The sequence below is a fragment of the Methyloprofundus sedimenti genome, from assembly GCF_002072955.1.
Classification (GTDB): domain Bacteria; phylum Pseudomonadota; class Gammaproteobacteria; order Methylococcales; family Methylomonadaceae; genus Methyloprofundus; species Methyloprofundus sedimenti.
Genome location: NZ_LPUF01000001.1, coordinates 1,190,759 through 1,248,429 on the forward strand (window position 1 = coordinate 1,190,759; position 57,671 = coordinate 1,248,429).

A 57,671-nucleotide genomic window follows, 5' to 3' on the forward strand; every position below is an offset into this window, starting at 1 on the left:
CCTCTGCAGCCCATTATCTGGGGCAGGTTAGCCTGGAAAAACAGCAACAGCATAAAAATCCAGCAGGACAAAGCGCTTTTGATTCTTCTGCCAGCTTTATTCTGGCTGGACAGATTGGTGAAGATGATCATGGTGCCTATATGATCTATGCTGAAGGAAATAGCATTACCACTTCTACTCATACGCCTTTTTTGCAGATAGGTGAGACCAAATACGGCAAGCCCATTCTGGATAGATTCTTAACTCCGCATACATCCTTAGATGAAGCGGCAATGTGCTGTCTGGTTTCTATGGATTCGACCATTCGCAGTAATGCAGGTGTTGGTGCGCCTATAGAGCTGTTGATTTACCGAAAAGACAGTTTCAGTCTAGGAGAGTATTATTGTTTTCAGGATGATGATCCGTACATGCTTGATTTACGACATAGCTGGGAAGAGCAGTTAAAAGAAGCATTCTCATGCTTGCCTGCGCTAGATAAAAGCGATGCACACCCATTGAAGGCTAAATTGTAAGTTTTCGTTCAGGGTTATATTAACAAAATCAACATATAAATTCTAAAATAACCACAGAGGACAACCGGCGTTTCTTTATCGTGTAACTTTGGTGCTCTTAGTGTCCGCTGTGGTAAAAATGTGAAATTCTGAAGCTCGCTTGCTTAGTCTGTGTTGATGCAAGATAAGTTAGCGCATCACTTTTATTCCTTGTTAAATTGTGCTATTTCGAACTCCAACGCGATCTATAACTACGCATATTACTGTTAACCTGCTTCTGCCGTTTGTGATTGTGTCTGTTCCTGTACTAAAAACCAGTTTTCAGTAATATCATTATGTAAATCACCCAGGCGACTTTGTAAATCATCAAGAATTTTACGTAACTGAAACTGTGTAGCTTTATCGGTATCTATCGTTTGAACATATGTTTGCAATTCGATGACTTTTTTTGGCAGTATGTCGTTATTGGGTAGTAGGTTGATGGCGGTTGCGATATCACTGATACAGCAGGCTATGGAGCGCGGTAATGCGGTATCACGTAGTAGATAATTTAATACGTCATCTCCTTTGACGCGACTCCTGACGTGCTGGCGATACATCAGTAAGGCATTCAGTGTCTGTAAAATATTGCGCCATAAAATACTTTCATAGTGGCGCATTTCATTACTGCGGGATTCTGAAAGCAGTAAGCAAGCCAGTTCCAGAATACGGCTGGTCATGTCTGCACGCTCGATATTACGTCCCAGGCGGATAAAACGGTATGGAGCATTGTGGCTCATATAGCCTGATAATAGACCTGTAAAACGCTGACATCCTTGCATTATTTCATCCAGAAATACGATGCGTCCGCGACGGTTATTAACTGAGTCCAGATGGTTTTTGACGTACAAGTACATTTCATTGACTTGTTCCCAGGATTCGTCTGGTAATAATTCTCGTGTGGTACGCATATTTTCCCGTGCATACACAAGTGACGAATACAGGGAAATGGGATTGCGTTCATCAACCAGCAAAAAATTAGTCACATTGCGTTCATTGGCAACTTTATAATGCTCAAAAAACAATTTTTCACAGCTATTAATACGAATGAGATGTGGCCAACCCATTTCTACACCTTTAGGTAGATCCATTAATAGATTCATATGTACGCTAATCAGGCGCGCAGTGTTTTCGGTGCGTTCCAGATAACGTGCCAGCCAGTAAATACGTTCTGCTGATCGAGATAACATTATTGCGTCTCCTTTACTTCTTCCATATCAATAATCCATGTATCTTTACTGCCACCGCCTTGCGAAGAGTTTACTATTAGTGAGCCTTTCACCATAGCTACTCGAGTTAAGCCGCCAGCCGTTACAAAAGTTTCCTCACCTTGAAGGATAAAAGGACGTAGATCAACATGCCGTGGCTCAAGTACGTCTTTGCATAAGGTTGGAGAGGTGGAAATGCTTAGCGTAGGCTGAGCTATATAATTACGTGGATCTTTCTGGATTAAAACTTTAAATTCTTTAATTTCCTTGGCTGTTGCATGAGGGCCAATGATCATCCCATAACCACCTGATTCATTCGCAGGTTTTACCACCAGTTCTTCGAGATGCTCCAATACATATTCCAGTTGTTCTGGCTCGGAACATAAATAAGTCGGTACATTGGGTAAAATAGGTTCTTCATTCAGATAAAAACGGATCATTTCTGGCACATAGGCATAGACGACTTTGTCATCAGCTACGCCCGCTCCAGGGGCATTAGACAATGCCACATTACCTGCTTTCCAGGCTCGCATTAAGCCTGATACTCCAAGTGTTGATTTTTTATTGAATACTTCCGGGTCAAGAAATTCATCATCAATACGACGGTAGATGACATCCACTTTTTTTAAGCCGTCAATGGTGCGCATATAAACATATTCATCTTCTTCTACGACCAGGTCAGAACCTTCTACCAGTTCTGCGCCCATTTGTTTGGCAAGATAGGCGTGTTCAAAATAAGCAGAATTATAGATGCCAGGTGTTAGCACCACAATCTGCGGAGATGTGCACTGTTCTGGTGCAATAGAGGATAGCATTTCATGCAATTGGGCCGGGTAATCATCAATCGGTAGAATACTGATATTTTCCAATAATTCAGGGAATATACGCTTGGTAATAACACGGTTTTCCAGCATATAGGACACACCGGAAGGGACGCGCAAATTATCTTCTAGCACAAACATGGTGCCGTGTTCATCACGCACCAGGTCACTGCCACAGATGTTGGCCCAAGCATTGTGACGCGGCTTAATGCCAACACATTGGGGACGAAAGTTTTTTGAACTGTTAATGATATCACCTGGAATTTTACCTTCCTTGATAAATAATTGTTGATCATAAACATCAGCGATAAAACAATTAAGCGCTTTTAATCGTTGTTTGAGTCCTTTTTCAATATGATGCCATTCCTTTGCTTCAATAATACGTGGAATAATATCGAATGGCCATGCTCGATCAATATTACCCTCATCACTGTAAACAGTGAAGCTGATGCCCATTTCCAGAATCGCCAGTTCAGCGGCAACTTTGCGTTTTTCTATGCTTTCCTGAGTTAATGAATTCAAGTACTGGCATAGAATATAGCTGCTAGGCCGTGGTTGAAAACCTGAAAGCATTAATTCATCGTAAGTGATATCGGTTTGGTAATTTTCCCAGATTTTTGACATCTTGCTATTATCCTAGGGGTGAGTTCAATATTTTATAATATATAGTAAAAGCATTAAATATGCCAAGCATTTACATTGCTTGAAGGCATTGATTTTCCTAATGCATCTGGAGTCAAAAAGAGCACTGTCGCACCAAAAAGGAGCGTGACAATATATTAAGGAGTGTCTACATATATTAATCATGATATTTCTACGCGAGAACTAGTAGATTGAACAGTTACAACATAATTATAGATGTATAAATTGAATTATGTTGAGAGAGTTTCGTTATATTGCTAAATGAATATTTCACTCTAAAATATAAGCTGAGTGGTAAGTGAGTTAAAGGTTGTTATGGCGCAGAGTTGCTTTCAGTGACTCGATGTCATAGTAGGTCGGTTCGTGGAGTGATGTTGGCGGTGACGATTACAATTTATAATCCGCTCTCGGGGCAGATGCAAAAAATACGTGCTTTATGATCTGGGAAGCAAATCTTTAACCTGCAAATTACGACAGTGGACTAAAAATTCACTTCCCATTGTATTGTATCGATGTTATTTGATGTGCATTTCAAACTCAGGTAGATAGGTAAGCCAGTGATCTGTTAATTGAACAAACTTGTTGCATAAAATTTATAACCTGGATAACAGTTCTGCTTTTTTCGCGCTGTATTCATTATCCGTTAATACTCCTTTTTGTTTCAGATTGGCCAGTTTTTCAAGTGCAGCAAAAATATCCGCTTCCTGGTTTATGTTCTGTGTATTTACTGGATTAGGTTGCACTAAATCTGGCTCGGGTTGCGTGGTAGTATGCTTTTGCACAGGCTCATTATCAATAGAAATAACAGGTAAGGTACTGACATCGACCAAGCCATATTGACTGGTGAAAGTAATAGATCCTCCTACTGACTGTTGCTGAGAAAAGCCTCCAATTTGATGGTCTAAGGTATCATAAAGTGTGACATGCCCATTCGCTTCGATAGCAAGGCGATGTATGGTTGCAAAGTAAGCATAGCGTACGTTATTTTGCGCTCCGGTACTGTTAGGGAATTGCAAGCCTGCAGGCCACCAGTTACCAGAGCTACCTGCTGGCGGGGGGACAAATAAACTGACCGCTCCAACTGGGCCAGAACCATTTTGTTGCTGCTGATTACCGTCATTGTTGTTATTTTGTTGTTGATTGCCCTGGCTTTGTGACTGAAAACTGCCGGTTTGAATAAGGCCGGGCTGATTGGCAATAAGATCAGCCAGTTCCTGACACAGTCCGCCTACACTGTTTTTTAAAGAGTTGTTGAACATGTCTCCGAGCATAATCATCCCGCCGCGCATCCATTGCCCGGAGCCGCCGAATTCTGGATGGTTAAACTGAGCCATAGAGCCGTTGCCGTTGATGACAGATTGCAACATGCTGAATACGGCATCAGGGCTAAAATTATAGCGTTGAGCGATACCGTTAATGATTTGTTGACCTTCAGGAGTAAGCTGATTCATAAGAAAAGTCCGTTAAATTATACATGGTTGAAAGGTAAAGAAAAGATCAGGAGATGTTGGCGCAGCAGCTTCTCGCGTAATAGGGATTTATATTCAGACTCCCAGATACTGCATAGCACTGTTGCCTTTTTTTCAGTGATTTACCCTTGTCAGGCAATCGAATGAAGGGGGAAGCCCCGTGATTCACTAAGCAATCGATACAGTCTCTAATATTGCAGAGTCTAACACGCAAATTATAACAATACACTAGGCTATTTTCGATTTTATTCAAATTGCAGTATTTTATATGCTGAGGGCTAAAAAAAAGTGTCCCGGATTAATAATATTAAGTCGAGGAGTTGCCTTTTGAGCTACAAGGTACTCTTTTAATTAGGCTATGTCACCGTTAAGTATTGAAAATCACCCAGAGCAGAATGTAACAATTGCTCAGGGGTTAGATTGTGGTTCCGATCCATAATTCTGCACCAAGCCAAATAATTAGGTAAATACTTGGTGGCTACACCATGAAAGCGGTCTAGCCATGATTTAAAACGGTGGTGGTATGCATTGACATTTTGTATATGATAGGCCCCTTTAGTCACCCGCTGCCCTTGACTCATGTTAACGATTTCATGAGATACTTTTTCAGCTTTACAAAATGCACCATAAGTTGGATTGCCATCACTCACAAGGAGGGCATCCTGGTCTAGTATTGGCTTTAAATGCGTATCAAGAACAATTTTGCTTATTGGGCCATTACCTGTCACAAAATCTACGGTTTGTTTTGAGCGATCACGAGCAATTAAAATGCAAATTTGCTCATCAGAAATCCCTCGCTTAGTCGCACAGCCCCCTCGTTTCCTTGGTTGACGATTGAGATGGCGTTCTCCTTTATGTGACTCAAGTAAGTAGGTTTCATCAGCTTCTGTAATGCCATGAAGAGCACTGGGACGATCCTGCTGAATCCAGCTTAAAAAACGGTGCCGCCATCGAAAGGTTGTATTTCGATGCACATTAATTTCTTTAGCTGCCTGCCGGACAGTCAATGATTCTGCGATAGCTCCTAAGTAATCAAGCCACTTTGACTTGAGGCGTAGATGAGCAAGAGGCGTTCCTGTCAAAGCATTAAATGTCTTTTTGCAGGCTTTACAGCGGTAGCGCTGAAGGCCATCTTTTATTCCATGCCTGTGGCTTTCGGTATGGGAGCAATGAGGGCATTTACCTTTGCTATCAAATATTGTTTCAATTAAATCAAAAACCTTAGGTTCGTCCTCTAGTTGATCCAGTGCTTTCGTTAGAACAGTGCGTTGATGGTGGTCAAGTTGATTTATTTCGGAAATGAACTCTAAAAACTCTGGGGCTTTCATAACTATCTCCTTAATTTACATGGGCTTTATTTACTTATACGCTCTTGTTATATGAAATTCCATACTTTACGGTGACATAGCCTTTAATTATGATATTTTTCCGCCATAAATGAGAGGTCTCGTAACGCAAGAGAATGATATACTATGCATTTTTTTAATAAGGAAACCGCTTTGTGACTCAACATATTTACCATGCAATTGACAGAGATCAGTTTGCACAAGACATGGATAATATCCGCAAGGAAGTATTAAGTGATCTGAATATGGATGATTTTCGGCATTTAAAAAAGATTGAACGCTGGGGGCGCATTTGTTCAGTTATAGGTTATGGGACTGCCTGGATTATCCCAAATCCAGTTTCTGCTTTTTTTATTAGTCAGGGCAATGTCACCCGCTGGACGACAATTGCGCACCATATTACCCATCGTGCCTATGACAAAATAGAGGGTATCCCAAAGCGTTATACGAGTAAAGGCTTTGCTAAAGGAAATCGGCGATTTATTGACTGGTTAGAATGGATGATACCTGAAGCCTGGGATAAAGAACATAATGATTTGCATCATTATAATCTGGGTGAGAAAGCTGACCCCGATCAGGTAGAGTTCAATACTGAAACCTTTAGAAATATCAATATGCCGCAGTGGGCCAGGTATATTTTTCTAGGTGTGATGGCGAGTACCTGGAAGTTTGTTTACTATGCGCCATCTACCTTGGTTGAATTGCAGCGTTCAGAAGACAAAAAGGCCGGCTTAGCCCCCGTTACCTATTCACGAGCTGATACCTGGAATCCTCTGAAACCGGTTGGCCGTAAATTATGGACGCATTGCCTGGTACCTTATATATCAATTAGATTTGCGCTGATTCCATTGTTGTTTATTCCTGTGGGCATTTTAACCATGTTGGGGGGAATGGTTGCTGCAACGAATGTATTAATTAATTCTTTGCTAGCTGAAGTGATGACAAATTTGCATACTTTTTTGGTGATTGGCACCAATCATGTGGGCGATGATCTTTATGTGTTTGAGGAAAAGGCGACCAATAAAGGAGAGTTTTACCTTAGGCAGATATTTGGTTCGACTAATTTTCAGACAGGTGCTGATTTAGTTGATTTCCTTCACGGTTGGCTGAACTATCAAATTGAGCATCATATATGGCCAGATATGCCCTTAAGTCGATATCATATTGCGCAGCCTAAAGTAAAAGCGTTATGTGAAAAGTATGGGGTTCCTTATACGCAGGAATCAGTTTTCAAACGCTTAAGGAAAACGATGGATGTGATGACCGGGAAAACGAGTATGATGAGACCCTTACCAGCTGTTTAAGTGCTATCTTTTTGCATAACTGAATGTTTGAGGAGTAGGCTATAAAGCCTACTTCGTTTATTGTTTAAGTGTAATAAATAGTTTGTAGCGCTATTTACTTTAGCTGCTTATTGCAAATTATCCGTTACATGCGGATTAATCAGCTGATACATCAATTGATGCATTTTTGGGTTACCAGCAATAATATTTCCTGATTCCAGATATTGGTCGTTAAAAGAGAGGTCGGTGACTACTCCGCCAGCTTCTTGTACAATAATAATTCCCGCAGCAATATCCCAGGACTTTAAATCCACTTCCCAAAAGCCGTCTAAACGCCCCATGGCTAAAAAAGCCAGATCGATTGCGGCTGAGCCCGTGCGACGTATTCCAGAAGTATTCACGCAAACTGCTTTAAACATATTCAGATAAGCATCCAGATATTGTTGCTGTTGTGCCTTAAAAGGAAATCCGGTACCGATTAATGCACCAGCCAGACTGGCTTGTTTAGTTACGCGAATACGTCGATTATTTAGCATAGCGCCTTCGCCTCGCGCAGCGGTGAATAGTTCATTAGTTAACGGCAAGTAAATAACCCCTACTTCAAGCCGGTTTTTGTGTTTTAGCGCGATAGAAACAGCATAATGGGGGAAGCCGTGTAAAAAATTAGTCGTGCCATCCAGCGGGTCAATAATCCAGGTATATTCATTGCCTTCATGTCGCCCGCTTTCCTCAGCAAGAATAGCGTGATCGGGGAAGGCTGTCCTGATGTTTTTAATAATTTCATGTTCTGCCTGACGATCAATTTCAGTCACGAAATCATGTTGCTCTTTATTATCAATTTGAATGTGGCTGACATGTTCTGAAGCACGAAGAATGATGTCGCCCGCGTTTCTCGCAGCGCGGATAGCGATAGTGAGCATTGGATGCATAGCTTAAGTTTTAATGAGCGGTTATAAATTATCATAGAATAGCAAAAATTTTGCTATAGTGGAGGTTTTTATTGATAAGGTCGAACATTGCTTTCAAATATCAGGATTGTATTGGTTGAAACAAGCCACCCGGGGAATATCGGGGCAGTTGCCAGAGCCATGAAAAATATGTGCATGAGTGAGTTATATCTGGTTGCACCCAAAATATTTCCCAGTGCTGACGCGACATCCAGAGCATCGGGTGCAGATGATATTTTGGCTTCTGCAGTACGCTGTGATTCTTTACAAGAAGCAATTGCTGATTGTCAGCTTGTAATAGGTGCAAGTGCCAGGTCGCGAACTATTGCAGTTCCTGAAGAGTCGCCTAGAGCCTGCGCGGAAAGATTAGCCATCGAAGCACAGAATAAGAAAGTTGCAATTCTGTTTGGGCGTGAGAATTCTGGCTTGAAAAATCATGAGCTGGACTTGTGCCAGACCTTATTGACCATACCCAGTAATGCGGACTATAGCTCGCTAAATATAGCAGCTGCAGTGCAAGTGGTTTGTTATGAATTGTTAGTTGCTTCAAGTCAGGCGGCTGTTGAACCAGAGCTCAGAGACGTATCATTAGCAAGTTCAGCGCAAATGGAATCATTCTATGAGCATTTGTATCAGGCCTTGAATGAAATTGGTTTTATAAATCCCGACAAATCCACTTCAATTATGCGTCGTTTGCGACGCGTGTATCATCGGGCTGCTTTAGATACTAAGGAGCTGGATATTTTGCGTGGCATTCTAAAAAAGTCAACGGCAATATTGCATAAAAAATATGATTAATTTAATAAAAGAAGATATTGCCTGTGTGTTTGAGCGAGATCCTGCTGCACAAACAATATGGGAAGTAATTTTTGTCTATCCGGGTTTTCATGCCGTATTGATGCACCGTGTCTGTCACCGATTGTGGATCAGTGATTTTAAGTTTACTGCTAATTTTATTGCGCATATCAGTCGCTGGTTAACGGGTATAGAAATTCATCCGGGAGCGGTGGTTGGGCGGCGGTTTTTTATCGATCATGGCATGGGGGTCGTAATAGGTGAGACAACTATTATTGGTGATGATTGCACCTTATATCATGGTGTTACTCTGGGTGGAACCAGCTGGGATAAAGGTAAAAGACACCCGACTTTAAAAAATGGCGTGGTTGTTGGTGCAGGTGCGAAAATATTAGGACCCATTGAAATTGGTGAGAATGCACGAGTAGGTTCGAATTCGGTTGTCATAAAATCTGTTCCTGATGGGGCGACAGTAGTAGGTATTCCGGGTCGAATTGTTGGCGCACAAGACGCGCAAAATGCTGAACGTAAAAAAATTGCCAATAAGATGGGGTTTGATGCCTATGGAACGACAGCAGATTCTCCCGATCCGGTGGCGTATGCGATTAATCATATGTTGGATCATATACAGCTTATGGATAAGCAGATGCAAGAAATGCAGCAGGCAATGAATGCCGCAGGAATCAAGTGTAAGCATAAAGAAATTCCTGATTTGCAAGATTGCGAGCTGGATAAGTAGCTGCGGAGAGCATAAGTTTCCTGTTCTTTGGGTAAGGTCAAGTTCCACCTGGTACTCTAGAAATACCAGGTACGATGATTTCAGGAGTAAGAATTAAGTTAAATTGACAGCTATCCTGTTTGATTATAATAGTTGACTATTTTACTGGGTTTATATTATTATAATAATTAACTTAACTTTTTATAGGAAATACTGTGCGATTAACTACTAAAGGAAGGTATGCAGTAACTGCAATGTTGGACTTGGCATTTCATAGTCGAGTAAAGCCGGTTACATTAACCGAAATTGCAACTCGCCAAACTATTTCACTCTCTTATCTTGAACAACTATTTTCACGTTTGCGTCGTGCAGATATGGTTGTTGGCGTAAGAGGCCCGGGGGCGGATATAGATTGAGTCGCGGCCCTGAAGAAATCAGTATTACCGAGATTATTCTGGCAGTAGATGAGCAGGTCGATTTGACTAATTGCGAAAGTAAGGCAAACTGTCAGAATGACCAGCCCTGTTTAACTCATGATTTATGGATGGGACTTAGCCATACTGTGCGTAGCTATTTGGATGCTATCACTGTGGCGCAATTATTAGATCAGGCTGATGTTCAGGCTATTGCTCAGCGCCAAGATACAGATGTTCAGCAAATTATAAAGTTCAGAGATGCTGAGACTATCGGTATGGCGCTTAAATAAACGCGGTTTAGTGCTAACATTATGATCTTTTTTGATCATAATGCCACAACACCAGTAGACGAAAGAGTGTTGGAAGTAATGCTGCCTTTTTTTAGCCGTTTTTATGCTAACCCCTCCAGTTTATATAAATTAGCCCGTCTTTCTCGTAGCGCAATTGATACAGCACGCGAGCAAGTGGCTCAATTGGTGAATGCACGACCTGAGCAAGTCATTTTTACCAGTGGCGGCACTGAAGCAAATAATTTAGCGTTAAAAGGTTGTCTGTCAAATGCTAAAATAATTACCTCGGCATTCGAACATCCCTCTATTCTGCAATCAGGCATTGCTGAGCTAGTTGGTGTAACCGAGCAAGGGTATATTGATCAGCACTCGCTTGCTCAATTTAATCAGCAGTTCGATCTGGCTTCATTTATGTTAGTTAATAATGAAACAGGTGTTATTCAAGATATCGCTAGTATCAGCAATATAATGAAGCAGCGAGGAGTCTTAATGCATACCGATGCAGTACAGGCAGCAGGAAAAATACCTGTCGATTTTCAAGCATTGGGTGTAGACCTAATGTCGCTTTCCAGTCACAAGATCTATGGCCCTAAAGGATGCGGCGCTTTAATTACGTCAACTGGGCAATTAAAAAAACCTCTTTTAACAGGAGGAGGGCAAGAAGCAGGTTTGCGCGCTGGAACGGAAAATGTACCGGCAATTGTAGGCTTTGGTAAAGCAGCAGAGTTAGCATGTGTTGAATTAGAGGCACGCCGTCAGCATTGCTTTCAACTCAAAACACACTTAGAACAACAATTGCTCGATTTTCCAGAAATAAGGGTGTTTGCTAAAGAGAGTAATCGTGTCGCCAATACAGTGCAGTTTGGAGTACAAAACTGCGTGGGTGAAATGTTGTTAATGTTGCTGGATCGACAAAATATTGCAGTATCAAGCGGTTCGGCTTGTGCGAGTAATGAACAGTCCGCTAGCCATGTATTATTGGCTATGGAAGTTGAAGAAAACCTTGCAAAGTCAGCGATTCGAGTTAGTTTAGGGAAGGATAATACCCTAGATGAAGTAGATTATTTTGTGCAAAAATTGAGACAAATTTTGACTGGCTTAAGTTGTTAGCTAATTCTAATATGGTTGGCACAAAATGTAGTAATTATCATAGTAGTTTCAAGTTCGACTTGTCCGGGCAATGAAAAGTTAAACTGGTAATTCAGCATCAAGCTAAAGTCGGTTTTCAAGCAGCATTACAGCATGCTATAAACAAACATAGCCCCGATCCGCAGCAACTGATGTTTCACTCTGATTAAGAGGTACAATATTCGGCAAACAAGTTTGTGAGTTATCTTAATGACCTAAACATTAATCAGAGTATGAGTCGACGAGGTAATTGTTGGGATAACGCCGTAATGGAACGTTTCTTTAGAAGCTTAAAAAGACGTCTTCATTACCAAGCTTTATTAATCATCAATCTGTTATCAGCACAGTAGAGAGCTATATTAGATTTTATAACTATAAAAGACTACATTCTGCAATTGATTACAATACTCCAAACCAAAGCGCAAATGAAATAAAAAAGCGGCTTAAAATCCTTCTAAAAAAATTGACTATTACAGTGTTAACAGAAACGAATACTGTGCAGGGAGGTAATTTGAATGCTGAACGATTGTTTGATTTAAAAACGAAACTACATAGTTTAAGTCCGTGCGTTAATTATCGATTTGTGGGAAATATGCGCTTACAGCTAAGTTATCGATACGGGTTTTATATTTCGGAAATTATGCTCTGGATAATATTTCCCCTGATAGTATTGATGAAGTACATAGCTTAGGTAATAGCAGCCTGGATTATAACGCCCATGTTATAGGATTGAGTGCTATTTATCAGTTTTAATCCGTGAACCGTGATATTCTCTTTATGTTATGTAACAATACCAGATAAGGGAAATAGGCTAATGCCTATTCTCAAAATTCAAGTATCTTAAAAAGTTTATAAATAAGTAGGTAAAAAGATGGCCATTGTATTAACTGAAAGTGCTGCAAAGCAGATTCAAAAACAAATAGATAAACGTGGGCAGGGTATAGGTTTAAAGTTAGGTGTTAAGCCTTCAGGTTGTTCCGGCTTTGCTTATACAATCGATTATGCGGATGAACTAAAAGAGGGTGAATCTGTATTTGAAACATTTGGTGTGAAGGTTGTTGTTGCAGATGAGAATATCGCAACACTCGCTGGTTTAGAACTTGATTATGCCAAAGAAGGGATTAATGAAGCGTTTAAGTTCAATAATCCTAATGTAAAAGGAACTTGTGGCTGCGGAGAAAGCTTCTCGGTGTAGCCTTTTTCAAGAATATTTGTTTCTCATTAAGCCATAGAAAGCGGAAAACCGATAACGGCTTTCCGCTTTCTATATAGAGGACTAACGTAAAGAAATAGTCTCATTGCGTCCTTTAGTTTCAAAATCCAACTTCCCTTCACAAGCTAACCAGCCAATTGCGCGTTGAACTTCGCTTTTGGTTAACTTTGTAACTGTGGTTATTTTTGTCGAACTTGCCGGACCATTTTCATCTAAAAAACTCCAGATTAGACCTGCTGCCTTACCGATTGATTCACTCATAGTTTTGCCTCTATTAAATAAAAAATAAAAAATTATGTTTGTGGTTGTTCAGGAAGAATAATATTCAGTTCCAGGGTTTCCTGGTTGTCATCGCTCTCAAAATTAACCGAAATATCCTCCTGGTTAATTTGGATGTATTTACGGATAACTTTTAATAGTTCTTGCTGTAGTTCGGGTAGGTAAGAGGGTTGATTGCGCACGTTTCTTTCGTGTGCGACAAGAATTTGTAAACGCTCTTTTGCTAATTTCGCCGAATTGGGTTTAGTTGTTTTAAAGTAATCTAGTAAACTCATAACTAGCTCCTAAAAATGCGGCCAAACAGGCCTTTCTTTTCTTCATCGATAAATCTATGTGGTATATCTTCTCCCAGGTAACGAGCAACTATATCTTTATAAGCCTGGCCTGCGCTGCTTTCTTCGTCAAGTATAACCGGTGTCCCCGAGTTTGATGCATTGAGTACGGATGTTGATTCTGGAATAACCCCAAGCAGGTGAAGAGATAAAATGTCCTGCACGTCTTCTACACTTAGCATTTCGCCTAATTTAACCCGTTTAGGGTCATAGCGGGAGAGAATCAGGTATTCTTTTATTGGTTCATCGCCATTTTCAGCTCGCCTTGATTTACTTGCTAAAATACCTAGCATTCGATCAGAGTCTCGTACTGAAGAGACTTCAGGGTTAGTGATTACAAAGGCATCATCAGCAAAATACATTGCTAAATTAGCGCCGCGCTCAATACCCGCCGGAGAGTCGCAGACAATATACTTAAATGTTTTTGCCAGTTCATCAAGTACCTTACCTACACCTTCTTGGGTTAAAGCATCTTTGTCACGCGTTTGAGAGGCAGGGAGGATAAATAAGTTTTTACAGCGTTTATCTTTTATCAGTGCCTGATTTAATGTCGCCTCATCGTTAATAACATTAACAAAATCGTAAACTACCCGGCGCTCACACCCTAGGATAAGGTCCAGATTACGCAAGCCTACATCAAAATCAATAACAACAGTTTTATGTCCTTTTTTTGCAAACCCCATAGCTATTGCGGCGCTAGTTGTGGTTTTTCCTACCCCGCCTTTTCCAGAAGTTACTACGATAATTCTAGCCAATGGTGTGTCTCCTAAATATTTTGGATAATAATTGCTTGCTTGCTTAAATAAATTTGTACGGGTGTATTGCGCTCAGATTCAATGATATCTTCACTAACTCGATAGTTTCCCGCAATCGAGACTAATTCTGACTGTAAGTCTGAGCAAAAAATACGTGCATTACCATTATCTGGTATGCCTGCTAAAGCACGACCTCGGAGCGTACCATAAACGTGTATATTACCTTCAGCCATAATTTCTGCGCCGGCACTGACCTGAGCAATAATGACTAAGTCACCTTTAGCATAGATACGTTGGCCCGAGCGGATAGGCTGGGTAATAACTATTGTTTCAATATTAGTCGTTGCGGTTATCTCGGCATCTTCCGCTACAGGAGCCAGTTTACTTACTTGCTTTTCTGTCATGGGTGGCTTATGCGTGTTGCCACTGTGAGCTGAAAATCCGGGAAGCATTAAAGCGTTTGCTGCTTGTTGCTGTTGTTTTGTGCCACCACGAATACCGATAGGAAACATGCCTGCATTACGAATGGCATCCACTAATAGAGCTATGTTGAGCTCCTGCTCTGGTAACGCTTGCAGGTCTATCAATAATGATGAATTAGTAAAGAATTCAGGAGCCTGTTTAATTTTTTCATTTAATTGATGGGTAATGGCGTTAATGTTGGTGCTAAATAAATTTAGCACAGGAGTATTGACAATGCCGCTTTTGAACTCAAAAGCGGCAGAATTAAGTGGTATAGGTTGTGAGTCGCTGGGCATCAGATCATTGAATTTTACTAGCTAATGGGTTAATTCTATCATTGCTAATTTAAAAAAAATACTTTGCTAAAAAAATATTTATTTTAGCACGCGAAAATGATTTATTTCTTAAGTCTCTCTTATCGCTAGGAAAAATATTTACTCACTAAAATTATGGATAAAGTTGTGTGTTAAGCGAGGAACAGTACTTTCAAAGCTTAATGTTAATGTGTGATGGTTAGATTGTATAAAAACACGAAAATAAATTTATATACTTTTTAAATCATATACTTATATTTATTAATACTTTGTATGTAAGGCAATCATTAGTTGTAAATGCGTTAAAACATAATGTGTATATGTCTAAGGTTTAATAAATTTAAGCGTCATTCGATCGCTTTCCCCGATATTTTCAAAGTATGCTTTGTTTTCCTCTCCACCTTTTAATGAGGGAGGTAATGACCAAACACCTGAGGGATGTTTATGCATGTCTTTGGGGTTGGCATTAATTTCAGATTTAGCCAATAGTTTGAAGCCGATCTGTTCAGCTAACTCGATAACATGGGCCTCCGTCACATAACCTGAAAGCGCTTTTGGGTCTTGTTCTGTCTGTGCAGTATTACGATGTTCTACAATACCCAGGATGCCGCCAGATTTTAGAGCTAAATACATGGCTTCAAATACCTGTAGAGCCTGATCTGACTTCATCCAGTTGTGTACATTACGGAATGTCAAAACACGGTCTGCAGAGCCTGGCGGTGCAATTTCTAGCTGATTAGGGGGTTGCAGGGTAGTAATGATGACTCTGCCATAAATATCCGGGTTTGCTACTAATTTTTGCTTAAATTTCACAAAACTCTTACTAAAATATTCAATTGAAGAATTCTCATCAAATTGAGCCACATATAAAAGACCTTGATCTTTTAAGTAAGGCGCAAGAATTTCTGTATACCATGCTTTTCCGCCTGGCCAGATTTCAACCACTGTCATATCCGGTTCAACATTAAAAAATTCCAGTGTAGTCAGAGGGTGTCTATAGATATCCCGGTTTTTATGTTGAGTGGAACGGTGTTCGCCGTTAATGGCTTTTTGCAGTGAATCTGAGTCGGCAACACACTTGAAACTAGATAATAGCATAGATAATAAAAAGATTTTTAAGTACATATTATTGAACCTTATTGATAAGTTGATAAAGGCTTAAAGTTGCCAGACCTAGAAAGGCGATAAATGTCCAGCCTGGAATGCTGAGTCCAAATAGTGTCCATAAAACATCGGCGCATTCGCCTGTGCCGCTGAGCATTAATTTTAAAGTTTCGTTTAAAGGAAAGTTTTCAAAAATATAACTAAGGCCAGGGCTGCATTCAGGCACTTCTTCAGGTGGCAAATTCTGCAACCAGATATGACGAGCAGAAATAGCGGAGCCGGCTATGGCAAATATAGCCCCAAGAATGGCATAACGCTGTATGCCTTTTTGTGCTGGATTATGCAGGGCGGCCATAAGAAAGGTGATCCCTGTTAATAAAATGGCAATACGTTGCGATATGCAAAGTGGGCAAGGTTCCAACTGCTCAACAAATTGAAAATATGCGCCTACGGCTAACATTGTAAAACAGCTTAGAAAGCCGAGAAAGAACCAGGTTCTGGCTTTAAATTGAATCATTGAATAACTCCTATTTCTTGTTTAAATTTTCGAATATCCCGATTAGCACCTAATACCACTAAAATATCACCAGCGTCGAGTTTATGATCTTGCTCCCCCAGAGAAAAGTATAAATTGTCTCCTAGCTCCTTATCGACAACACCAATTAAAAATAAGTTATATTTTTCATTTAAATATAATTCGCTAGCACAGGATTGATCTAATAATGAATTTTGAGGGATGACAATCTCAGCCATATGTAAATCAGCACGACCGAAAACAACTTCGTCTAAAATCCAGGTAATACTAGGTTTGGTAAGTAATTGATAAGCTTTATTACTACAGATTTCAAAAGGGTCAATAATTTTAGTAGCACCAGCAGCAAGCAGTTTTTCAGCGGATTCAGGTTGATTGACAACGGAGATTATTTTTAGATTTTTATCTAGTGCCCTAGCTGAAAGTGTCAGAAATACATTTTCTGAATCTTTTTCTAAAAAACAAAAAAGTGTTTCTACTTGAGTGCCTATGCCTAATGCAATCAGGTCCTCATCCTGACGGTAATCCATAAGTTGCGCGGGCAATTTTTTTTGTAATGCCTGGTCAATTTTTGCGGGATCTGCATCCAGAATTATCATAGTACGTTGATTTTCATTAAGTTGAGTAATTAATTCCAGTGACATAGTGTTATAGCCAAAAATAGCAATTAGTTTATCACTCATGATAATTTATCTAGATTCTTATGTAAGCAACTTGTTGCAATTAAGTCATGCAGATATTCAATGCTCAGGTGACGACCGATTAAGACTACAATATCACCCTCACAAAGCGTGAATCCAGGGTCTGGATTAAAGTAAAAGTGCCTGTTACGTAGTTTGTATCGGTTTCTGCGCTTAGCATGAGCCATATTATCACTGACCACACCGATCAGGCGCGCTTTGTATTGCCCGAAGTTAACTTGTTCTATAGACATGCCTTCCAAAAAACAGCCGGGTTGTATATTCAGCACTTCCATTTGTATGTCATGCTGGCCATGAAGAATGCCGTTTATAGCTTCAAACGCTACAGGGTGACCAATATATTCTGCGGCTAAAAGCCCGGCAATAGTGTAAGACTGAACAATATAATTTGCTCCAGCCTGATACATTTTTTTTACATTGTCTTCGTGGTTGGCCCGGGCAATAATTGTAATTTCGGGGTTTAAATAGCGGCTGGTCAGGGCGATATAAACATTGGCGACATCATCTCCAGTGGCACATAAAATGGCTTTGGCGCCCTGATTGATACCCGCTTGTTCCATTGTGGAGTTTTTACTGGCATCGTCAAATAATACAATATAACCATTGCGTTTGGCCAGGGCGACATGTTGCTCGTTATTATCTACGATGACAAAACTTTGTTTATCCTCGTGTAATTGGCGGGCGATATCTTGCCCTACACGGCCAAAGCCACAAACAATGGTTGTGTTAGTTAATTTTTCAATCCTGCCTTTGACTCGGTTTTCCTGAAATTCATACATTTTTTCACTAAATGCAGCCACTATGATCGATGTGAAAAAGGCCAGTAAACCTAACCCAGAAATAATAAGTGCAGTTGTGACAAGGCGACCTCCGGGAGTTACCGGTGTCAAATCACCATAGCCTACAGTGGAGACTGTAACTACAGCCCAATAAAAAGCATCATAGAGATTGCTGATTTGGCCGCCCATTTTTTCATTTTCAAACATGTAAATGGCTGTACTTGCTATAAAAATTAAAAAGCCCATAAAAATCGCCAGCATTGTCAGTTCAAAGCGTTTGTTTTTTAATACGCCGGTAAACATTTGTATGCTTTGTGAATAGCGAAATAGTTTAAATAATCGAAAAATCAGGAAAATACGTAAAATACGTAAAGGTCTGTAGCTAGGTAGGATGGCAAGCAGGTCTATAATAGCGCTGGGAGAAAAGATGTAAGCAAACTTTTCAGCAATAATTTGCCAGAGGACTGTATGTAAATGAAAGGGAGTACCCAGATATTCTGTATTCTCATATTGTTTGATAATTGAGCCATGAATATCAGAGTAAATCCAGCCACGTAATAAGTATTCACAGATAAAAACAGTGACTACAAAATTTTCAAATATCACTGCCCACTTTGATGTTTGATGTTCTACTTCATAAAGCAGTAGCGATACACTGCTAATGACTAAGATAATCATGAAAACATCAAAATAAGATTTACGCCGACTGTGGGGATTTTCTAATAAATCATAGAAAAAAGCTTTACTGCGTTGATAGCGTCTTGATGCTTTAAGGCTATAAGCGATATAGAGTATTAAACGAATATGCATAGTCGTATGTGAGAGCTACCGCATCAATTTATGAATATATTCTGAGTCAGAATATTCGCCACTATTATTCATAACAAGCTGGCTAAGTGGCGTAATGCCTGACCACGATGACTTAACTGATTTTTTCGTTGCGCAGATAATTCCGCTGAACTACAGTTTTCTGATGCGAGCCAGAAAACGGGATCATAGCCAAAGCCATTAGCGCCTTGCGCTTGCATCAAGATTGTACCTTCCCAGATACCCTGACTAATCAGTGGGAAAGGGTCGTTTGCATGGCGCATCAGCACAATAACACATATAAAACGCGCACTACGTAGTTCCATAGGAATGTCCTGCATTTCATCAAGTAATTTTTGCAGGTTTTCCTGATCAGTCGCTTGAGTACCCGCGTATCGAGCTGAAATAACCCCGGGAGCACCCTTTAAGGCATCAACAACCAGACCGGAATCATCGGCAATAGCGGGAAGATTGCTATATAATGCTGCGTTTTTAGCTTTAATAATGGCATTTTCAATAAAAGTGCTGCCAGTTTCTTCCGCTTCCTGGATATTGAATTGTTGTTGAGGGATAACGGAAAAATTGTGCAAAATAGCTTGTATTTCTTTTATTTTTCCACGGTTGCCACTGGCTAAAACAATTTTCTCTGAACAGGGTTGTGACATAAGACGATTTGGATTTATCAATAAGCTATAGGCTGTTTACTTGCTTGTAAGGCAATTATATATCTTAAGCGATAAGGAGCGTGTTAATTTTTGCTTTAGTCTCTGATCAAAGAAAATTTAGAAGATTTCCAGGTTTTTAGCAATACTTGCTTAGGGGGTAAGGGCATTTACTTAGGCCTGGTATGGTTTATTTGGAGGAGAAGGTCTTTAGTTCGTATAGGCTATGTTGCCAGTCTATGTTATTTTTTTATTATGAAGAGTGTGCAAAATCAAAGAAATTAATGTGTTTACGTGAAAAGTTTTATTCAAGTGAGGTGTGGGCTTCGATTACACACTACGAATTGTGCTGTATCTCTTTTCAGTATATTCATTATGTGCGTTATGGTGATAAATCGCGCTAAAGAATTGGCATAGCGTAGTATCAATACGCTATGCAATGACATTCTAATAAATGAAAGTATTAACGATGAGTCTCTAAAGCTTCAGTTTGTTTGCTTAATAAATTAACAATGCCTGATTTGGCCAGATCTAACATGGCATTTAATTCATCTTGACGGAAGGCATGTCCTTCGGCTGTCCCTTGCACTTCAATAAAAGCGCTTGCATCATTCATCACGATATTCATATCCGTTTCGGCATTGCTATCTTCCATATAATCTAAATCCAGCACAGGTATGCCTTTGTATATACCAACAGAAATCGAAGCGATTTGACCGTGTACGGGGTTTTTAGTGATTTTTTTTTGCTTTAGTAGCTTATGTACTGCAATCGATAACGCAACAAAACCGCCTGTGATAGATGCAGTGCGAGTTCCCCCGTCGGCCTGTAAAACATCACAATCAATTGTAATAGTGCGCTCACCTAAAGCAGACAAATCAATTGCTGCGCGTAGAGAGCGGCCAATAAGGCGCTGAATTTCCTGTGTACGGCCTCCTTGCTTACCTTGACTGGCTTCACGCCCCATACGGGTGTGGGTGGATCGTGGAAGCATGCCATATTCTGCTGTCACCCAGCCTTCACCTTTGCCTTTTAAAAAACGTGGGACTCTGTTTTCTACACTGGCGGTGCAGAGTACGCGTGTTTCGCCAAATTCAACTAAAACCGAACCTTCAGCATGTTTAGTGTATCCACAGGTAAATTTTACCTCTCTTAGTTGATCAGGGGCACGTCCGCTAGGTCTCATTATCTATCTCAATAAAATTAAAAAGAGGTAGAGTATACCTGATTGTGTAGCTTGAGTACGGATGCAGTGTACTAAAATTTTTACTGCGTTGTGATAACTGACAATATATAGCCTGTTGCAACGTTGCTTGATTATCATTTTATCCGAAGAAAATTTTTTTGTATTTTTTATCGATATACTGAATTGATTCAAAAGACATAATTGTTTCTCTGCGGCCTAAATTAGAGGGCTTATAGTCCTTATGCGTAAATTTATATTTGTATTTAGTGAATTAGCTGTTTATAATGCGCCTTCAAATTAAGTATGCGAGCGTGGCGGAATTGGTAGACGCGCTGGTTTTAGGTACCAGTATCTTTGATGTGAGAGTTCGAGTCTCTCCGCTCGCACCACTTAAATAAACAAATGAAATATTAACGATAATCATCGTTAACTCTCTCCCGAGATAAATTCCCAACACGGGAATTCATAGCCAACCCATATATAAAATTTTTTTGAGGTAAATCAATGGAAGTTTCTGTCGAAAAGACATCGGAATTAAGCAGAAAAATGATCGTTAGTATTTCTGAAGATATCGTTCAGGGTAAAGTCAATGAGCGCTTAAAGTCTTTAGCTCGTGAAGTTAAGATTGACGGTTTTCGTCCAGGAAAAGTTCCGCAAAAAGTTGTGCAAAAGATGTATGGCGCACGAGTCAAAGAAGAAATTACCGGAGATTTAATTCAGACCAATTACTTTCAAGCTTTGCAGGATAATGATCTGCGTCCAGCGGGTATGCCACATATTGAGCCGGTTGAGAGTGATGAAGGTTTTACTTTTGCGGCTATTTTTGAAGTTTACCCGGAATTTAATTTAGAAGCTGTAGATACAATCGAAGTTAATAAGCCAGTCGCGAGTGTTGAAGATAGTGATGTCGATACTATGATTGACAGGCTAAAAGAGCAAAAGAAAGACTGGCAGGCATCTGAACAGGATTCAAAAACAGGCGATCAAATCACGATTACATTTTCAGGTACTTGTGAAGGTGAAAACTTTACTGATGGAACGGTCGATGATTTTCAGGTTGAACTGGGTTCAAAACGCATGGTCCCAGGATTTGAAGATGAATTAACCGGGCTTTCAGGGGGTGCTAAAAAGACATTTGAAGTCACTTTCCCTGAAGATTATGGTAATGCAAAATTAGCGGGTAAACCAGCTCAATTTGAGATAGAAGTACTTAAAGTTGAAAGCCCGGTTTTACCAGAGGTTGATGAGGAATTTATCAAGGCGTATGGTATAGAAAGTGGTGATCCAGCAGAGTTCCGTGCTGATGTGCAGAAAAATATGCAACGTGAGCTAGCTCAAGGGCTGAAAACCAGACTTAAAAATTTAGTCATGGATGCATTATATGAAGCTATATCTGTCCCTTTACCTAAGGTTATGGTTGATCAGGAAATCGAAAGTTTAATGAAGCCGTATTACGAAAATGCAAAAAAACGTAATGTAGACATTAATGAAATCAAACCAGCAAATGCAGATTTTGAGGATCAGGCAAAACGTCGTGTAGCATTAGGTTTGATTCTAGCCGAAATTATTCAAAAAAATGAAATCAAAGCTGAAGCAGATAAAATTCGCGCTGTGATTGATGATATGGCACAAAGCTATGAAGAGCCAGAGCAAGTTATTAACTGGTATTATGGTGATAAAAATCGTTTGGCTGAAGTAGAACAAATGGTGCTAGAAGATGCAACAGTGGCATGGGTACTTGAAAAAATAAAAGTCACTGATGAGTCTGTTTCATTCAAAGATATAATGGAACCAGCAATACAACAATAAGGACCTGAAAATGACTAATAGTGACAACGGAACAGGCAATATTATATCGCCCCAGGCTGCCGGAGGCTTGGTGCCGATGGTTATTGAACAAACGGCTCGAGGCGAACGCTCGTATGATATTTATTCGCGTCTATTAAAAGAACGCGTTATCTTTCTGGTTGGTCAGGTAGAAGATTATATGGCTAATCTTGTTGTCGCTCAGTTACTATTTTTAGAGTCTGAAAATCCAGATAAAGATATACATTTGTATATTAATTCACCTGGTGGCTCAGTTACGGCTGGGATGGCTATTTATGACACTATGCAGTTTATCAAACCTGATGTAAGCACTATGTGTATTGGTCAGGCGGCCAGTATGGGTTCATTGTTGTTAACCGGTGGTGCTGCGGGTAAAAGATATTGTCTGCCTCATTCACGAGTCATGATTCACCAGCCTCTTGGTGGGTTTCAAGGGCAGGCATCTGATTTTGATATTCATGCTCGCGAAATTTTAACCATACGTGAAAAGCTAAACAGAATTCTATCGCATCATACCGGGCAGGATATGGAGAAAATTCAGGCTGATACTGATAGAGATAACTTCTTAAGCGCGGACGAAGCTGTTGATTATGGATTGATTGATAAGGTATTATCTGGCAGAACAGAATCCTGATAAGAGTAAAAGTGTATAAATCAATTATGAAGGATGAACGATGAGTAAAGATAGTAATGGCGATAAAATTTTGTATTGTTCATTTTGTGGCAAAAGCCAAAGTGAAGTAAGAAAACTTATTGCCGGCCCATCTGTCTATGTTTGTGATGAGTGTGTTGATCTTTGTAATGATATCATTAAAGAAGAGTTGGCTAATGATGACCTGGAAGAAGGTGAAGAAAGGCAGCAGAAATTACCAAAGCCCAAGGAAATTAAAGCTGCGTTAGATGAGTATGTGATTGGCCAGGAACAAGCAAAAAAAATATTATCCGTTGCCGTTTATAATCACTATAAGCGCTTGCGTAGTCATGGATTAAAAGGCGATGAAGTTGAACTGGGTAAAAGTAATATATTGCTGATTGGCCCAACAGGTTCGGGTAAAACATTGTTAGCCGAAACATTGGCTAAAGTTCTGGATGTGCCGTTTAGTATAGCTGATGCAACAACACTTACTGAGGCGGGTTATGTCGGTGAAGATGTAGAGAATATTATTCAGAAAATTCTACAAAAATGTGATTTTGATGTTGAAAAGGCTGAATCAGGTATTATCTATATTGATGAAATTGATAAAATTTCCCGTAAGTCTGAAAACCCTTCGATCACTCGAGATGTTTCAGGCGAAGGCGTGCAACAGGCTTTATTAAAATTAATTGAAGGTACAATCGCATCGGTATCACCGCAAGGCGGACGTAAAAATCCGCAACAAGAGTTTGTGCAAGTTAATACTGCCAATATCCTGTTTATTGTGGGTGGTGCATTCGCAGGTCTGGATAAAATCATAAAACAACGCACAGAGAAAGGTGGAATTGGTTTTTCTGCGGAAGTAAAAACTATAGATGATGCAAAAAATGTTGGTGAACTTTTCGCTGAAGTAGAAGCGGAAGATTTAATTCGCTATGGGTTGATACCTGAGTTTATTGGTCGATTACCTGTAGTTGCTACGCTAGAAGAGTTAAGCGAAGAAGCCTTGATTCAGGTGCTTACAGAGCCGAAGAATGCACTGACTAAGCAATATAAAAAATTGTTTGAAATGGAAGGAACAGAGCTGGAGTTTCGTGACGATTCATTAGCCGCAATAGCTCAAAAATCCATGCAACGTAAAACTGGTGCAAGAGGTTTAAGAACAATAGTTGAAAGTGTATTGCTGAATGCGATGTATGAAATTCCGTCTGCAGAAAATGTGTCTAAAGTAGTGATAGACAAATTAGTGATAGAAGGTGAAAATGACCCTTATTTTGTTTATGAGAGCAAAAAAAAATCCGCATCATTAGACTAGCTGAACAGCTAGGTTATTGACTTATTAAAACAGGAGTTTATAACTAAACTCCTGTTTTTTTTTGTTTTTTCGCTTGTTATATGGTTAATCATCCTTATAGTATAAACATTACAATGAACTGAACCAAAGGCTCCTATATGCAAACGAATGAAATAATAGATGTGATCGGTGACGATAATTTAACGCCAGTATTGCCGCTGAGAGATGTAGTGGTTTATCCGCATATGGTTATTCCTTTATTTGTCGGGCGGGAAAAATCGATAGAAGCGCTGGATAAGGCGATGCAAGAAGACAAGCAAATTTTGCTTGTGTCGCAAAAAGAAGCAGAACTTGATGATCCAGGCTTTGATGAACTGCATACGGTTGGGACATTAGCAAATATATTGCAATTATTAAAACTTCCAGATGGTACGGTAAAGGTTTTAGTAGAAGGCGAGCAGCGCAGTCAGGTGGTCAAGTATCATGAACAGGATGGCTGTATTTTTGCAGAAATAAGCGAAATTAACGATGTTATAACGCTGGCTGACAAAGAGTTAGATGTTTTAGTGCGAGCAGCGGTAGATTCATTTTCAAAATATGTAAAATTAAACAGCAAAATTCCGCCTGAAGTACTAAATGCCTTGTCAGGTATAGAAGAGACAGGGCGACTTGCCGATACTATGGCTGCGCATATGAGTTTGAAGGTATCTGAAAAGCAAGAATTGCTGGAAATGGCAGATATTGTACAGCGCCTTGAAAAACTTATGTTGTTGATGGAAAGTGAGGCTGATTTATTAGCTCTGGAAAAAAATATCCGTGTTCGGGTAAAACAGCAAATGGAAAAAAATCAAAGGGAATATTACTTGAATGAGCAAATGAAAGCCATTCAAAAAGAACTGGGTGAAATGGAAGACGCAGTCAGCGAAACCGAAGAGCTTGAACAAAAAATTGCTGCGGCTGGCATGTCAAAAGAAGCAAAGGAGAAAGCGGGAGTAGAGCTAAATAAGCTTAAAATGATGTCGCCTATGTCGGCTGAAGCATCGGTAGTGCGTAACTATATAGATTGGATGTTGAATGTACCCTGGAAAAAGAAAACCAAGGTACGTCATGATTTAAAACTGGCTGAAGAAATACTGGATGTGGATCACTATGGTCTGGAAAAGATCAAAGAGCGCATTCTGGAATATTTGGCAGTACAACAACGTGTTAAGTCACTAAATGGACCTATCTTATGTTTAGTTGGGCCTCCTGGCGTTGGTAAGACCTCTTTGGGTGAATCCATTGCACGCGCGACGAATAGAAAATATGTCAGAATGGCACTTGGTGGTGTGCGCGATGAAGCAGAAATTCGTGGACATAGACGGACTTATATCGGTTCTATGCCAGGTAAGATTTTACAAAACCTGTCCAAGACCAAAGTGCGCAACCCTTTATTTCTTTTAGATGAAATCGATAAAATGTTGGGTGATTTTCGCGGTGATCCTGCTTCGGCGCTATTGGAGGTTTTGGATCCTGAGCAAAATAAAGCATTTGCCGATCATTATTTAGAAGTAGACTTTGATTTATCCGATGTTATGTTTGTCGCGACAGCGAATACCATGAATATTCCAGGTCCTTTACTGGATAGAATGGAAGTGATTCGTCTTGCAGGGTATACTGAAGATGAAAAAATAAATATTGCCATGCGTTATCTGCTACCTAAACAGTTAAAGAATAATGGTCTAGTTGAATCGGAAGTAAAAGTCGAACAGGAAGTCATTAAGGATATCGTGCGCTATTATACACGTGAGGCAGGTGTGCGTAGCCTGGAGCGTGAGATTTCAAAAATATGTCGTAAAATTGTTAAGCAATTACTACTTAAAGAAAAGCGTGGTCATGTAAATATCACTTCTGATGTCTTGACTGATTATCTGGGGGTACGTCGCTTTAGCTACGGTCTTGCAGAAGATCAAGATCAGATTGGTCAGGTAACGGGGCTTGCATGGACAGAAGTGGGTGGTGAATTACTGACTATCGAAGCAGTAGTCATACCAGGAAAAGGCAAGCAATCAGCGACCGGAAAGCTAGGAGATGTCATGAAAGAGTCGATAGAAGCCGCTGTTACAGTAGTACGTGCACGAGCGGAATCTTTAGGTATAAATGTTGAGGCTTTTCAAAATCAGGACTTACATATCCATGTTCCTGAAGGTGCAACACCCAAAGATGGACCTAGTGCTGGCATAGGTATGTGTACGGCAATTATATCCGCATTAACGGGTGTTCCGGTGAAAGCAGAAGTCGCCATGACTGGGGAAATTACTTTACGCGGAGAAGTTCTGCCTATAGGCGGTCTTAAAGAGAAGTTACTGGCCGCACATCGTGGAGGCATTAAGACGGTAATTATTCCTGAAGAGAATGAAAAAGATCTGACGGAAATTCCTGATAACGTAAAGAAAAACCTGATTATTAAGCCGGTACGCTGGATTGATCAGGTGTTAGAAATAGCTTTGCAGTATCAACCAAAACCGTTAAAAAGTCTAACGAAAACAGTTGATAAAAATGTTCTGAAATTAGATGAAGAATCGATTAGAGCGCATTAATTTGCAAGTTAGAGTTAATTAATTTGTTGGTGCGGGGCTGTATCACTTGACATAACTAAGACAGAGTTGATATAAATACACCCGCTTTCATAGTTTTTAATATTTTTGGCAGTTCGGCATAATCGTGTGCTGTGTATATTTCCTAAGGAGAATAATTAATGAATAAATCAGAACTTATCGATGCAATGGCGAGTGCTTCGGAATTAACAAAAGCAGATGCTGGTCGTGCACTTGATGCCTTTATGTCATCTGTTACTGGAGCACTAAAAGAAGGTGATTCTGTTGCATTAGTGGGCTTTGGCACATTTGCTGTAAAAGATAGAGCTGAGCGCAAAGGCCGCAATCCTCAAACAGGAGCGGAAATAACCATTAAAGCAGCGAAAATTCCTTCATTCAAAGCAGGTAAAGGCTTAAAAGACAGTGTTAACGTTTAAAATTAAAAAAAATTTAAAATTTAGCTTGCAATACTTCCAAAAGATATTAAAATAGAATCTCTTTAGTCGGGTGCTTAGCTCAGCTGGGAGAGCATCGCCCTTACAAGGCGAGGGTCGGGGGTTCGAACCCCTCAGCACCCACCACAGACTTAGGAGCGGTAGTTCAGCTGGTTAGAATGCTGGCCTGTCACGCCGGAGGTCGCGGGTTCGAATCCCGTCCGCTCCGCCATTTTAAAAAACCCCGTCCTTTTGGCTCGGGGTTTTTTTTTGTTTAAAATTTTGATCGAAAGTATTATTTACTCTTAATTGGTATTTTTAAATAGTTGTAAATAAAGTTAAGAAATTAGAGGACAGGTATTTGAAGTTTGACATCATGATTCTGTTTATACAGAATACAATAATATAATTCGCGCGGTGGTCGTGAGAATTATATGATCCTAAGGGTTATGGTTATACAACCATCTCTCTGAAGTTAATCAATCGAGTAAGGCTAATTTGATGCTGACAAAAATAAGAGAAAAAACACAGGGTACTTTTGCTTGGATAATCCTAATATTGATTTGTGTGCCTTTTGCGTTATGGGGTTTGCAAAATTATACTGATGGAGCGAAAGAAAGTGCGGTTGTTATAGTAGGGGACAAGGAGTTTGTTCAACGCGATGTAAATCAAGCTTATGCGCAATTTAAACAGCAATATGCTGATGTACAAATACCTGAAGAAATATTAAAAACACAGGCTATCGAAAAATTAATTCGTGATGAGCTTTTATTACAGCATGTGACGGAAGAAAACCTGACTGTTACTAATGAGACAGTACGCAAATTTATTGCCTCCTTACAATATTTTCAGCGTGACGGTAAGTTTGATAAAAAACAATATGAATCTATGCTAGTTGCACAGGGAATGTCATCGGCACAGTTTGTAAGTCGTATACGTAAGGCTTTGCTGATGGAGCAATACCAAAAGGCAATTATTGATACCAGTTTTGTTTCTGAACAGGGTATAGAGCGTTTTTTCAAGATTCAGAATCAAACCAGGGATATTGAATATCTTGCTGTCAAATTAAAACCAGTTACGACAGTACCTACGGCTGAAGAAATTAAAGCTTATTATCTACAACAGACCAATGCTTTTCAGACAGCTGAACAGGCATCTGTGGAGTATATAGAGTTATCGTTAACTAAGTTAATGGATGAAATTAATCCAACTGAAAAGCAAATACAGGCTTATTATGCGGACAATAAAACACTGTATTCAGCTAAAGAACGGCGCAAGATAAGTCATATATTGTTTGCTAAAAGCAATGACACAACTGAAGAGCAGGCACTGGCGAAAGCGCAGGCTGCAAAATTGCGTTTGGCAAAAGAGTCTTTTGCTGATTTAGCGGCAGAGTTATCGGATGATACGGTCACAGCAACGAAGGGTGGTGATCTGGGTTTATTTGAAATCGGCGTTATGGAACCAGATTTTGAAAAAGCAGCGACTGAGTTAAAGTTAGGCGAAGTATCCGAACCAGTCAAATCAGAATTTGGCTATCATCTGATTACCGTTACTGAGTTAGTCCCTGCAGAAACCAAAACTTTGGCGGAGGTTAAAGCTGACGTGACGGAAGCAGTAAAAAGAACAGAGGCAGAAAACGCGTTTTATGAATTAGGTGAGGTACTGACTGAAACAAGTTTTGAAAATTCTGATAATTTACAGGTAGTGGCTGATGGGTTAGGACTGGAAATTAAACATACTGAGCTTTTTTCACGTGATATAGGTGAAGGTATTGCCAGTGAACAGGCGATCAGAAATATTGCTTTTTCTGAAGCGGTTCTTCAAGGAAACAACAGTGAACCTGTAGAACTGGGTGAAGATCGATTGCTGGTTTTGCGTTTAAAAGAGCATCAGCCTGCTGAAACTAAACCATTAAATGAAGTTAAAGACATTATTGTTGCTGCGATTCAAGCTGAGAAGGCTAAGCAACAAGCTAAGCAACAAGCAGAAAGTATTCAACAACAGTTGCTTTCAGGTGGTAGTATTGATGAGGCAGCGAAAGCACTTAATTTAAGTGTTGAAAAAATAGCTGGTTTGACGCGCGACAGTAAAGAAATATCCGGACAGCTTAACCAGGCAATATTTAGAGCCGCTAAGCCGCTAGCAGGTCAGTCTACAGTTATTGTGGTGGGAACTCCGGAAGGAGATCAAATCGTGGTTAACTTATTGTCTGTTACAGATGGCGTTAAAACAGCGGCAGATGCAGAAAAGGCTAAACTTGCGGCGGCAAATATTGCCAGAGCATTAGGTCAGTCTGATTATGCAGCCGTTGTTGACGGAATACGCGCATCAACTAAAGTTATAATTAGAGAATAATTGGGCTTTAAGCTGGATATTAAAAAAGGGGCGATAAGCCCCTTTTTTATGTCTGAACATATTTTAAACATCATTCAACTAAGAAAGATAGGGTATCCATTATTAACGCTGGTTTTGCAATGCAGCAATACGCTCTTCCAAAGGGGGATGGCTCATAAATAGCTTTTGCACACGACCGCCATTAATAGCAAATGCAGCAAATTGTCCCGGTAATTCCTCTGGCTCATGTGCACGTTGTAATGCACGTAAAGCACCGATCATTTTATCTTTACCGGCTAGTTTTGCGCCACCTGCATCGGCTTTGAATTCACGGTGGCGTGAAAACCACATAACCAGTATAGAAGCCAAAAATGACAAGGCAATTTGAGCGATTATTTGTACGACGAAATAGCCCATGCCTCGGCCTTGTTCAGTTTTAAAAACGACTCGGTCGACCACATGGCCAATAACGCTGGCGAAAAAATAGACAAAGGTATTCAACACGCCCTGCATTAATGCCATTGTGACCATATCTCCATTAGCAACATGCGAAATTTCATGGCCGATAACAGCCTCTACTTCATCAGGCGACATGGATTGTAATAAACCTGTGCTTACTGCGACCAATGAACTGTTTTTGGTCATACCTGTCGCAAATGCATTGGCATCAGCTGTCTGAAATATGCCTACTTCAGGCATTGCTATACCGGAGATTCTGGCTTGACGAGCAACCACATCAATCAGCCATTGTTCTGTTTTATTTTGCGCCTGTTCTATAACATGCACGCCCATACCTCGTTTAGCTGACCATTTTGACATGGCTAAAGAAATAAACGAGCCTGACATGCCTATGATTCCAGACATGATTAATAAAGCGTTTAAATTTAGATCTACGCCGTTAGCATCGAGTGTGCTACTTAAACCTAAAAGACTAAAAACAATGCTAATCACTACCATGATGGCAATGTTAGTCGCTAAAAAAAGAAAAATTCGCATCATAATTGTTATGCTCCCAAAGAAATAAATAATGTACATTCATTATATTGGTGTTATTAATATCAAATTGCAATCATAAAAACATAGGTCTATGAAAAAAGAATTTAAAGTGCTTCAAAAAGAAACAATGTATCAGGGTTTTTTTAGTTTAAATCGTTATCAAGTGCAACATAGCTTATTTGCAGGAGGCCATAGTGAGGTATTAACACGAGAGTTGTTCCAGCGAGGTTCGTGTGTTGCTGTACTACTGTATGACCCAGATACTGATAAACTGGTTATTATTGAGCAATTTCGTATGGGCCCTGTTGGTCAACCTGATAAGCATGAGCAAGCCTGGTTACTGGAAATTGTAGCAGGAGCAATAGAAGAGGGAGAAACTGCAGAAGAGGTCGCTTATCGAGAATCGGAAGAAGAGGCCGGCTGTGTAGTTAAAGAAATGCATTTGATCAATGAATTTTATACTTCGCCGGGAGGAACCTCGGAACGAATCACTTTATATTATGGACGTATTAATGCGGCTGATATTGGTGGTATTCATGGACTGGACCATGAAGATGAGGATATTCTGGTATCTACTGTAAGTTCATCCGAAGCATATGTGATGATAGAAGATGGCCGAATTGAATCAGCGATACCGATCATTGCCATTCAATGGCTGGCATTGAATAAACATAAATTACATAATTAAAGCTGGTAAAATAATCGGTTTAGCAACCAACTGCGAATGAAGTCGCGGCTACTATAGATTTTCCCTACAGGAGTTTACAGCCTTGAAACACGTTCAGGATATAACGAGCCCTATGTCGTCAATGGAACGATGCGCCACTTTAGCATTATCCGGTATTTATGCGTTGCGTATGCTGGGCTTGTTTATGATTTTGCCAGTTTTATCTTTATTTGCTGAATCTTTAGAAGGTGCAACACCTTTGTTGATAGGTTTAGCTATTAGTATTTATGGTTTATCCCAGGCTTTTTTACAAATTCCATTTGGCTTGATGTCCGACCGTTTTGGACGCAAAAAGATTATTATTATAGGGTTGATTTTATTTGCATCGGGGAGTGTCGTCGCTGCGTTGTCCACGACGATTTATGGTGTCTTAATCGGTCGTGCACTACAGGGTAGTGGCGCAATTGCGGCAGCTATTATGGCCTTGGCTGCTGATTTAACACATGAGGTGCATCGTACTAAAGCAATGGCGATGATTGGTGCCAGTATTGGCATATCATTTGGTGTGGCTGTAACTATAGGGCCGATAATCGCTGGATTTTCAGGTATTCAGGGTATATTCTGGTTAACTGCAGTGTTGGCATTTTTAGCAATTTTTGTTGTGCTGTTTATTGTTCCTAACCCTAAACAGAGCAGGATGCATAGCGATGCAGAACTTGTTCCTGCGCAATTTACTACAGTATTGAAAGACAAGAATTTACTGCGTCTTGATTATGGGATTTTTATCCTGCATTTAATCTTGACTGCCAGCTTTATGATTGTTCCCTTGTTATTACGTGATGCGGGACTGATACCAAAAAATCACTGGATGGTGTATTTACCTGTGTTAGTGACCTCGATGGCGACCATTATTCCCTTTGTGATTATTGCCGAAAAAAAGCGCAAGATGAAGATAGTTTTTGTCGGAGCTGTGGCATCAGTAATGCTTGCTGATATTGTGCTGTTCTTTTTTAACGCGAATCTGAACTTATTAATTGCAGGCTTATGGCTGTTTTTTTGCGGGTTTAATTTATTGGAAGCTACGCTGCCTTCCTTAATTTCCAAAACTGCGCCGGGTAATCTAAAAGGTACGGCGATGGGTGCATATTCCAGCTCTCAATTTATGGGAGCTTTTATAGGGGGGACTTCGGGCGGTTGGGTTTATGGCGAGTTTGGCGCGAGTTATGTGTTTTTATTTTGCGCCTGTGCTGCAGCAAGCTGGTTAATAGTCGCGCTGTTTATGAATGCTCCTGAGTATTTGGCTAATTTATTAATTTCCACAAAAAATATTGCAGCAGATAAATTAGATGCATTTTTAGCCGATATTGCCGATGTTGAGGGGGTGGCAGATGCAAGTTTGCAGAGTAGCGAACAAGTTGTTTATTTGAAAGTAGATAATGCGGTCTTAGATAAAGATAGGTTGCAGTATTTGTTAGGACAATGGAGCGAAGCCTAACTTGCCATAGCTAATAGCTGTGTTAAGCCAGGCATTACAATTCACCCTGCGGACTTATTATGCCTTATCCGCTTTATTACAATAAAAAAGTATAAATCATTTTTTAGGCTCCTTGCTTTTCTGACACCTTTTTGGTCACTTTGTTACGTTAACACAACTCAAACAATACTACGCCGGCCAGCCTGTTATTGAGGGCGTTAGATAAACAGGAGAATCAGATGAAAGAAGCCATTAAACAGCAAAATCCTGGCAATGAATTTTATACTTCCGAAAAGTGTTACATTACCGAATTATCCAACACACCTGACGATCCAGATGTTTCAATTGCCCGGGCGAGAGTGGAGCCCGGAGTAACAACTCGCTGGCATAGGCTTAAAGAAACTGTCGAGCGCTACTATATCCTTATTGGCAGAGGGCTTGTTGAGGTTGGGGAGCTACCACCGCAGGTGGTCAATACTGGTGACATTGTGCTCATTCCTGCGGAGTGTCGTCAGCGCATTACCAATATTGGTTCAGAGGATTTGGTCTTTCTGGCTATTTGCACACCTCGTTTTTCGAATGATGATTACGAAGAAATTGAGGACAACTCGACTTAGCAAGGCCGACCGCCTAATATTCGGTTCAACTCTGACATTTTGTTCCGCTACGGTCTACAAAATACTGCTTAAACCGGGGTGTTATGTTTAAAAAAACTTGAAAACTCCAGAGGAATATTTAAACCCTGAATTGCGAATTAAGATTAAGGGGCTAGTAGAGTTTAATACTGCAATAAACCAGCCCTAATCTGCAACTAATACTCTCTATTGAAGTGCTGTGGGTATCTTGGGGTATTTTTAGTACAAGTCAATTGGGTCGATATCTAAGGACCAGCGAATTTTTCGCGCCTGTTTGAGTTTCAGGATTTCAGGCATTAACCAATTTAACAGCAGATGCAGCTGTTTACGTTTTTTGTGTTGCAATAATAACTGGTAGCGAAATTGACCTGCTCGTTTCGCCATGGGTGCGGCAACAGGGCCTAGTACTAATGTTCCGTTTGATGTATGGCTGTTAATTAATTCGGCTACTGCCAGCAGAAACTCAAAAGCACTGTCTTTTTCGTGTGATGTTGAGCGTAATAAAGCCTGGTAGCTGTATGGGGGGAGCTCGGCACTTTTGCGTTCAGCTAATGCGGCCTTTGCGAAGGCCTGATACCCATGAAGAATTAAGGTGTTTAACAAAGGATGTTCAGGCTGCCTGGTTTGCATAATCACGCGGCCTTTTTTTTCTGCTCTCCCTGCACGTCCGGCAACCTGTATGATTAATTGCGCCAGTCTTTCAGGTGCATGAAAGTCAATGCTAAATAAGCCGCTGTCGACATCTAATAAAACCACTAACGTTACATTGGGAAAATGGTGACCTTTAGCCAGCATTTGTGTACCTAGGATAATATCGACTTGCCCCTGATTAATGGCTGCCAAATGTTGATCTAGTGCACCTTTTCTTTGTGTGCTATCTCTATCCAGGCGTACACTTTTATGCTCGGGAAATAAATAGTGTAATGCGCTTTCTACACGCTCAGTACCTAACCCCAGCGGTTTTAGCTCTTCTGATTTACAGGCAATACATTGTCTGGGTAGTGCTTGTTCGCAGGCACAATGATGGCAGCGTAGCTTTTGCTGCTGGTAGTGCACTACTAAATTAGCATCGCAACGTGAGCATTGAGCGACCCAGCCACAACTATGACAGATTAGTGTAGGTGCAAAGCCGCGACGGTTTAAAAACAATAAAACCTGTTCTTTTTTAGCGAGGGTTCTTTGTATATCTCTGATCAGCTGTGGAGAAAGACCTTCCTGTAAACTCTGATTTCTGATATCCAGTAATGCCAGGCGGGGTGGTGTTGCATTTCCTGCGCGGTGTGGTAAGCGTAATAACTGATAACGCTTTTTATCAACATTATAGAGGCTTTCCAGAGAAGGCGTTGCAGAGCCTAATATAATCGGAATATTAAGCATTTTTGCACGCACAATCGCGACATCTCTGGCAGAAAAGCGAAAACCCTCCTGCTGTTTAAAAGAGGCATCATGTTCTTCATCCAGGATAATCAGCCCTGCTTTGGGCATGGGGGTAAATAGAGCTGAACGCGTACCCAGCATGATTGGACTATTGCCTTTTTGCATGGCGAGCCAGGCAGATTGACGTTGGCTTTCGCTATGCTGTGAATGATAGGTTTCGATGGGGACAGCAAAGCGTTGTTTAAAGCGCGCTTCTAGTTGCGGTGTTAGGGTGATTTCAGGGAGCAGTACGAGCACTTGCTGATTGCGCGCTAATACCTTTTCAATAATTTGTAAATACACTTCGGTCTTACCACTACCGGTTACCCCTTCCAGCAAATACACGGCAAACTGGTCTAATTGACTGGTGATGCTTTGAATGGCCGTTAATTGTTGTGCATTGGCAGTGAGCGATGTTTGCTGGGTAATAAGGCTATTTTGATCGCTAATGCCAGGGGCATTGCAGGTGCGGACGTAATCTTTGTTAATCAGTGCTTTTAAGGGTGCGCGCCAGAGTTTGAAATGTGTCGCGATTTCCACATTGCTTAGCGTATTTTTTTGTGATTTAAGAAATTTTAACAGAGCAAGCTGTTTAGGAGCGTTATGGAGTAATGAGTCATCAGCTGCTTTGCCTGTCGCAGTTAATTGGAAGTATGTGCTGGATTTTGGTTCAGTGGATTTTCCTTTGCGTAAAGCAGTCGGAAATGCACTGATAAAAACATCACCAATAGGGTGGTGATAATAATATTTCGCCCAATTTAATAATTGAATATCCTTCGATGAGAGTAATGGTTCGGCATCTAAAATAGCTTCCGCTTGTTTTAGTTTACTAATATCACATTCATCGCCCGTTTTGATTTTAATTAATACGGCTATTTTGGTTTGCTTGCCAAAAGGCACTTTAACGCGAAGACCAGCCTTTAACTGTTGTAAATTACAGTTATCCGGCGGAAGGTAATCAAATAAATGATTCAGAGGAATCGGGATGGCCACACTTAAAATTATTTTTTTTGAGCTATTCACAGACGACCTTTTATTTGATGATAATTCTATTTAAAAACGCTAAGTCGTTATGCTGAAAAGAAAAATTAAGTTACCCACAAAAGCTGTGGATAACTTTGTGGATAAGGTTTGGAAAAGTGAGTGCAAGCCTTAGTTTTGTTGTTTGTTTGTTAAATCGTACAAATTTATGACAGTTAGATTAATCTTTTATTAAACAATGCTATACGCATGTCAATAGCTATTGTTGGTGTAGCAGAACAGATTTGCAATGCATAGTATCGATATAAAAAACAATTGTGTGTAAAGGAAAATATTTATTATAAATTAGTTGACAGTGTGCTTCAGAAGGCGGGCCCATTTGTTTCTGAATGAGGGCGGGACTATTAAGGAATCAGCATACCGCGAATTGTAAAATACAACATGGCGGCTAAAAGCGCAGATAAAGGCACGGTAATAACCCACGCAGCAGCAATTTTATAAATATGTGAGCGTTTTACCAATTCTTCTTTGTAGACTTTTTTCAGCGATTTTCTTTCACGTTTAGTAAAATCCGTTTCACTATGCCTGGCTTGTTCTTTTAATTCAGCCAGCATTTTTGATTTTGTGGCGATATTGGCCTTTTTAAAATTATTTAAAAAGGCTTCAGTTTTTGCAGGGTCCAGATTTTCGTGGTGAATTCTGATTTCTGCGAGGCGTTTGGCATCAGTGTGCTTTAAATATTCACGTAAAAATCCTACCCCAAAAATAGCACCTACCGCGATATGTGTTGAGCTGACGGGTAAACCAAGCTGGCTAGCGATAATCACGGTAATAGCTGCCGCCAGAGAAATACAGAATGCACGCATTTTATCCAGTTCAGTAATTTCTGTGCCGACAGTTTTAATTAATTTTGCGCCGTATAAGGCTAAGCCTATTGATAATCCTAAGGCGCCAATCATCATAACCCAGATGGGAATGACGGCTTTTTTTGCAATGCCGCCGCTACTTAATGCGTCATTAATCGCAGCCAAAGGGCCTACTGCATTGGCAACATCATTTGCGCCATGGGCAAAGCTGAGTAAGGCAGCGGCGAAAATCAGAGGAATGGTAAATAAGGAATTAACCCCCACTTTTGAATTTTCTAAGGATCTGGCAGCTCTGCTGATTAAAGGACGAACGATAAAGTAAATGATGACCGCAAAGCCAAAGCCCAAGTATGCAGCCGTCAGAAAGTCAACTTTCCAGATGTGTTTTAGACCTTTTAGAATTAAGTAGGTAGAAAATGACCAGGCCATTATAGAAATTAATAATGGTACGATTTTTTTTGCTGCTGCGAGCATGTCCTCCTTATAGGTCATGCTGTGCTTTATAAAATATAAGAAAATGGCAGCAATCACACCGCCTAATACTGGTGAGATAACCCAACTTGCAGCAATTTTGCCAAATACAGCCCAGTTAGCAATACTCCACCCACCGGCAGCAATACCTGCTCCCAATACACCACCGACAATGGAATGTGTAGTTGATACCGGTGCTCCTAAATAGGTAGCAATATTGAGCCAGATAGCAGCAGCAAGTAGCGCGGCTAGCATAAGCCAGACAAACGTATCGGTATCATTAATAAGGGAGGGGTCAATAATGCCTTTTTTAATGGTACTAACAACTTCCCCTCCTGCAATCAGAGCGCCTGATGATTCAAAAATCGTTGCAATCAAAATGGCTCCAGTTAAACTTAAGGCCTGAGAGCCAACGGCAGGCCCAACATTATTAGCGACATCATTCGCACCAATATTCAGTGCCATATAACCGCCAATAACTGCGGAGACAATCAGAAAAGTTTGATTCGGTAGATTTGCTTTTGTTATACCAAGAAACAGCATAATTCCAATCAAAAAAAGAACAGCAACACCAATTCTAAGTAACTCGACGCGCATTTCTGCGCCTTTATCTTCAATTTGATTTAGATTCTTTAATTCCATGCGGCCCTCATAAGGATTGATTTTTATTATTATCGGCGCAAATTTTAACGCAGATAGTGATAATTCATCAGGAGATTTTTAATTATCCTTCAGCTGAAGGATTAAATTTGCAATAGTTGCTAATATCTATTATGTTGTACTGTTTAATGAAAAGGCTAGGGGTGCTTCATGTTATGAAGCTGAGATAAAACCCTTTGAACCTGAGACCAGCTAATACTGGCGTAGGAAAGCCCACAAGCTCTTGTCTGCGCCTTCATTTTTTGAAATTGGAGATAAAACCATGAGCGCAGTCCCTAAAGATATTACCGCGACCAACGAGGGTGGTGTAAAAATCGACTCTTACCCCGCGTCAGAGAAAGTTTATATCCAGGGTAGCCGTCCTGATATACGCGTGCCTATGCGTAAAATCACCTTATCTGATACGCCAGTACATTTTGGTGCCGAAAAAAATACCCCCTTGTTTGTTTATGATACTTCTGGTGTTTATACCGATCCTGATGTCGCGGTTGATCTGCAAAAAGGGTTGGCAGGCATTCGTGATGCCTGGATTGCAGAGCGCGATGATACTGTAGAATTAGACGGCCCTACGTCTGATTTTGGTAAAGAACGTCTAAATGACCCTGCTACAGCAGAAATGCGTTTTGAGCATATACGCAAACCACGTAAAGCAAAAGCAGGCAAAAACGTCTCGCAAATGCATTACGCGCGTCAGGGTATTATCACGCCGGAAATGGAATATATTGCGATTCGCGAGAATCAAAATATGTCAGAAATGCGTGATTTATATAAAGGTCAGCATAAAGGCCAGTCTTTTGGCGCGTCTATTCCAGATGAAATTACACCTGAATTTGTGCGTGATGAAGTCGCCCGAGGTCGTGCGATAATTCCATTGAATATCAATCACCCCGAAGTAGAGCCGATGATTATAGGACGAAACTTCCTGGTAAAAATCAACGGTAACTTAGGTAACTCTGCAGTCACTTCATCAATCGAAGAAGAAGTCGAAAAAATGATGTGGGGCATCCGTTGGGGTGGCGATACTATTATGGATTTATCCACAGGTAAAAATATACATGAAACGCGTGAATGGATTTTGCGTAACTCGCCAGTGCCGATCGGAACCGTGCCTATTTATCAAGCTTTAGAAAAAGTAAACGGCAAAGCTGAAGACTTAACCTGGGAAATTTTCCGTGACACCTTGATTGAACAAGCAGAGCAAGGTGTGGATTATTTCACCATCCATGCCGGTGTGCGTTTGCATCATGTGCCGATGACGGCAAAACGCATGACAGGTATTGTCTCGCGCGGTGGTTCGATCATGGCGAAATGGTGTTTAGCGCATCATACAGAAAGCTTTTTATATACGCATTTCGAAGATATTTGTGAAATCATGAAAGCCTATGATGTTTCATTTTCATTAGGTGACGGCTTACGTCCAGGTTCTATTTACGATGCAAATGATGAAGCGCAATTTGCGGAACTAGAGACTTTAGGCGAATTAACTAAAATTGCCTGGGAACATGATGTACAGGTAATGATTGAAGGACCCGGTCATGTGCCATTACATATGATTGAATTAAACATGACCAAGCAGCTTGAAGATTGTCATGAAGCGCCTTTTTATACTTTAGGGCCATTAACGACGGATATTGCACCGGGTTATGATCATATTACTTCAGCAATTGGTGCGGCAAATATCGGCTGGTACGGTTGTGCGATGCTTTGTTATGTAACCCAAAAAGAACATTTAGGCTTACCCAATAAAGAGGATGTACGTGAAGGTATTGTGACTTATAAAATCGCTGCGCATGCTGCGGATTTAGCCAAAGGTCACCCAGGTGCGCAAGCGCGTGATAATGCCATGTCGAAAGCACGTTTTGAATTCCGCTGGGAAGATCAATTCAATATTGCTTTAGACCCCGAAAAAGCCCGCTCATTTCATGATGAAACGTTGCCCAAGGATTCCGCTAAAATTGCCCATTTTTGTTCTATGTGTGGCCCGCATTTTTGTTCGATGAAAATTTCGCAAGATGTGCGTGAGTATGCTAAAGAAAAAGGCATAAAAGATGAAGAAGCCTTACAAAAAGGTATGGAAGAAAAATCTCAGCAGTTCCTTGATGAAGGTGCAGAGGTTTATCATAAAATTTAATATTTAAGGCGGTCTTCAGTTCGCTATTAGAGAGTAAATGAAAAAGCCCTTTTGCTTAAGTAAAAGGGCTTTTTTTATGAAAAAATAACCATGATTGTAAAAGACAATTGAATATTTTTTGTGTCGATTTGTGAATCATCACACACTAAATACTGTTTGTGTCATCGTTTTGTCATATTTTGTTGTTAAATTCAGGGTTTAATTTTACAAATCGAATCCTTATATGAAACATACAATAATTAGAGTATTGTTTTTGGCTGTTTTGGCTGCTAGTAATGCACAGGCGACTGACAGGATCTCAGACGAGGCATCACTTATTTATGCATTTGCCATGGCGAGTGCGGATAGCAGCATCAGCAAAATTGAGTTTGAAAAGAATGTTCAGGTTACTTTAACTGCTCCGGTTATTTATAACGGTACCCAGAATCTGTCATTAGAAGGTAATGGCGCAACACTTGATGGCTCAGGAGCCGGGAGTTTTAACCCGGTAACAGCCGTTACTACTGATGGTACGCTGATGTTTAATACAGCTGGCGATATTACGATTAAAAAGCTGACAGTCGTGCATAGTGCAACACGAGGTATCGTGGTAAATGTTCCTGGAGACGCACAGGGTGATGATATTCAAGTGATATTGCATAAAGTGAAAATATTGGGTTCAGCGCTTTATGGCTTGCATATTGATGATAATGAGGATGAGTTCGATGCAGGTATTACGGGTTCTGCAATAGGTATTGAACTAAGTATTTCGCAATCCAGCTTTGTTGGTAATGGAACAGGCGCAATTGATTTTGATGGAGTTCGAGTAGATGAACGTGCGCATGGTGATATTCATATCATGATTAGTGATACGCATATTGATGGCAATGGTGGTGATGGCATAGAGCTGGATGAAGCAGGCGAAGGCAATGTGGACGCTACGATGAAGCATGTCACGCTAAATGGCAATGGTTTCTATAATGAAAATCATTTTGATGATGGTTTTGATATTGATGAAGCCGATAGTGGTGATATCGAGGTTGCCTTATTTGAAGTTCAGGTGAACAATAATCGAGAACAAGGCCTGGATTTTGATGAAGCTGGAGAGGGGAGTGTAAAGTTAAAACTACGCAGTGTTAAGGCGATGAATAATACAGATGAAGGCATTAAAGTTGATGAACAGGATGCGGGAAATATTGAAGCGAAGTTGTTCAAAGTTGCAGTGCGCGGCAGTGCTGATGATGGTATCCAGTTTACCGAGCTAGGTGAAGGTATTATAGAAGCAGAATTGAAAAAGGTATCCGCGACAAATAATGAAAAATATGGTGTAAAAACGGAGCAATGGATTGTCGAAGATGAAGAGATGCCTTCAGAGGGTGCGGGAACTCTTAAAGTCAAGAAGCTTACTTTAGATGGGAACGGTAAAGGGAATGAGCTTAAATTAAATAATGTAATTGTTGAATAGATCTATTTAGCTATTTGTTTCCGATCATTATCAGGGGATATTCTGAGTAAATTTATCTCTCTTGATTAAAAGTACTTTTATCTTATTTATCTTTGATCTTATCTAATACAGGGAAGGTAAAAAACTCACATTTTAACATTTCAAGAATTAAACGGTTTCAATTTAAATGCCAAACTGTCAATATATTTGTAAAGTCTGGCTTTAGACTGCCTGTTGATATATTTACGGACTGAAGCTGTGCAGTACGAGTTTATGTTGTTTTGTTTATTATGTGAGATCTATATGCTTGAAGTGGATGTAGTTATTGTCGGTGCAGGCGCATCAGGATTAATGTGTGCGATAGAAGCCGGTAAGCGTAAGCGTCGTGTTTTTGTGTTAGAGGCTGCGAATAAGCCAGGAAAAAAAATTTTGATGTCCGGTGGTGGGCGTTGTAATTTTACTAATTACACGGTCGAAGCCGAGCATTATCTTTCAGAAAATGCGCATTTTTGTAAATCAGCTTTAAGTCGTTATACTCAATGGGATTTTTTAGAGCTGATTCATCAATATAATATTCCTTATCATGAGCGTGAGCATGGCCAGCTATTTTGTAATGAAACAGCTCGCGATATCTTAAATTTGCTATTGAGCGAATGTGATAAGGTTGATGTAGATATTCAGTTAAATGCTGATATACAAGCAATTCATAAGCGTAGTGAGTCAGGATTTAAAGTCAAAACCCGCAGCCAAGAGATTTTATGCCAGTCTTTAGTCATAGCGACCGGCGGGCTATCTATTCCTAAAATGGGAGCGACGCCATTTGCCTATAAGGTCGCAGAGCAATTTGGCATTAAAGTACAGCCGACAAGAGCAGGTCTGGTACCGTTTACCCTGCATGTAGAAGATAAAGCAAAATATGCCGCACTTTCGGGGTTGGCATTACCTGCTGTCATAAGTAATGAGCGACAAAGCTTTACTGAAAATCTGCTTTTTACTCATCGCGGCTTAAGTGGTCCTGTCGCTTTGCAAATGTCGTCTTATTGGCGAGAGGGCGAAGAGCTGGCTATAAATCTTTTACCTGGGCTCGATTTGCAGCAGCAATTATTGCAAGCTAAAAAAGAAAAAATCAAGCTGAAAGTTAAAAATTATTTAACTCAATTTTTAGCTAAACGCCTGGTGTCAATTTTTCTGCAAGAAGAACTCCTGGAGATATGTCTATCGGACTTATCGCATAAACAAATCGAGACCATCGCTGAACAATTTAATAACTGGAAAATTAAACCTAATGGTACCGAAGGCTATCGCACTGCAGAAGTAACTTTAGGTGGTGTGGATTGTCATGCAGTATCATCTAAAACGCTGCAAGCCAATCAAGTAGCGGGGCTTTATTTTGTCGGAGAGGCGCTGGATATTAGCGGATGGCTAGGCGGCTATAATTTTCAATGGGCCTGGGCGTCCGGTTGGTGTGCAGGGCAGACAGTGTAGTTACAGAGTAGAAATTGACTGCAAGCAATATATAGACCGGGAAGCCAGTAATCATATTTTGTACAGTAGATTTATTCAGCTGTAGATATAGACATTTAAAACGTAATAATATAACATATCATTTTAACTGCTAATGATATTTTAATATGCTCCGTAATCTGTGTTTTTTTTATGCACCTTAAGTCTTGCATGTCCTGTGTTGGCTGAAGGGTTACAGGAATTAGAGCCGGTCATCGTTTCTGCGCCTTTACATAAAAAAGCAGCGGAAACTGTTCACCCCGTTAATATCCTGGCAGGAGGTGATTTGGCACGGAAACAAGCGACAACAATTGGTGAAACATTAAAAGGTGAATTAGGTATTCATAGTATGTCTTTTGGTTCTAGTGTCGGTCAGCCTGTAATTCGTGGACAGACGGGGCTCCGGGTACAGGTTTTACAAAATGGCTTAAGTAGTCTTGATGCATCGGGTGTTAGCCCGGATCATGCAAATACTACCGAAGCTCTACTGGCTGAACGTATTGAGGTGCTGCGCGGTCCGGCAAGTTTACTGTATGGCAGTGGCGCTATAGGCGGCATTGTTAATGTAATTGATAACAGAATCCCTATGTATGTGCCTGAATCGGCCGAGCTTGCATTTGAACAGCGATATAATTCTGTCTCTGATCAATGGAGTAGTGTTTTAAAGCATGATGGCGGCCTGGAAAATCTTGCCTGGCATGTCGATGGTTTTTATCGTACCAGTGATGATTATCATGTGCCGACCGAATCTAATGGTCTGGGTTATGTGCCGAATACGGATGCTGAAAGCTGGAGCGGTACTGTTGGCACATCGTGGATAGATGACTGGGGGATGCTGGGTTTTTCGGTTAATTATCTGGATAATAATTATGGTGTTCCGCCCGTCGACGAGCTAGTGCGTATTGATTTAAAGCAAACCCGCTATGATGCGAAAGCGGAATTTTATGAGCCGTTTTCCTGGATAGAGGTCTTAAAACTGCGTTTTGCGTATAACGATTATCAGCATGCAGAATTAGAAGATGGCATAACAGTTGGGACGCAATTTGACAATCAGGGTTTTGAGGGGCGTGCCGAGTTAGTACATAATGAATTAGGTTTTATTGACCATGGCGCTCTGGGTTTTCAGGCGTTGAGTAACAACCTGGTTGCCACAGGTGCAGAGGCTTTTGTACCTCCTTCGGAAACGCAAAATTATGCTGTGTTTATGGTCGAAGATATTCATGCAGGAAAGCTGGCTTATGAATTTGGTCTGCGTGTTGAATATCAGCAAATTGATGCAGAAGGTTATGCGCGTAAACAGCACACCCCGGTAAGTGCCTCACTTTCTGCCTTATGGACTGTAACCGACAACCTATTTGTCAGTCTGGCTTTTACTCATGCACAACGAGCGCCTGATGTTGTAGAATTATTCGCTGATGGTGTGCATTTTGCTGCGCAAAACTATGAACTGGGGGATGAAGATTTGCAACTGGAAACCTCGTATAATCTTGAGCTGAGTTTTAAAACAGACTTTGATTGGTTTAGCACAGAGCTGAATGTTTTTCATAATTGGAGCAATAACTATATTCTGCAACAGAATACTGGGGACTGGTTTAATCTGGACAGTGACTCTTTTGTCTCTTCTTGTACTTCTGCTGAAAGTTGCTTGCCGGTTTATCAGGCAACGCAGAATGATGCGCGCTTCTATGGCTATGAAGCAGAACTGGCTTTGCCTTTATGGGAGGGCGAAGATAATCAGTTTGATCTGACTTTATTTAGTGATTTTGTACGCGGTGAATTGGTTGCTGGTGGTAATGTGCCGCGTATGCCGCCATTGCGTTATGGGTTTCAGCTGGACTATTTTGGCTATGATGCCTTTTCTGCAGGGGTAAGGTTTACACGAGCTGAAGCGCAAACCTATGTCGGAGAGAATGAAACGCCTACACCCGGATATATATTATTAGGTGCCAATGTCTCATATCAGGTTCAGCTGGCAGATAAATATGATTTATTAGTGTTTTTAAAAGGCAATAATTTACTCAATGAAACGATTCGTAATTCAACTTCGTTTCTTAAAGAGTATGCACCGGAGCCGGGTCGTGGTGCTGAACTAGGGTTAAGAGTGAGTTTTTAGTATGATCAAAAGTATGGATGGTAAAGCAATACAAGGTCAACATAACCATCGAGGTTGTGTCGACCACGCCTTGCAAACCGCTGAGCAAATCTGCCTGAAAAAAGATGTACGCCTGACAGCTATTAGAAGACGTGTTCTGGAATTAATTTGTGCCAATCATAAAGCCATAGGCGCCTATGAGCTACTGGATTTGTTTCGTGTGCAAGACCCTAAGGCAAAGCCAGTCACAATTTATCGCGCGCTTGATTTTTTAATGGCAGTAGGTTTGGTGCATAAAATAGAATCGCTCAATGCGTTTATTGGTTGCTTGCAAGCTGAGACACAGCATAAGTCAGCAATTCTAATTTGTGATCAATGCAAGAATGCTTATGAAATCGATGCAACATCGGTCTATGACAGCATATTCGCATTGAGTGAGGCCGTGCAATTTCGGCCTCAATATTTAACTCTGGAGTTGCACGGCTTATGTGCAAGTTGTAGCAAGGTATAGATGATTTCTAGCGAGACAGTTTTTATGAACTGGAAAAATCAGTACATCAGGTTGTTTGGTGTTGTGTAATACGCCTTCCTTAAAGGTAAAAGGGGGTTGTGTATGATGCTTGTTTGTGAACAGATAAATAACTGTAGCAGTCCTATTGATATGCAACGCCATAGGGCTGATTGTTGTGATGCCTGCTAGGTTCAGCAACGTTTTGCCCCAGATATAAATATTACTAGATATAATTGAATGACGGTCCCAGCGCGAAGCATAAGTAAAAAAACACTTAAGTATATGTATACAAACATATAAAATAGCGAGTATAATTCATCGATTGACGTTCTTTCTGCAATAGGAAGCAGAAGGAGATAAGCATTGCTTAGGCAATGCTTTTTATTTTATATCCTCCCGAGAAAAGATTGTATGCCTGTAATTACCTTGCCCGATGCTTCTAAACGTGAGTTTGATAATGCCGTGACTGTGATGGAAGTTGCGCAGTCTATCGGCTCTGGATTGGCAAAGGCAACCCTGGCAGGGAAGGTTAATGGGGAGATAGTTGATGCTAGTACAGTTATTGAAAACGATATTGAACTGCAAATCATAACGGCTAAAGATAAAGAAGGCCTTGAGGTTATTCGTCACTCAACTGCACATTTACTTGCACAGGCAGTCAAAAGGCTATTTCCAGAGGCGCAAGTAACGATTGGTCCGGTTATTGATAATGGCTTTTATTATGACTTTTCTTATGAGCGTCCTTTTACGCCAGAGGATATTAAGAAGATAGAAAAAGAAATGCAGCGTCTGGTTGCCAGTAATTTGGAAATTAAGCGTTCTGTAGTTTCTCGTGATCAGGCCGTTAAGTTTTTTCGTGACTTAGGAGAGAGCTATAAAGCAGAGATTATTGAGTCGATTCCTAGTAATGAAGATTTATCCTTGTATACACAGGGTGATTTTACCGATCTGTGTCGCGGGCCACATGTACCCAGCACCAGTAAGTTAAAAGCGTTTAAATTAATGAAAATTGCCGGTGCCTATTGGCGCGGTAATTCAGATAATGAAATGTTGCAACGTATATACGGGACAGCATGGAATGATAAAAAAGAGTTGAACGCGTACTTGTATCGCTTAGAAGAAGCGGAAAAACGTGATCATCGTAAATTGGCTAAAACATTAGACTTTTTTCATACCCAGGAAGAAGCGCCCGGGATGGTATTCTGGCATGAAAAAGGCTGGGCAATTTATCAACAGATTGAACAATATATACGCGAGAAATTGCGCATGCATGGTTATGGTGAAGTAAAAACACCTCAGCTTGTGGATCGCAGTTTGTGGGAGAGGTCAGGTCACTGGGATAAGTTCGGTGATATGATTTTTACCACTCACTCTGAGCATCGAGATTATGCGATTAAGCCAATGAACTGCCCATGTCATGTGCAGATTTATAATCAAGGCTTAAAGAGTTATAAAGATTTACCCTTACGAATGGCTGAGTTTGGTTCTTGTCATCGAAATGAGCCCTCGGGTACTTTGCACGGCTTAATGCGTGTGCGTAACTTTGTTCAGGATGATGCACATATTTTTTGTGCGGAAAGTCAGATTCAAGATGAAGTCTCTAGCTTTATTGATTTGCTATTTGACGTTTATAAGGATTTTGGTTTTGAAGATGTGTTGATTAAATTATCAACGCGTCCAGAGAAACGGGTCGGTTCTGACGAAGTATGGGATAAGGCTGAGAAAGCTTTAGAATTAGCATTAGATAATAAAGGACTGGATTGGGAATTGCAGCCAGGGGAAGGTGCTTTTTATGGTCCTAAAATTGAATTCTCTTTAAAAGATTGTTTAGAGCGTGTCTGGCAGTGCGGTACGATTCAGGTGGATTTTTCTATGCCGGGGCGTTTAGATGCCAGTTTTATCGCTGAAGATGGCTCTAAGCAAGTTCCTGTGATGTTGCATCGAGCAATACTGGGTTCCTTAGAGCGATTTATTGGTATTTTGATTGAACAGCACGCGGGAACCATGCCGGCATGGCTTGCGCCAGAACAGGTCGTGGTATTGAATATTGCCAGTCGTCATGAAGCATATGCAGAGCAAGTCTATGCTGAATTAGAAAAACAAGGCTTTAGAGCAAAAATTGACTTGAGAAATGAGAAGATAGGCTTTAAAATTCGCGAGCACTCTATGCAAAGGATCCCTTATCTTATAATTATCGGTGATAAAGAATTAGAAGAGCAGACTGTGACAGTACGTTCACAGAAAGGTGATGATTTGGGTAGTTTTACAATTGATGCTTTTGTGCAGCAATTGAAACAAGAAATTCAACATAGAAAGTAATTTAGTAACCGGAGGAACAGGGTATCGCTGCTAAAAAAGATGCAACACGTTTAAATGATGCAATTATTGCAAGGCGTGTAAGAGTAACAGGTTTGTCTGATGAACAAGGTGGCGTTATGTCACTGAGTGAAGCAAAGCACTTAGCTGCTGAGGCAAATATGGACTTGGTGGAAGTGTCACCAAACGCTGATCCTCCAGTTTGTAAAATAATGGATTACGGTAAATTTTTATTCGATCAGAATAAAAAGTTGCAAGTAGCCAAGAAAAAGCAAAAGCAGATTCAGGTTAAAGAGATTAAGTTTAGGCCGGGAACAGACATTGGTGATTACAATGTCAAGATGCGTAGCTTAATCAAATTTCTTGATGAAGGTAATAAAACCAAAATAACCGTGCGCTTTCGTGGAAGAGAAATGGCGCATAGAGAAATTGGTATGAACTTGCTGAAACGCATTGAAAAAGATCTGGAAGAGCTGGCAACAGTTGAGCAATTTCCTAAAATGGAAGGTCGCCAGATGGTTATGGTTCTTGGGCCAAAAAAGAAAAAATAAATTTTAAATCAATCTAGGGTGGGTTAGATTTTTTTGCGAAGCAATAAAAACGTAATCCAACAGAGTTTTGTATGATGCGTAAATGTTGGGTCACGTTATCAGCGCTTCGCTAGATAAGCTAACCCAATCCACAATTTCACTTTTATTTTTTAGGAATAAAGGATGGAAGATAAGTTTTAATTGTTACTACTGTAGGAATAGTAGTGTTATCAATTCAGTCGGGCCATTGCATTTTGCCTTGCTGGGTTTTTATATCAGGGATGTGTTATTTTTATATTATATTGGAGAAAATAAATGCCAAAGATTAAAACCCATCGTGGTGCTGCAAAACGCTTTACGCGTACAGCAAATGGCGGTTTTAAATGTGGAGCGTCACACCGTCGCCATATTTTGACTAAAAAATCGACTAAAAGAAAAAGACAGTTGCGTAAAGCGGCTACTCTTCATCAATCAGATGTGCGCATGACTGCACGTTTGCTACCTTATAGCTAATTTTTAGGAAAAGAGAATGGCCAGAGTAAAACGTGGTGTAACAGCTAGAGCAAGACATAAAAAGATTTTAAAGCAAGCGAAAGGATATTACGGAGCGCGTAGCCGTGTTTATCGTGTTGCTAAGCAAGCGGTCATTAAAGCGGGGCAATATGCTTACCGCGATCGTAAAAACAAAAAACGTACTTTTCGTGCTTTATGGATTGTACGTATCAATGCAGCAGCGCGTCTATGCGACATTTCTTATAGCCGGTTAATAAATGGCTTAACAAGAGCAAATGTAGCAATTGATCGTAAAGTATTAGCAGATATCGCAGTACGCGATATGGAAGCTTTTGCTGAAATTGCAAAAATTGCAAAAGCAAATCAAAGTCCACTTTAAAGAATAACTTATTGTTATTCCTTTTAGGGAAGGTTTTAAAAAAGGGCTGAAAAGCCCTTTTTTTTGCTACGGAATGTGCACGAAATAAAGGAAGTTATGGGGTCGAATTTTATTCGTACCTGCTTATAAGTCATTGCTAAGTAAAAGATTGTCAGGCAACACGCTTTAATTATTTCATGCATATTTTTACCTTTCTTTCTATCACCTCAATAAAAGCGAAAGAGCCGTGTCAGCGACCCTCGAAGAAATTCTAGCACAAGCTTTACAAGAGCTTGCAGCAGCTAATGATTTACAGGCATTAGATCAAATCCGTGTGCAATATCTGGGAAAAAAAGGTGCTTTCACCTTGCAGATGAAGGAACTCGGTAAACTAGACCCAGATCAAAGACGTATAGCGGGTCAAGCTATCAATACAGTTAAAGCTGATTTTCAAAATGCTCTTGAAGAATGCAAAATTGCTTTGCAACAAGCCGAACTTGATGCGCGTTTAGCTAGCGAAACTATTGATGTTACCTTACCGGGAAGGGGTCAATCAGTTGCTGGTCTGCATCCAGTAACGCTGACATTAAGACGTATTGCAAAAATATTTTCCAGTGTCGGCTTTAAGGTAGAAGAAGGGCCGGAAATTGAAGATGACTATCATAACTTTGAAGCCTTAAATATTCCTTCACATCACCCTGCAAGGGCGATGCATGATACCTTTTATTTTGATGCACATACCTTATTAAGAACGCATACCTCACCAGTCCAGGTGCGTGCAATGGAACAGTATCAACCACCATTAAAGGTGATTGCACCCGGTCGTGTGTATCGCTGTGATTCTGATATAACGCATACCCCTATGTTTCATCAAGTAGAGGGTTTTCTAGTAGATGAGAATGTCAGTTTTGCTGATTTGAAAGGCGTGGTTTATGAATTTTTAAGAGCCTTCTTTGAAAAAGATATACAGGTACGTTTTAGACCTTCATATTTTCCGTTTACCGAGCCTTCCGCAGAAGTCGATATCGAGTGTGTGATGTGTGATGGTGAAGGGTGTCGTGTGTGTAGTCATACAGGCTGGTTAGAAGTCATGGGTTGCGGAATGATTCATCCTGAAGTATTTAAAGCAGTTAATATTGATAGTGAAGATTTTACCGGTTTTGCGTTTGGCATGGGAGTTGAGCGACTCGCTATGTTGCGTTATGGCATCAATGATTTAAGGCTGTTTTTTGAAAATGATCTTAAATTTCTTGGGCAATTTAATTAAGAGAAGGATTTAATAATGCAATTTAGTGAAGCTTGGTTAAGAGAATTAGTAAATCCTGCGCTGGATACTCAGGCACTCGTCGAGCAAATTACCATGGCAGGACTGGAAGTTGATTCAGTCAATCCTGCCGCTGCAGAATTTAGTGGCGTTGTGGTTGGGCAGGTAGTATCGGTAATGGCTCATCCTGATGCCGATAAATTAAGAATTTGTCAGGTAGAAGTGGGTGAAAATGAGTCTTTACAAATAGTCTGTGGAGCAAGCAATGTACGTGAAGGCTTAAAAATACCTGCTGCATTGATAGGTGCAGTATTGCCTGGTGATTTTAAAATAAAAAAATCAAAATTACGTGGCGAGCTGTCATTTGGCATGCTTTGTTCAGAAAAAGAACTGGGCCTGGCGGCTGATGCAGATGGCTTGATGGAATTAGCCGTCGATGCACCTGTGGGTACAGATATTCGTGAATATCTGGCCCTAAATGACCAATTAATTGAAGTTGATTTAACACCTAATAGAGCTGATTGTTTAAGTATTGAAGGGATAGCCAGGGAAGTAGCATTACTGAATGATATACAGTTTAAAGTGCCAGTTGTTATTCCTGTTGCAGTAGAGCATCAAGATACACTGGATATTAAAGTCAGCGCACCAGATGCTTGTCCACGTTATCTAGGACGTTTAATCAAAGGTGTTGATTCGAGTGCAGAAACACCGATATGGATGCAAGAGCGATTGCGTCGTTCAGGGTTAAGAAGCCTAGGACCAGTGGTCGATGTGACTAACTATGTTCTATTAGAAATGGGCCAGCCTTTACATGCCTTTGATGCCGCGAAATTATCAGGTGGAATTGAAGTGCGTAAAGCACGAGCAGGCGAAATCTTAGGCTTATTAAATGAGCAGCAAATAAGTGCAAATGACGATACATTGTTCATTGCCGATGCTGATAAAGCTCTGGCCTTGGCGGGAGTAATGGGCGGTAGTGAATCTGCTGTGTCAGACAGCACAAAAGATATTTTCCTGGAGTGTGCATTTTTTAGCCCCAGCTTTATGATGGGCAAAGCGCGCCATTATGGCCTGCATACAGATTCTTCACACCGTTTTGAGCGGGGTGTTGATGCACAATTACAAACCAGAGCAATCGAACGCGCAACCCAGCTTATTGTTGAAATAGCGGGAGGGAGTGTTGGTGCAATAACTGAGGTCGTTGCACAAGAGCATTTACCACAGCGTCCTGCTGTTACTTTGCGAGCGCAAAGAATCAAGCGCATCTTAGGCGTCGCTTTGGCTGAAGCCGAAGTAGAAGGCATCCTGCAACGCTTAGGCATGATTTGTGTTAAAGATAGTGAAGGATGGCAGGTGACCCCTCCAGGCTTTCGCTTTGATATCGCAATAGAAGCCGATTTAATTGAAGAATTAGGTCGTGTATATGGCTATAACAACTTACCGCAAAGTAGCTTGTTAATGCGCTCTGCATTAAGTCAGGCACCTGAAGCGGTCTTAGACATAGATCAAATTAAAGATGTCCTGGTTACGCGTGATTACCAGGAAGCCATTACTTATAGTTTTGTTGCTGAAGAACTGCAAAAAGCGATTGTACCTGACGATAAATATATAAAATTACAAAACCCAATTTCAGCAGATCTTGCGGTGATGCGTACTACACTTTGGTGTGGTCTGTTACAAGCAGCGACTTATAATACTAAGCGTCAACAGGGACGAGTACGATTATTTGAAGCAGGTCAGCGGTTTTTAGGTACAAGTGTTGAGCAGCAAGAAAAAATGCTGGCTGGAATTGCAGTAGGTTCGGTTAACCCTGAACAGTGGGGAGAAAAAGCGCGAAAAGTCGATTTTTACGATATAAAAGCAGATGTTGAAGCTATCTGCGCCTTAACTGGGCGTGAAGTGCAATTTGTTGTCCGCAAACATAGCGCATTACATCCAGGTCAAAGTGCAGAAATCCTGACTATGGAAGGCCAGTCACTGGGCTGGGTAGGTATGCTACATCCGACATTGGAAAAACAGCTGGGTTTTGATAGTAATGTTTTTCTGTTTGAGTTATCTCAAAGCGTATTGCTAGAAAGAAATGTTCCTGCTTTTAACAGCCTGTCTAAATTTCCGTCAGTGCGTCGTGATTTAGCCTTATTGCTGGAAGAACAAGTGTCTTTTCAGGCAGTTAAAAAGTGCATTGATGACTGTCAGGAAAAATTAATTCAACAGGTTATGGTTTTTGATATATACCGTGGACAGGGCGTTGAGCAAGGGTATAAAAGTATAGCGTTAGCATTAATTATGCAAGATGCAACACAAACTCTTACAGATTCTGAAATTGATGCTATAGTTAACAGGGTGTTAGACGCTTTATCTAACAAATTAAGTGCAAAATTGAGAGATTAGAATAAATGGCAGTAACTAAAGCAGATTTCGCTGAAAAATTGTTTAATGAAATTGGTTTAAATAAGCGCGAAGCGAAAGAAATGGTTGAGCTTTTTTTTGAAGAAATTAAAACTTCACTAGAGCAAGGAGAGCAGGTAAAAATCTCGGGTTTTGGTAAGTTTGAATTAAGAGATAAAAACAGTCGTCCAGGAAGAAACCCCAAGACAGGTGAAGAGATTCCTATATCTGCACGTAGGGTCGTCACTTTTAGAACAGGTCAGAAGTTAAAAACGCGAGTAGAAGCTTATGCTGGAGCCAAGTAATAATAACGAATTACCTCCCATCCCTGCAAAACGCTATTTTGCAATCGGTGAGGTGAGTGATCTATGTGGCGTTAAGCCGCATGTATTGAGATATTGGGAACAAGAGTTTGAGCAATTAGAGCCTGTAAAAAGGCGTGGCAACAGGCGTTATTATCAACGAAATGATGTCATGTTAATTCGCCAGATCAGAGCTTTGTTATATGAACAAGGTTATACAATAGGCGGAGCTAGAGCTCACTTGCAGAGTGACGATGCTAAAGATGACTCAGGACGTACCAAGCAAGTTATCCATCAAATGATTGGCGAACTAGAAGATATTTTAGAAATTCTAAAATAAATATTGATAAGCTGGGCAGTTGCTTTATACTTGGTCGGCTTATCTATATGACTAACGCTCGTTGGTCATTCTTAATAGTTAAAAGTTCAATATGTCGGGGCGTAGCGCAGCTTGGTAGCGCACCATACTGGGGGTGTGGGGGTCGCTGGTTCGAATCCAGTCGTCCCGACCAATTGAATCAAGGGTTTACATGAATTTGTAAGCCTTTTTTTATGCCTGAAATCCGCTGTTGCAAAAAAATCTGATTAAAAGCAGTTTTTGGTTGGGGCGTTAAACACACTTTAAAGTAAATGGTAGTCATCGCCGAAGTAGCAGCTGTTGCATATTTAGCATAATAATTTTATGTTTTATGGCGCATATACTCATTAATTGATTACTAAGAGCAGATGTTAATGGCCGAAACTGGCTCAATTATCTTGTTCATTGACAATTGTATCGTTGTAGAAGTTTCGATAGTTGGGTATTAGTTGGTAATGTATAATTAATGTATGATTCTGTTTCTAACTGGACTTCAGTAGTCGCTCACTTTACAGCAGCAACTTTTAAGGTCAATGTTTTAATCACGGTTAGTCAGTTAGACTTTCTAGCCAGTACATTCCATTTACCATATCGCTTTTTATAAGTAGCCATTTCAAGTTCCTCATGTGACACAATGTGGCGAATGAGAATAATTAAAATTTAACTAGTTGTTTAATATGATAAAAAGTAACTATTGTTATCGGACTTCTAAGCCGAAGAACACTGGTTCGACTCCTGTCAAGCGTAGATTCGAGCCCCAACGTCCACCGCATTTACAAACACTTTACTCGTGTTTCGATAAAAATATCCTCCTTAGCTTATTGCTAAACTGCTGGCATTATCAGAGTAGCTATCCTCATCAAACTCTAGTCCTGAATTAGTCATTAAATCATCTATTTTAAGGTATTGTGCCACTTAACGTGTAAACAAAAGCCTTTGTTACCCAATATTGATTGTAATCCAGATTTATATCAAATAAGTTTTCCCTGCTCATGCCTGAAAGGGAAAAGGAAAAAATATGAAAAAAATAATTGATCTGTATGGGGCATTTGTTGAGCCGCTAATCATCATAACTGCACTTATTATTGTGATGCTTGGTCAAAACGAGATAAATCTATTTTTCTATTGGATCTCGTTTGGTTTGCTATTAGGAATAGGCCTATGGCGTCTGCGCAAACCTGAGTTATATTTTTCCTTAGCTAAAGATAAGGCCTTTCTTACATATTCCGTTTTTATCCTCTGGGCCTTTATTTCTACTATGTATTGGTCAGTCGTCAAGGTAAATAGCATCATAACGATAGTCACTTTTTTAATAGGCTTATTAAGTTACTTTATAGGTTTTACAGATGACAGTAAAAAATCACTTAATGTGCAGAAATTATTATTGATTTTAGGCTCAGGGCTGGTTGCTTATACTTATTATCAGTACTTCATATTAGAAATACCACGTCCCATGGGGCTATTGTTAAACTGGAATACTCATGCAGCGTTTCTCGCGATGATTGTATTGCCTTGGGTAGTTCGTTATGCGGTAAACACTAAAATTAATTTAGTTAAAACTTATTCTATATGCATTATTGCTTTGTTTATTGCCTTTGCGATGGGCTTGACTCAGAGTCGAGGTGCTTTGCTGATTTTAGCAACGTGCGCTTTTTGTTTATTCATTATCATTAGGCGACAGCACTTACCTTATAAGCAAAGTTTGTTTTTTCTATTAGCTATTATTCTAGGCTATATGGTGAGTAGCTTTTTTGTTGATCAGACCCTGGTGCAGCGTATTAGCACAATTGCCGAGGTGCAAACCTATACAGCTACGGATGCCGGTCGACATTTATTATGGCTTCCTGCCTGGCAAATGTATCTGGATAGGCCTTTTTTAGGTTGGGGTCTGGGGACTTATTCAGTATTGTTTAAACAATATAAAGCACCGTTAACCAATGAGCTGGGGCATTATGCACATAATGATTATTTACAATTTCTACTTGAATTAGGGCCAGTTGGTTTATTGTTATTTCTGGCTTTTGTCTTTTTTATAGTTCAAAAATTATATTATGTACTACAAAAACAAGAAGGAATATTTTCCGCGTATAAAACCGAAGCATTGGCACTGTTAATACCCTGTATAGGTATGCTGATTCATACTTTTTTTACTTTCCATTTGTACCATTTATCTATGCAAATAATTTTTGGCTATTATCTGGGACAGGCAAGTAAATGTTTACAGGTAGAGCAAGGGATTTGGGTTAATAATAGTGCTTTGAAAGCTAATAAAAATTTCTTGTGGCTGTATCGTACTCTCTGTTTTGGACTCATTTTAGTAGTTATTATTTCCGGATTTTCTGCTTATCATCAAGTTAAAGGACAAAAAGCAAACACTTATCCGGAAAAAATAGATCATTATCTGAAAGCAAGTTTGTTCTTTACTGCATCAGACAGGTATGAAGCTTTAAGCGCCCGCTATACGGCCATACAGCTAAAAAATATGCCTGTTAATGCTGAAAATTCAGGGCAACGCCAGCAAGTAGCCGCATACGCTTTAAATGCAGTTAATCGTGCAATCGAAAAAACACCTTTGGATGCGCAAAATTATATAACTAAAATAGATATTTTGTTAAGTATGCACGCTGAGTATTCAGAGATCCGCGCACAATATGTAAAATTATTAACAATTAACCCCTACTTAATAGATGTTCGTTATCATTATGCCCAATTACTAGACGTAAATGGGCAACATCAACAAGCCCTTGCTATGATGTGGGAAGGGTGGGGACGTATTAATAAAGGCACCTATCAAAAGGCGTTAGATTATTTATTATTTCAACTGGAGTTGAATAATAAATATGGTAAACCTGAGGATAGCTTAATAATTGAACAGCTAATCCCACAGATGGAACAGTTAATGAAAGATAAAAAAAGTGGGCAATATGTCTTTTTTAAATCAAATTAGAGCTGGAATGTTAAGGGGCATAAACGTCTAACAGACAGGAGCATAAAAGCTGTGGCTTTTTTAATGGCGGCAATAATTAAAGCTATTGGATTCCTCGTTTTAAATGCTCTGCGAACAGATTTCTAATTTTGCTATGTAAGTCCGCTTAAAATTGAGACAGCTTGTGGAAACTTATGACATAATTATTATTCTGGAGTTCAGACTTTACTATTACAAATCAATTAACAGGGGGATTACTAACTTGTAATTATTGTGGTATAGACTATTCTTTATTCTAGTTATAGTTTTAAACTCTCTATTCTTAACATTTTATAAGGTTGAAAATATTATGCAAAATATAAAATATCAGAAAGCACAACAAGGTTTTACCTTGATCGAACTAATGATCGTGGTCGCGATTATTGGTATTTTAGCATCGATTGCTTTACCTGCTTATCAGGATTACATCGTAAAAGCTAATGCGGGTGCCGCGGTAGGAAACCTCGGAGGTCAGAAAATTAAAGTGGCTGAAGCTTTTTCTTTGGGAGTAGGCAATGATGGCGCACCTGGTACTTTAGGATGCAAAGATACTGGTAATTCTGATATTCCAGATTGTGGTACTGGTGGTGTACTATCAACTTCTGTAGGGGGTGTTACAGCAAAATTAACGCCTTCTACTGCAACAACAGGTAAAATTGACTGGGCTTGCGAAATAAGTAGTTCTACTTCAACTATAACATCTAGTAATATACCTAAACAGTGTACGGTTGGCAGCTAGTAATATATCTAAAGGATGTACGGCTGGGTAGACGCTTTAGAAAAAAGGCGTTCAATCAGCTTGATTTAGAACATATGCAAAAACCATCCAGACTGTAATTGGTCTGGGTGGTTTTTTTGTTTGTTGTTCAAAGCAAAAACATAGTCAATTATTTTCTGTTTATGCAACCTAAACGAAACAGTATCACTAGTTCTGACGCTTTGCCTGGGAATTCAGCAGGGGAAACGCGGAACGTTTCGTAACGTAGCTCGTCAAGAGGGATAGGCTTCCTCAACACAGAGTATGAAAACG

The 57,671-nt window shown here is 40.2% G+C and carries 49 protein-coding genes, 4 tRNA genes, 2 pseudogenes and 1 riboswitch (1 of these 56 cut by a window edge); of the genes and pseudogenes, 37 read left to right on the forward strand and 18 right to left on the reverse strand.

Annotated features, from left to right (window positions below; genetic code table 11):
- Window positions 1–512, forward strand: partial view of a peptidase gene (locus AU255_RS05255; protein WP_080521895.1) — the 3' portion only. Its footprint begins 244 nt before the window's first position; the window shows 512 of its 756 coding nt (coding positions 245–756); the start codon falls outside the window, past its left edge; its stop codon occupies window positions 510–512.
- A 245-nt stretch (window positions 513–757) separates the two neighbouring features.
- On the opposite strand, the gene AU255_RS05260 is transcribed toward AU255_RS05255, so the two are convergent.
- The 4 genes from AU255_RS05260 to AU255_RS05275 form a co-directional block, all read right to left on the reverse strand.
- Window positions 758–1,720 carry an alpha-E domain-containing protein gene (locus AU255_RS05260; protein ID WP_080521896.1) on the reverse strand — a complete coding sequence of 321 codons (963 nt, stop codon included), beginning with the start codon at window positions 1,718–1,720 and terminating at the stop codon, window positions 758–760.
- Window positions 1,720–3,183, reverse strand: coding sequence for a circularly permuted type 2 ATP-grasp protein (locus AU255_RS05265; RefSeq protein ID WP_080521897.1), 1,464 nt, complete (start codon window positions 3,181–3,183; stop codon window positions 1,720–1,722). Before AU255_RS05265 ends, AU255_RS05260 begins: the two co-directional genes overlap by 1 nt.
- A gap of 611 nt (window positions 3,184–3,794) precedes the next feature.
- Window positions 3,795–4,652, reverse strand: a complete 858-nt coding sequence (locus AU255_RS05270; RefSeq protein WP_080521898.1) for an SHOCT domain-containing protein — start codon at window positions 4,650–4,652, stop codon at window positions 3,795–3,797.
- 374 nt (window positions 4,653–5,026) lie between these two features.
- Window positions 5,027–5,998: an IS1595 family transposase gene (locus tag AU255_RS05275; RefSeq protein ID WP_080521899.1), complete on the reverse strand. Its 972-nt coding sequence runs from the start codon at window positions 5,996–5,998 to the stop codon at window positions 5,027–5,029.
- Window positions 5,999–6,171: 173 nt separating this feature from the next.
- On the opposite strand from AU255_RS05275, the gene AU255_RS05280 reads away from it, so the two are divergent.
- Entirely contained in the window at window positions 6,172–7,320 is a 1,149-nt protein-coding gene (locus tag AU255_RS05280; protein WP_080521900.1) for a fatty acid desaturase family protein, read from the forward strand.
- Window positions 7,321–7,427: 107 nt separating this feature from the next.
- On the opposite strand, the gene AU255_RS05285 is transcribed toward AU255_RS05280, so the two are convergent.
- Window positions 7,428–8,228 carry an inositol monophosphatase family protein gene (locus tag AU255_RS05285; protein WP_080521901.1) on the reverse strand — a complete coding sequence of 267 codons (801 nt, stop codon included), beginning with the start codon at window positions 8,226–8,228 and terminating at the stop codon, window positions 7,428–7,430.
- Between the two features lie 87 nt (window positions 8,229–8,315).
- Here AU255_RS05285 and AU255_RS05290 point away from each other — a divergent pair, with 87 nt between their 5' ends.
- From AU255_RS05290 to AU255_RS05315, 7 genes and pseudogenes are all read left to right on the forward strand, one after another.
- The gene (locus AU255_RS05290; RefSeq protein WP_080521902.1) at window positions 8,316–9,044 is read left to right on the forward strand and encodes an RNA methyltransferase; all 729 of its coding nucleotides are present in this window, start codon (window positions 8,316–8,318) and stop codon (window positions 9,042–9,044) included.
- Window positions 9,037–9,780: a serine O-acetyltransferase gene (gene cysE / locus AU255_RS05295; protein WP_080521903.1), complete on the forward strand. Its 744-nt coding sequence runs from the start codon at window positions 9,037–9,039 to the stop codon at window positions 9,778–9,780. The genes AU255_RS05290 and cysE overlap by 8 nt, the downstream gene beginning before the upstream one ends.
- A gap of 233 nt (window positions 9,781–10,013) precedes the next feature.
- Window positions 10,014–10,465, forward strand: a pseudogene (locus AU255_RS05300) (Rrf2 family transcriptional regulator).
- Between the two features lie 21 nt (window positions 10,466–10,486).
- Window positions 10,487–11,575 (forward strand): cysteine desulfurase family protein, encoded by a 1,089-nt coding sequence (locus AU255_RS05305; protein ID WP_080521904.1) that lies wholly within the window; start codon window positions 10,487–10,489, stop codon window positions 11,573–11,575.
- 119 nt (window positions 11,576–11,694) lie between these two features.
- Window positions 11,695–12,032: pseudogene (locus AU255_RS21190) on the forward strand (integrase core domain-containing protein); the annotation flags it as partial.
- Between the two features lie 140 nt (window positions 12,033–12,172).
- Window positions 12,173–12,346 carry an MtrB/PioB family outer membrane beta-barrel protein gene (locus AU255_RS21305; RefSeq protein ID WP_143735942.1) on the forward strand — a complete coding sequence of 58 codons (174 nt, stop codon included), beginning with the start codon at window positions 12,173–12,175 and terminating at the stop codon, window positions 12,344–12,346.
- Between the two features lie 118 nt (window positions 12,347–12,464).
- On the forward strand, window positions 12,465–12,788 hold the full coding sequence (locus AU255_RS05315; RefSeq protein ID WP_080521906.1) for a HesB/IscA family protein: 324 nt from the start codon (window positions 12,465–12,467) through the stop codon (window positions 12,786–12,788).
- A gap of 81 nt (window positions 12,789–12,869) precedes the next feature.
- Here the strand turns inward: AU255_RS05315 and AU255_RS05320 are convergent, their stop codons facing one another.
- From AU255_RS05320 to rph, 10 genes are all read right to left on the reverse strand, one after another.
- Window positions 12,870–13,067 carry a winged helix-turn-helix domain-containing protein gene (locus tag AU255_RS05320; RefSeq protein WP_080521907.1) on the reverse strand — a complete coding sequence of 66 codons (198 nt, stop codon included), beginning with the start codon at window positions 13,065–13,067 and terminating at the stop codon, window positions 12,870–12,872.
- A 32-nt stretch (window positions 13,068–13,099) separates the two neighbouring features.
- Window positions 13,100–13,360: a cell division topological specificity factor MinE gene (gene minE, locus AU255_RS05325; RefSeq protein WP_080521908.1), complete on the reverse strand. Its 261-nt coding sequence runs from the start codon at window positions 13,358–13,360 to the stop codon at window positions 13,100–13,102.
- 2 nt (window positions 13,361–13,362) lie between these two features.
- Window positions 13,363–14,172 carry a septum site-determining protein MinD gene (gene minD / locus AU255_RS05330; protein ID WP_080521909.1) on the reverse strand — a complete coding sequence of 270 codons (810 nt, stop codon included), beginning with the start codon at window positions 14,170–14,172 and terminating at the stop codon, window positions 13,363–13,365.
- 11 nt (window positions 14,173–14,183) lie between these two features.
- A complete protein-coding gene (gene minC, locus AU255_RS05335; protein ID WP_080521910.1) occupies window positions 14,184–14,930 on the reverse strand; it encodes a septum site-determining protein MinC in 747 nt (248 codons plus the stop codon).
- Between the two features lie 342 nt (window positions 14,931–15,272).
- Complete coding sequence (locus AU255_RS05340) at window positions 15,273–16,073, reverse strand: class I SAM-dependent methyltransferase (protein ID WP_080521911.1); 801 nt, start codon at window positions 16,071–16,073, stop codon at window positions 15,273–15,275.
- A gap of 1 nt (window position 16,074) precedes the next feature.
- A complete protein-coding gene (locus AU255_RS05345; protein ID WP_080521912.1) occupies window positions 16,075–16,569 on the reverse strand; it encodes a disulfide bond formation protein B in 495 nt (164 codons plus the stop codon).
- A complete protein-coding gene (locus AU255_RS05350) occupies window positions 16,566–17,267 on the reverse strand; it encodes a potassium channel family protein (RefSeq protein WP_080521913.1) in 702 nt (233 codons plus the stop codon). Before AU255_RS05350 ends, AU255_RS05345 begins: the two co-directional genes overlap by 4 nt.
- Complete coding sequence (locus tag AU255_RS05355; protein WP_080521914.1) at window positions 17,264–18,874, reverse strand: potassium channel protein; 1,611 nt, start codon at window positions 18,872–18,874, stop codon at window positions 17,264–17,266. The genes AU255_RS05350 and AU255_RS05355 overlap by 4 nt, the downstream gene beginning before the upstream one ends.
- Before the next feature lie 68 nt (window positions 18,875–18,942).
- The gene (rdgB, locus tag AU255_RS05360) at window positions 18,943–19,536 is read right to left on the reverse strand and encodes an RdgB/HAM1 family non-canonical purine NTP pyrophosphatase (RefSeq protein WP_080521915.1); all 594 of its coding nucleotides are present in this window, start codon (window positions 19,534–19,536) and stop codon (window positions 18,943–18,945) included.
- Window positions 19,537–19,996: 460 nt separating this feature from the next.
- Window positions 19,997–20,719, reverse strand: a complete 723-nt coding sequence (gene rph / locus AU255_RS05365) for a ribonuclease PH (protein WP_080521916.1) — start codon at window positions 20,717–20,719, stop codon at window positions 19,997–19,999.
- A gap of 305 nt (window positions 20,720–21,024) precedes the next feature.
- Between rph and AU255_RS05370 the strand changes: the two genes are divergently transcribed.
- The 9 genes from AU255_RS05370 to AU255_RS05410 all read left to right on the forward strand — a co-directional run bounded on the left by AU255_RS05370 (window position 21,025) and on the right by AU255_RS05410 (window position 29,842).
- Window positions 21,025–21,108: transfer RNA gene (locus AU255_RS05370), tRNA-Leu, on the forward strand.
- Between the two features lie 115 nt (window positions 21,109–21,223).
- A complete protein-coding gene (tig, locus tag AU255_RS05375) occupies window positions 21,224–22,528 on the forward strand; it encodes a trigger factor (protein ID WP_080521917.1) in 1,305 nt (434 codons plus the stop codon).
- Between the two features lie 10 nt (window positions 22,529–22,538).
- Window positions 22,539–23,180 (forward strand): ATP-dependent Clp endopeptidase proteolytic subunit ClpP, encoded by a 642-nt coding sequence (gene clpP, locus AU255_RS05380; protein ID WP_080521918.1) that lies wholly within the window; start codon window positions 22,539–22,541, stop codon window positions 23,178–23,180.
- 40 nt (window positions 23,181–23,220) lie between these two features.
- Window positions 23,221–24,495 carry an ATP-dependent Clp protease ATP-binding subunit ClpX gene (clpX, locus tag AU255_RS05385; protein WP_080521919.1) on the forward strand — a complete coding sequence of 425 codons (1,275 nt, stop codon included), beginning with the start codon at window positions 23,221–23,223 and terminating at the stop codon, window positions 24,493–24,495.
- A gap of 137 nt (window positions 24,496–24,632) precedes the next feature.
- On the forward strand, window positions 24,633–27,053 hold the full coding sequence (lon, locus tag AU255_RS05390; protein ID WP_080521920.1) for an endopeptidase La: 2,421 nt from the start codon (window positions 24,633–24,635) through the stop codon (window positions 27,051–27,053).
- Window positions 27,054–27,211: 158 nt separating this feature from the next.
- A complete protein-coding gene (locus AU255_RS05395) occupies window positions 27,212–27,487 on the forward strand; it encodes an HU family DNA-binding protein (RefSeq protein ID WP_080521921.1) in 276 nt (91 codons plus the stop codon).
- A gap of 68 nt (window positions 27,488–27,555) precedes the next feature.
- A tRNA-Val gene (locus tag AU255_RS05400) sits at window positions 27,556–27,631 on the forward strand.
- 8 nt (window positions 27,632–27,639) lie between these two features.
- A tRNA-Asp gene (locus tag AU255_RS05405) sits at window positions 27,640–27,716 on the forward strand.
- A gap of 269 nt (window positions 27,717–27,985) precedes the next feature.
- Window positions 27,986–29,842, forward strand: coding sequence for a SurA N-terminal domain-containing protein (locus AU255_RS05410; protein ID WP_080521922.1), 1,857 nt, complete (start codon window positions 27,986–27,988; stop codon window positions 29,840–29,842).
- A 102-nt stretch (window positions 29,843–29,944) separates the two neighbouring features.
- Here the strand turns inward: AU255_RS05410 and htpX are convergent, their stop codons facing one another.
- Window positions 29,945–30,820: a protease HtpX gene (gene htpX, locus AU255_RS05415; RefSeq protein ID WP_080521923.1), complete on the reverse strand. Its 876-nt coding sequence runs from the start codon at window positions 30,818–30,820 to the stop codon at window positions 29,945–29,947.
- Window positions 30,821–30,908: 88 nt separating this feature from the next.
- On the opposite strand from htpX, the gene AU255_RS05420 reads away from it, so the two are divergent.
- From AU255_RS05420 to AU255_RS05430, 3 genes are all read left to right on the forward strand, one after another.
- Entirely contained in the window at window positions 30,909–31,505 is a 597-nt protein-coding gene (locus AU255_RS05420; RefSeq protein ID WP_080521924.1) for an NUDIX domain-containing protein, read from the forward strand.
- Window positions 31,506–31,617: 112 nt separating this feature from the next.
- Window positions 31,618–32,979 carry an MFS transporter gene (locus AU255_RS05425; RefSeq protein WP_080521925.1) on the forward strand — a complete coding sequence of 454 codons (1,362 nt, stop codon included), beginning with the start codon at window positions 31,618–31,620 and terminating at the stop codon, window positions 32,977–32,979.
- A 218-nt stretch (window positions 32,980–33,197) separates the two neighbouring features.
- A complete protein-coding gene (locus AU255_RS05430; protein WP_080521926.1) occupies window positions 33,198–33,575 on the forward strand; it encodes a cupin domain-containing protein in 378 nt (125 codons plus the stop codon).
- Between the two features lie 237 nt (window positions 33,576–33,812).
- On the opposite strand, the gene AU255_RS05435 is transcribed toward AU255_RS05430, so the two are convergent.
- A complete protein-coding gene (locus tag AU255_RS05435) occupies window positions 33,813–36,032 on the reverse strand; it encodes a primosomal protein N' (RefSeq protein ID WP_080521927.1) in 2,220 nt (739 codons plus the stop codon).
- A 362-nt stretch (window positions 36,033–36,394) separates the two neighbouring features.
- The gene (locus AU255_RS05440) at window positions 36,395–37,969 is read right to left on the reverse strand and encodes an inorganic phosphate transporter (RefSeq protein ID WP_080521928.1); all 1,575 of its coding nucleotides are present in this window, start codon (window positions 37,967–37,969) and stop codon (window positions 36,395–36,397) included.
- Window positions 37,970–38,116: 147 nt separating this feature from the next.
- Window positions 38,117–38,214, forward strand: a riboswitch (TPP riboswitch).
- Window positions 38,215–38,249: 35 nt separating this feature from the next.
- Here AU255_RS05440 and thiC point away from each other — a divergent pair.
- The 16 genes from thiC to AU255_RS21195 all read left to right on the forward strand — a co-directional run bounded on the left by thiC (window position 38,250) and on the right by AU255_RS21195 (window position 57,380).
- A complete protein-coding gene (gene thiC, locus AU255_RS05445; RefSeq protein ID WP_080521929.1) occupies window positions 38,250–40,118 on the forward strand; it encodes a phosphomethylpyrimidine synthase ThiC in 1,869 nt (622 codons plus the stop codon).
- A 223-nt stretch (window positions 40,119–40,341) separates the two neighbouring features.
- Complete coding sequence (locus AU255_RS05450) at window positions 40,342–41,562, forward strand: hypothetical protein (protein ID WP_080521930.1); 1,221 nt, start codon at window positions 40,342–40,344, stop codon at window positions 41,560–41,562.
- 282 nt (window positions 41,563–41,844) lie between these two features.
- Window positions 41,845–43,026, forward strand: a complete 1,182-nt coding sequence (locus tag AU255_RS05455; protein WP_080523288.1) for a BaiN/RdsA family NAD(P)/FAD-dependent oxidoreductase — start codon at window positions 41,845–41,847, stop codon at window positions 43,024–43,026.
- Window positions 43,027–43,186: 160 nt separating this feature from the next.
- Complete coding sequence (locus tag AU255_RS05460) at window positions 43,187–45,157, forward strand: TonB-dependent receptor (protein WP_080521931.1); 1,971 nt, start codon at window positions 43,187–43,189, stop codon at window positions 45,155–45,157.
- A 1-nt stretch (window position 45,158) separates the two neighbouring features.
- Entirely contained in the window at window positions 45,159–45,647 is a 489-nt protein-coding gene (locus AU255_RS05465) for a transcriptional repressor (RefSeq protein WP_080521932.1), read from the forward strand.
- Between the two features lie 411 nt (window positions 45,648–46,058).
- The gene (gene thrS, locus AU255_RS05470; protein WP_080521933.1) at window positions 46,059–47,966 is read left to right on the forward strand and encodes a threonine--tRNA ligase; all 1,908 of its coding nucleotides are present in this window, start codon (window positions 46,059–46,061) and stop codon (window positions 47,964–47,966) included.
- A gap of 23 nt (window positions 47,967–47,989) precedes the next feature.
- The gene (infC, locus tag AU255_RS05475; protein WP_080521934.1) at window positions 47,990–48,514 is read left to right on the forward strand and encodes a translation initiation factor IF-3; all 525 of its coding nucleotides are present in this window, start codon (window positions 47,990–47,992) and stop codon (window positions 48,512–48,514) included.
- Between the two features lie 294 nt (window positions 48,515–48,808).
- Window positions 48,809–49,006, forward strand: a complete 198-nt coding sequence (rpmI, locus tag AU255_RS05480; RefSeq protein WP_080521935.1) for a 50S ribosomal protein L35 — start codon at window positions 48,809–48,811, stop codon at window positions 49,004–49,006.
- Window positions 49,007–49,022: 16 nt separating this feature from the next.
- Window positions 49,023–49,385, forward strand: a complete 363-nt coding sequence (rplT, locus tag AU255_RS05485) for a 50S ribosomal protein L20 (protein ID WP_080521936.1) — start codon at window positions 49,023–49,025, stop codon at window positions 49,383–49,385.
- Between the two features lie 226 nt (window positions 49,386–49,611).
- A complete protein-coding gene (pheS, locus tag AU255_RS05490; RefSeq protein WP_080521937.1) occupies window positions 49,612–50,631 on the forward strand; it encodes a phenylalanine--tRNA ligase subunit alpha in 1,020 nt (339 codons plus the stop codon).
- A 15-nt stretch (window positions 50,632–50,646) separates the two neighbouring features.
- Window positions 50,647–53,019, forward strand: a complete 2,373-nt coding sequence (gene pheT, locus AU255_RS05495; RefSeq protein ID WP_080521938.1) for a phenylalanine--tRNA ligase subunit beta — start codon at window positions 50,647–50,649, stop codon at window positions 53,017–53,019.
- 5 nt (window positions 53,020–53,024) lie between these two features.
- Window positions 53,025–53,321, forward strand: a complete 297-nt coding sequence (gene ihfA, locus AU255_RS05500; RefSeq protein ID WP_080521939.1) for an integration host factor subunit alpha — start codon at window positions 53,025–53,027, stop codon at window positions 53,319–53,321.
- Window positions 53,305–53,658: a MerR family transcriptional regulator gene (locus AU255_RS05505; protein WP_080521940.1), complete on the forward strand. Its 354-nt coding sequence runs from the start codon at window positions 53,305–53,307 to the stop codon at window positions 53,656–53,658. The genes ihfA and AU255_RS05505 overlap by 17 nt, the downstream gene beginning before the upstream one ends.
- A gap of 95 nt (window positions 53,659–53,753) precedes the next feature.
- Window positions 53,754–53,830 (forward strand) — tRNA-Pro (locus tag AU255_RS05510).
- An 864-nt stretch (window positions 53,831–54,694) separates the two neighbouring features.
- Complete coding sequence (locus tag AU255_RS05515; RefSeq protein ID WP_080521941.1) at window positions 54,695–56,623, forward strand: O-antigen ligase family protein; 1,929 nt, start codon at window positions 54,695–54,697, stop codon at window positions 56,621–56,623.
- A gap of 328 nt (window positions 56,624–56,951) precedes the next feature.
- Window positions 56,952–57,380 (forward strand): pilin, encoded by a 429-nt coding sequence (locus AU255_RS21195; RefSeq protein WP_080521942.1) that lies wholly within the window; start codon window positions 56,952–56,954, stop codon window positions 57,378–57,380.
- Window positions 57,381–57,671 lie beyond the last annotated feature (291 nt).

Bases quoted from the DNA above. Each gene is read 5' to 3' on its own strand.
- AU255_RS05260 (WP_080521896.1), bottom strand. From the start codon at position 1,720: ATGTTATCTCGATCAGCAGAACGTATTTACTGGCTGGCACGTTATCTG.
- AU255_RS05265 (WP_080521897.1), bottom strand. From the start codon at position 3,183: ATGTCAAAAATCTGGGAAAATTACCAAACCGATATCACTTACGATGAA.
- AU255_RS05270 (WP_080521898.1), bottom strand. From the start codon at position 4,652: ATGAATCAGCTTACTCCTGAAGGTCAACAAATCATTAACGGTATCGCT.
- AU255_RS05275 (WP_080521899.1), bottom strand. From the start codon at position 5,998: ATGAAAGCCCCAGAGTTTTTAGAGTTCATTTCCGAAATAAATCAACTT.
- AU255_RS05285 (WP_080521901.1), bottom strand. From the start codon at position 8,228: ATGCATCCAATGCTCACTATCGCTATCCGCGCTGCGAGAAACGCGGGC.
- cysE (WP_080521903.1), top strand. From the start codon at position 9,037: ATGATTAATTTAATAAAAGAAGATATTGCCTGTGTGTTTGAGCGAGAT.
- AU255_RS05305 (WP_080521904.1), top strand. From the start codon at position 10,487: ATGATCTTTTTTGATCATAATGCCACAACACCAGTAGACGAAAGAGTG.
- AU255_RS05315 (WP_080521906.1), top strand. From the start codon at position 12,465: ATGGCCATTGTATTAACTGAAAGTGCTGCAAAGCAGATTCAAAAACAA.
- AU255_RS05320 (WP_080521907.1), bottom strand. From the start codon at position 13,067: ATGAGTGAATCAATCGGTAAGGCAGCAGGTCTAATCTGGAGTTTTTTA.
- minE (WP_080521908.1), bottom strand. From the start codon at position 13,360: ATGAGTTTACTAGATTACTTTAAAACAACTAAACCCAATTCGGCGAAA.
- minC (WP_080521910.1), bottom strand. From the start codon at position 14,930: ATGCCCAGCGACTCACAACCTATACCACTTAATTCTGCCGCTTTTGAG.
- AU255_RS05340 (WP_080521911.1), bottom strand. From the start codon at position 16,073: ATGTACTTAAAAATCTTTTTATTATCTATGCTATTATCTAGTTTCAAG.
- AU255_RS05345 (WP_080521912.1), bottom strand. From the start codon at position 16,569: ATGATTCAATTTAAAGCCAGAACCTGGTTCTTTCTCGGCTTTCTAAGC.
- AU255_RS05350 (WP_080521913.1), bottom strand. From the start codon at position 17,267: ATGAGTGATAAACTAATTGCTATTTTTGGCTATAACACTATGTCACTG.
- AU255_RS05355 (WP_080521914.1), bottom strand. From the start codon at position 18,874: ATGCATATTCGTTTAATACTCTATATCGCTTATAGCCTTAAAGCATCA.
- rdgB (WP_080521915.1), bottom strand. From the start codon at position 19,536: ATGTCACAACCCTGTTCAGAGAAAATTGTTTTAGCCAGTGGCAACCGT.
- rph (WP_080521916.1), bottom strand. From the start codon at position 20,719: ATGAGACCTAGCGGACGTGCCCCTGATCAACTAAGAGAGGTAAAATTT.
- tig (WP_080521917.1), top strand. From the start codon at position 21,224: ATGGAAGTTTCTGTCGAAAAGACATCGGAATTAAGCAGAAAAATGATC.
- clpP (WP_080521918.1), top strand. From the start codon at position 22,539: ATGACTAATAGTGACAACGGAACAGGCAATATTATATCGCCCCAGGCT.
- clpX (WP_080521919.1), top strand. From the start codon at position 23,221: ATGAGTAAAGATAGTAATGGCGATAAAATTTTGTATTGTTCATTTTGT.
- lon (WP_080521920.1), top strand. From the start codon at position 24,633: ATGCAAACGAATGAAATAATAGATGTGATCGGTGACGATAATTTAACG.
- AU255_RS05395 (WP_080521921.1), top strand. From the start codon at position 27,212: ATGAATAAATCAGAACTTATCGATGCAATGGCGAGTGCTTCGGAATTA.
- AU255_RS05410 (WP_080521922.1), top strand. From the start codon at position 27,986: ATGCTGACAAAAATAAGAGAAAAAACACAGGGTACTTTTGCTTGGATA.
- htpX (WP_080521923.1), bottom strand. From the start codon at position 30,820: ATGATGCGAATTTTTCTTTTTTTAGCGACTAACATTGCCATCATGGTA.
- AU255_RS05420 (WP_080521924.1), top strand. From the start codon at position 30,909: ATGAAAAAAGAATTTAAAGTGCTTCAAAAAGAAACAATGTATCAGGGT.
- AU255_RS05425 (WP_080521925.1), top strand. From the start codon at position 31,618: ATGTCGTCAATGGAACGATGCGCCACTTTAGCATTATCCGGTATTTAT.
- AU255_RS05430 (WP_080521926.1), top strand. From the start codon at position 33,198: ATGAAAGAAGCCATTAAACAGCAAAATCCTGGCAATGAATTTTATACT.
- AU255_RS05440 (WP_080521928.1), bottom strand. From the start codon at position 37,969: ATGGAATTAAAGAATCTAAATCAAATTGAAGATAAAGGCGCAGAAATG.
- thiC (WP_080521929.1), top strand. From the start codon at position 38,250: ATGAGCGCAGTCCCTAAAGATATTACCGCGACCAACGAGGGTGGTGTA.
- AU255_RS05450 (WP_080521930.1), top strand. From the start codon at position 40,342: ATGAAACATACAATAATTAGAGTATTGTTTTTGGCTGTTTTGGCTGCT.
- AU255_RS05455 (WP_080523288.1), top strand. From the start codon at position 41,845: ATGCTTGAAGTGGATGTAGTTATTGTCGGTGCAGGCGCATCAGGATTA.
- AU255_RS05465 (WP_080521932.1), top strand. From the start codon at position 45,159: ATGATCAAAAGTATGGATGGTAAAGCAATACAAGGTCAACATAACCAT.
- thrS (WP_080521933.1), top strand. From the start codon at position 46,059: ATGCCTGTAATTACCTTGCCCGATGCTTCTAAACGTGAGTTTGATAAT.
- rpmI (WP_080521935.1), top strand. From the start codon at position 48,809: ATGCCAAAGATTAAAACCCATCGTGGTGCTGCAAAACGCTTTACGCGT.
- rplT (WP_080521936.1), top strand. From the start codon at position 49,023: ATGGCCAGAGTAAAACGTGGTGTAACAGCTAGAGCAAGACATAAAAAG.
- pheT (WP_080521938.1), top strand. From the start codon at position 50,647: ATGCAATTTAGTGAAGCTTGGTTAAGAGAATTAGTAAATCCTGCGCTG.
- ihfA (WP_080521939.1), top strand. From the start codon at position 53,025: ATGGCAGTAACTAAAGCAGATTTCGCTGAAAAATTGTTTAATGAAATT.
- AU255_RS05505 (WP_080521940.1), top strand. From the start codon at position 53,305: ATGCTGGAGCCAAGTAATAATAACGAATTACCTCCCATCCCTGCAAAA.
- AU255_RS05515 (WP_080521941.1), top strand. From the start codon at position 54,695: ATGAAAAAAATAATTGATCTGTATGGGGCATTTGTTGAGCCGCTAATC.
- AU255_RS21195 (WP_080521942.1), top strand. From the start codon at position 56,952: ATGCAAAATATAAAATATCAGAAAGCACAACAAGGTTTTACCTTGATC.